The sequence below is a fragment of the Burkholderia sp. L-4 genome, from assembly GCF_056856535.1.
In genome coordinates this window covers 1,186,388-1,241,518 of sequence record NZ_JBXEOX010000001.1, presented here as the reverse complement: position 1 = coordinate 1,241,518, position 55,131 = coordinate 1,186,388, and the positions used below count along the sequence as shown (strand labels likewise).

Below are 55,131 nucleotides of genomic sequence, written 5' to 3'. Positions count from 1 at the left end.
CGCGGAGGTTTGCGAATCGCCGCTCGCGAAGAGCGTGACGTCATGCCCCATCTCGACGAGTGCTTCGGTGAGGTAGGACACCACTCGCTCGGTACCACCGTACAGTTTCGGGGGTACCGCTTCATGCAACGGAGCGATTTGGGCGATTCGCATGCGTAACTCCTAAAAAATCGGCTAAAAACCAGGTATGGGTCGGCAACCTGCCGGCGGTCCGGGCTGGATGCTTTTCATCCGAACCATCGGACGAATCAGCCTGCCGGGGGCGTCGAACCCGCGCTGCTCAAGGAGCGTCGGCGACGCGACAGGCATAGAACGTTTGAAACGAAGACCCGTTGACAGGGGTTCGTAAAAAAACCTGGAATCGAACCCGGAGCCGATTATCTAGGGTTAATCCCGATACGGCGCACAACATTTCAAACACTTTACTTTGTTACAAAGGCGCAACACTTTGCAACCCGCGGACTCGGGTGTCCGTTCTAGAGTGGAAGGCCCTTTGGCGAACCTCGTCACCCGTGGCTGCCGGCAGCGTGATTCCGGCACCCGAGGCAGGACGGGATGCCGGATTTTATCTCAAAATCGACCGCGAGCCCCTGGCCAAGGCAAGATTCGCGCAGCGCGACGCACGGCCTTGTTTACAATGCCGGATTATTCAGTCCGGGCGAACGCCGGCATGCGATCCAGCCGCCACGCTCAATCACCGAATCACCGCACGCATATTTTGGAATCTCTCACCCCTGCCCAGCGCAACGCCCACAACGCGAAGCTGTCGAGCTACGCGCACCGGCCGATCGCGTTCCTGTTCCGCTACATCCGCCTCCACCCCGTCGCGCACCTCATCGTGCTCTTCAGCGTGCTGGCCGCCGTCGGCTGCGCGCTCGGTTCGCAATATGCGATCAAGCACCTGATCGACGTGCTCGCGACCGGGCGCCATCACCCGGGTCCGCTGTGGAGCGCGTTCGCGCTGCTCGTCGGGCTGATCGCGGCCGACAACCTGCTGTGGCGCGTCGGCGGCTGGGTCGCCGCGCACACGTTCGTCGCCGTGACCGGCGACCTGCGGCGCGACCTGTTCCAGTACCTGATCGGCCATTCGCCGACGTATTACTCGGAGAAGCAGCCGGGCACGCTCGCGAGCCGCATCACGGCCACGTCGAACGCGGTGTATACGTCCGAGAACACGATGGCGTGGAACGTGCTACCGCCGTGCATCGCGGTAATGGGCGCGATCCTGATGATCATCGTCGTCAATCCGCTGATGGCCGCCGGCCTGCTCGGCTGTTCGGCCGTGCTGTCCATCATCCTGTTCAAGCTCGCCGGCCGCGGCTCGGCCCGTCACCATGCGTTCGCGGCGAAGGCCGCGGCGGTCGACGGCGAACTCGTCGACGTGATCGGCAACATGGGCCTCGTGCGCGCGTTCGGGATGACGCTGCGCGAGCAGAAGCGCTTCGGCGCGACGGTCAAGGCCGAGATGGACGCGCGCCAGCAAAGCCTGCTCTATCTCGAAAAGCTGCGCCTGCTGCACGCGGTGATCACCGCGATGCTGTCCGCCGGCCTGCTCGGCTGGGCGCTGTGGCTGTGGGACCAGGGCCGCGCGACGTCGGGCGACATCGTGCTCGTCAGTTCGCTCGGCTTCACGATCCTGCACGGCACGCGCGACCTCGCGGTCGCGCTCGTCGACGTCACGCAGCACGTCGCGCGCTTGTCCGAGGCCGTGAAGACGCTGCTCGAACCGCACGGGATGCCCGACCGCTCCGACGCGCAGCCGCTGGCGGCCACGGGCGGCCGCGTCGACTTCGAGCGCGTGACGTTCGCGTATCCGCACCGCCGCGCGATCCTCGACCACTTCGATCTCCATATCGAACCGGGCCAGCGCGTCGGCCTGATCGGCAAGTCGGGCGCCGGCAAGTCGACCGTGCTCGCGCTGCTGCAGCGCTTCTACGACACGCAGGACGGCGTCGTGAAGGTCGACGGCCAGGACGTGAAGGCGATCACGCAGGACAGCCTGCGCCATGCGATCGCGCTCGTGCCGCAGGACATCTCGCTGCTGCACCGGACGATCTACGACAACATCGCGTACGGCCGCCCCGACGCGACCCGCGACGAAGTGCTCGCCGCCGCGCGCGACGCGCGTTGCGCGGAGTTCATCGAGGCGATGCCGGAAGGCTATGACACGATCGTCGGCGACCGCGGCGTCAAGCTGTCGGGCGGCCAGCGCCAGCGCATCGCGATCGCGCGCGCGATCCTGAAGAACGCGCCGATCCTGCTGCTCGACGAAGCGACGTCGGCGCTCGACAGCGCGTCCGAGGAAGCGATCCAGAGCGCGCTCGACCGCCTGATGGTCGGCCGCACGGTGATCGCGATCGCGCACCGCCTGTCGACGCTGCGCAACTTCGACCGGATCATCGTGATGAACAACGGCAAGGTGATCGACGACGGCCCGCCCGAGGTGCTGCGCAATCGCCCCGGCCTGTACCGCGACCTGCTCGCGAAACAGCACGGCCGCCATCACCCGGCGCACGACGGCAACACGCCGACCGGCGAGCGCGTGGCCTGACGCGCCCCCGCCAACCGACAAAAAAGCCGCGGTGCATCACGCACCGCGGCTTTTTTCATTGGCGCGGAAACGGCCGGTCAGGCGTGCTGCAAGTCGCGCAGGAAGTTGTCGCGCCACACCGACACGTTGTTCTCGCGCAGCTGCGCGATCATGTCCGTATAGCGTGCGCGCCGCTCGGCGAGCGGCATCGTCAGCGCCTGCGACAGCGCATCGGCCATCCCGTCGATGTCGATCGGATTGACGATCAGCGCGCCCGTCAGCTCGCGCGCGGCGCCCGCGAAACGCGACAGCACGAGCACGCCCGGATCGTCCGGATTCTGTGCGGACACGTATTCCTTCGCGACCAGATTCATCCCGTCGCGCAGCGGCGTCACGAAGCCCACGCGCGCGAGCCGGTACAGCGCGGCCAGCACCTGCCGGTCGTACTGGCGGTGAATGTAGAGGATCGGTGCCCAGTCGAGCTCCGCGTAGCGCCCGTTGATGCGCCCCGACTCCGCTTCGAGCTGCAGCCGGATATCCTGGTACGCGCGCAGGTCCGCACGCGTCGACGGCGCGATCTGCAGGAACGACACGCGGTTGCGGATCGACGCCTGGTGCTCGAGCAGCTTCTCGAATGCCCGGAAGCGCTCGACGAGCCCCTTCGAATAATCGAGCCGGTCGACGCTCATGATCAGCTGCCGCCCGCGCAGCGACGTCGCGAGCGTGCGCACGGCCTTGCCGTGTTCGCCCGCCTGCGCGAGCGACGCGATCTCGTCCGGATAGACGCCGATCGGATAGGCAGCCGCACGCAGCGTCTGGCCGAACGCGCGCACGCGCACGGTGTTGTGCCCGTCGCGCTCGACGTCGCCCCCCGCCTCGAACTCGACGTAGTCGCAGAACGCGCGCAAGTCGGGTTCGGTCTGGAAGCCGAGCAGGTCGAACGCGCACAGCGACTCGACGAGTTCGCGATGCGGCGGCACGTTGACGAGCACCTGCGCGGCCGGAAACGGGATATGCAGGAAGAAGCCGATCCGGTTCTTCACGCCGGCCTCGCGCAGCGCGCGCGCGAACGGAATCAGGTGATAGTCGTGCACCCAGATCACGTCGTCGTCCTGCAGCAGCGGCACGAGCTGCTGCGCGAGCCACACGTTGACGCGACGATAGCCGTCGAATTCGTGGCGGTCGTACTGGATCAGGTCCGCACGGTAATGAAACGCGGGCCACAACGTGGCGTTCGAGAAACCCCGGTAGTACTGGTCGTAATCGCGGCGCGACAGCCCGACGGTCGCGAACGTCACGGGCCCGCGCTCCTCGATGCGGATCTGCGGCTGCGGCGCGCCGGATGCGACGACCTCGCCGCTCCAGCCGAACCACATGCCGCCCGTCTCCTTCAGCGCGTCATAGACGCCGATCGCCAGGCCGCCCGCCGCCGGTTCGCCTTCCGAAATCGGTGCGACGCGGTTTGAAACGATGATGAGCCGGCTCATGCGTGCGGCTGCCCCGTGCCGAGCCAGCGCGCGATCTGCTCATGCAGCGCGTCGACCGAATCGAGCCGCGCGCGGGCCGAGGTCTCGCCCGCGCCGACCTTGATCGACAGGCCGCCGCGCGCGTTGACCACCGCGAAGCCCTTCTCGTCGGTCAGGTCGTCGCCCGCGAACAGCGGCATGCGCCCCGCGAACGGCGGTTCGTCGAGGAACGCCGCCAGCGCACGCCCCTTGTCGACGCCCTTCGGCTTGATCTCGAACACCATCTTGCCGGGCTGCAGCACGTATGCATCGGCATAGTCGGCCACGAGACGCTCGGCCGCTTCGCGCGCGACCGCCTCGCGCTCGGGCGCATTGCGAAAGTGCAGCGCGACGGCCGCGCCCTTGATTTCGAGCAGCATGCCCGGATGACGGTCGACGACACCCGCAAGCTCGCGCTCGATGCGCAACAGGCGTTCGTCGTTGAAGCCGATGCGCTGCGTGTCGCCGTTCGCATCGCGGCGCTCCGCCCCGTGCAGGCCCGCGATCGGCAGGCCGGGCATCTGCAGGAACGTGTCGAGGTTGTCGATACCGCGCCCCGACACGATCGCGACCGCCCCGTGCGAGCGGCGGCGCAACGCGTCCAGCAGCGTCAGCAGCGACGGCGGAACGTGGATGCTGTCGGGGGTGGGCGCGAGTTCGACGAGCGTGCCGTCGAAGTCGAAGAAGAACGCGGTATCGGTCAGGGACAGGGAAGCCGGAACGGATTGCATCGATTCGATAGTCTGAGGGTCGGCCGGCAACCACGGGCCGCCGCTGCGCGAATGGAATTGTGCGCATCTTACCGCGCCTGCGCACCGAGATGGGCGAAACCGGTGCGTCGCCTGCCGCGCGCCGCCGCTTGCGTCAACTGCGACATATTGCCCCGCTCGCTCGCCCCGTACGGGTTTCGAAAGGACGCGGGCGCGCGAATTGCGCTACAGTCGCAACCGCCTGCCGCGCGACGCCTGGCATCACCGCCGGCCGGCCACTTTTCCGACCGATCGAGCCCCAGGATGTCGTCTGCCCGTCCCGCGCCGCCGTGGCGCCTCCCCCGCCTCATCCGCACGGCCGCGGCCCTCGCCGCCGCCGTGACGCTCGCCGCGTGCACGCACGACGAGCCGCGCTGGAACCTGACCAACGTCACCGGCCACCTGCCCGACCTGTCGTTCACGCTGACGGGCGGTGACGGCCGTCCCGTTGACGCCGATGCGTTCCACGGCCGCGTCGCGCTCGTCTACTTCGGTTACACGCACTGCCCCGATGTCTGCCCCGAAACGATGGCGCGGCTGATGGAAGTGCTCGGCAAGCTCGGCCCGCGGGCCAACGACGTGCGCATCCTGTTCGTATCGGTCGATCCCGCGCGCGACACGCCGCAGATGATGCAGTCGTACGTCGCCGCGTTCGACGCCGCGCACGCGCGCGGCCTGACCGGCACCGACGGCCAGATCGAATCGCTCGCGAAACGCTATCGCGTCGCGTACCAGATGGAAAAACGCGATCCGTCCGGCGGCTACGAAGTCACGCACAGCTCGGCCGTCTACATCTTCGACGCAACCGGCCGCGCGCGCCTGCTCGCGACCGATCGCGATTCGCCCGATGCCATCGCCGCCGATGTGCGCCGGATCATCGACACCGCCTCCACGACCTGAATTCCGCCATGAACACGAAGACGACCCTCAAGACGTTCGCCCTCCTCGCCGCGCTGTGCACCGGCGCCCAGGCCTATGCCGCCGGCGCGATCACCGCGCAGGGCGCGTGGGTGCGCTGGCTGCCGAACAAGCTGCCCGCGGGCGGCTACGTGACGCTCGTGAACACGAGCGACAAGCCGGTCGATCTCGTCGACGTCGACAGCCCCGACTACGGGATGGCCATGCTGCACCAGACCGTGTCGAACGGCTCGACGCAGAAGATGGAAATGGTCGACAAGCTGACGATCCCCGCGCGCGGCAAGGTCGACATCGCACCGGGCGGCTATCACTTCATGCTCGAGGAACCGAAGCACGCGATCAAGCCGGGCGACACCGTGCACCTGCGCCTGAAATTCTCCGACGGCGAAACGGTCGACGCACCGTTTGCCGTGAAGTCGCCGGCCCAGGCGAAGTGATCCGCGCGCAATGAACCTCCTGTACTGGCTCGACCCGTGGGAGCCGTCGCCGACGGTCGTCATCGCGGTGCTGACGGCGGCCGTGCTGTTCGCGCGCGGCGTGAAGAAGGCGAAGGTGTCGCCGCTGCGGCAGTTCTCGTTCTGGTTCGGGCTGACGGCGCTCTACATCGCGCTGCATACGCGGCTCGACTATTTCTTCGAGCACGAGTTCTTCATGCATCGCGCGCAGCATCTCGTGCTGCACCACCTCGGGCCGTTCTTCATCGCGCTGTCGTATCCGGGCGCGGCGATCCGCGCGGGCATCCCGTTCCGCTGGCGACAGCGCTTCGTGCGCCCCGCGCTCGCGTGGGCGCCCGTCCGGGCCACGCTCGACGTGGTGTTCCATCCGGTCGTCGCGGTCGTGCTGTTCGTCGGGCTGATCTATTTCTGGCTGCTCTCGCCGATCCACTTCATCGCGATGCTCGACTGGCGGCTCTATCGCGTGATGAACTGGAGCATGGTGATCGACGGGCTGCTGTTCTGGTGGCTCGTCGTCGATCCGCGACCCGCGCCGCCCGCGCGGCTGTCGCCGGGGCGCCGGATCCTGATCGTCGTCGCGGCGATCCCGCCGCAGATCGCGCTCGGCGCGCTGATCTTCTTCACACCGCACGAGTTGTATCCGATCTACTCGATCTGCGGCCGTGCCTTCACGTGGCTGAGCCCGCTGCGCGATCAGCAGATCGGCGGGCTGCTGCTGTGGATTCCCGGCTCGATGATGAGCGTGATCGGTGCGCTGATCGCGCTGCGGCACTGGCTGCGGCTCTCCGCGCGCGGCCGCCTGATCGGCGAACGCGCGGCGCGGCACGCGGACAAGCCGCCGGTGCCCCGCGCCGCGCACTGACCGCCGCGCGTCATGCGCGCGCGCTGCTCATCCACACGTGCGGGATGCCGTCCTCGTCATGCACGTCCGAACTCGGCGTGAAGCCGAACGCCCCGTAGAAACGCTGCAAGTGAGCCTGCGCGTGCAGGCTCACCGGCGTATCCGGCCATTGCGCGCGGATGTGCTCGAGCGCGCGCGACAGCAGCCCGTTGCCGAGGCCCGCACCACGAAACGAGGCGGTCGTCAGCACGCGGCCGATACGCACGTCGGTATGCTGCGCATCGGGCAGCAGCACGCGCAGATAGCCGGCCAGGCGGCCGGCCGGATCGAACGCGGCGAGGTGCCATGCGGCCTGGTCCGCATCGTCGATATCGCGATACACGCAGTTCTGCTCGACGACGAACACGGCGCTGCGCGCCTCGAGGATCGAATAGACTTCGCGCGCCGTCAGCGCGTCGAAGGATTTCCAGCGCCAGTCGAGATCGGCAGCGCTCGGAGATGCGGCGGATGCGTTCATGTACGGTCCTGATTCGGGCGCGCCGGCCGGCGCGCGACAACCGTCGATTATGCCTCGAAGCGCCTGTCGCGCACGACCGCCTGCCCGCGCGCGAAAAAAAGGCCCCGCATTGCGCGGGGCCTGTCCGTCATGCCGTCACGACTGTCATGCCGGCATCTGGCCGAAGCGGCCGCCGTTGAAGTCCTCGATCGCGGTACGGATCTCCGCTTGCGAGTTCATCACGAACGGACCGTAGCCGACGACCGGCTCGTCGATCGGCTCGCCGCTCAGGATCAGCAGCTTCGCGTCGCCGTTCGCTTCGATCTCGACGTCGCTGCCGTCACGGCCGAGTTGCACGAACTGCGCTTCGCGCGCGACCGTCTCGCCGTTCACCTGCACGGTGCCGCTCAGCACGACCACCGCAAGCGTGCGCCCTTCGGCGATCGGGAACCGCGCGTGGCCGCCGGCCACGAGCCGCACGTCCCACACGTCGATCGGCGTGTGCGTGCGGGCCGGGCCGCGCCGCCCGTCGAGTTCGCCGGCGATGATCCGCGCACGCCCGGCGCCGTCCGGCAGCTCGACCACGGGAATGTCCGCGTTCAGCAGCGTCTGATAGCCGGGCGCGCCCATCTTGTCGGCGGCGGGCAGGTTCACCCACAGCTGCACCATCTCGAGCGGGCCGCCCCGCTTCGTGAACGCCTCCGAGTGGAATTCCTCGTGCAGGATCCCGCTCGCGGCCGTCATCCACTGCACGTCGCCCGGGCCGATCGTGCCGCCCGCGCCGGTCGAATCGCGGTGCGCGACTTCGCCGTCATAGACGATCGTCACCGTTTCGAACCCGCGGTGCGGATGCTGGCCGACCCCGCGCGGCGCCGAAACCGAGCCCGGCTCGAACGTCGCGGGGCCGGCGTAGTCGAGCAGCAGGAACGGGCTCAGGTGCGCGCCGTGGGACTGGTAGCTGAACATCGAACGCACCGGGAAACCGTCGCCGACCCAATGTCCGCGCGGCGCACTGTACACACCCTGGATCTTCTTCATGGCCCTTCTCCAAATTGCGGCGAAACACGTGTTTCGCATCCATGGGTAGCAATATAGTGGTGGAACGATCGATCCGGTAGACTGCCGAAATCGCACTCAGCGTTCTATTTCATGAACGATAAAGCACGGGATCTGAACGATCTCTACTACTTCGTGCAGGTCGTCGAACACGGCGGCTTCGCGCCGGCCGGGCGTGCGCTGGACATGCCGAAATCGAAACTGAGCCGCCGCGTCGCGCTGCTCGAGGCACGGCTCGGGATGCGGCTGATCCAGCGTTCGACGCGCCGCTTCACGGTCACCGACGTCGGCCAGACGTACTACGCGCATTGCCGCGCGATGCTCGTCGAGGCCGACGCGGCCGACGAGGCGATCGCGCTGCTGCACGAGGAGCCGCGCGGCATCGTGCGGGTCAGTTGCCCGGTCGTGCTGCTCGATTCGCTGGTCGGGACGATGATTGCCGCGTTCATGGCCGCGTGTCCACGCGTCGACATTCATCTGGAAGCAACCAACCGTCGCGTCGACGTGGTCGGCGAAGGAATCGACGTCGCGATCCGCGTGCGCCCTCCGCCGCTCGAAGACAGCGATCTCGCGCTGCGCGTGCTGGCCGAGCGCGGCCAGTGCCTCGTCGCGAGCCCCGCGCTGCTGCGCGAGCGCGGCGCGCCGGCCGTTCCCGCCGATCTCGCCCGCCTGCCGAGCCTCGACCACGGCGTGCCGCAGTCCACCCACGTGTGGCGGCTGCGCGGGCCCGACGGCGCGCACGCGGAAATCCATCACCAGCCGCGCCTCGTGACGGGCGGCATGCTCGCGCTGCGCGCGGCGGCCGTCGCGGGGGTCGGGGTCGTGCAGTTGCCGACGATGATGGTCCGCGACGAAGTCGCGCGCGGCGAACTGGTCACCGTGCTGCCGGACTGGGCGCCGCGCCGCGAGATCGTGCACGCGGTGTTCGCGTCGCGCCGCGGGCTGCTGCCCGCGGTGCGCGCGCTGCTCGACTTCCTGGCCGAGCGGTTTGCCGAACTCGAACCCGACTGAGCGCTGCAGACCGCACGCGCGTGCCGTAGACTGCGGTACGCGCCACGCGTCTTTTCACAACCCCTATCGCTTTCCCGCCATGTTCACGCTGTCCAACGACCCCAACGCCTCCAAGGCCGATCAATACGCGACGCTCGTCGAGCAGGCACGCGCGCTCGTCGAGTCCGAACGCGACCTGACGGCCAACGCGGCGAATTTCTCCGCGCTCGTCTATCACGCGCTCGATCGTCTCAACTGGGCCGGCTTCTACTTCTTCGACGGGACCGAACTCGTCGTCGGCCCGTTCCAGGGCAAGCCCGCGTGCGTGCGCATCGCGCTCGGCAAGGGCGTGTGCGGCACCGCCGCGCAGACGCGCGAGACGCAGGTCGTGCGCGACGTGCATGAGTTTCCCGGCCATATCGCGTGTGACGCGGCCTCGGAATCGGAAATCGTCGTCCCGCTGGTGGCCGGCGACGGCACGCTGATCGGCGTGTGGGACGTCGACAGCCCGGTCGCCGCGCGCTTCGACGACGAAGATCGCAAGGGCATGGAAGCGCTGTGCCGCGTGTTCGTCGAACACGCGTGGCAGAAGGCGCGCGGCTGAGCCGCGCCGGCCGGTCGCCGCAAACGGAACGGGCCCCGCGAAAGGGCCCGTCTCATTGCAGTGCCGCGCCTCGTCATACGCGGCGCACGGCCGCTGTCAGGCCGCGTGCGTGCCCGACAGCGCCGCGAACGCCTGCGGCTTCGCGTCCTCGGTCAGCACCTCGAAGCCCGTTTCCGTCACCACGACCATGTGCTCCCATTGCGCGGACAACGAATGGTCCTTCGTGACGACCGTCCAGCCGTCGGCCAGCACGCGCGTGTCGCGCTTGCCCGCGTTGAGCATCGGCTCGATCGTGAAGATCATCCCCGGCCGCAGCGGCACGCCGGTGCCGGGGCGGCCGTAATGCAGCACCTGCGGCTCGTCGTGATAGACATCGCCGATGCCGTGCCCGCAATACTCGCGCACGACGCTGAACCCTTCGCGATGCGCGACCTGCTGGATCGCGTAACCGACGTCGCCGAGCGTCGCGCCCGGACGCACCGCGCGGATGCCCGCGTGCATCGCCTCGTAGGTGGCCGCGACGAGGCGCCGCGCCAGCTCGTTCGGCTCGCCGACGAAATACATGCGGCTCGTATCGCCGAACCAGCCGTCCTTGATCACCGCGATGTCGAGGTTCACGATGTCGCCGTCGCGCATCGGCCGCGAGGTCGGAATGCCGTGACAGACCACATGGTTGACCGACGTGCACAGCGTCTTCGGATAACCGTGATAACCGATGTTCGCGGGAATCGCGCCGAGTTCGTCGACGATGTATTCGCGGCAGCGTGCGTCGAGCTCGTCGGTGGTCACGCCCGGCTTCACGTGCTCGGTGATCATCGTCAGCACCTGCGACGCGAGCTTCGCGGCTTCGCGCGACTTCGCGATTTCCGCGCCCCCGCGGATCGGGATTTCTCGCCTCGCCATTACGCCACCTGCTCGATCTGCGACGCGACCGGTTCCGCCGGCCCCACGTCGCCGCCCCGCGCCTCGGCCTCGATCAACATCTTGCAGATGTCGCCGTAGGACAGCGCCGGGTTGAGTTCCGCCAGCATTCCGACGCGCAGCCAGTGTTCGGCCTGCGCGTTGATCGAACGGCTCAGCGCCGTGCTCGTCGAGCGCAGCCGTTCATGCATGTGCTCGGAAATCTTGATGATGCCCATATATCCCCAATTAAACGAAACGTAGCCATTTCGTATATTACGCTGCGCACGCGCGCCGGGCAAGCTGCCCGAATCCCGCTCACCTCTCTGTCGGCTGCGGCAAATGCCGTTGACATCAAATTCCAGTTTGCTGGAAAATCAATCCATCATGAAAGAATTCACGATCACCGCGACCGACGACAGCGGCATCAACGAGCGCATCGCACGGCGCGTGCGCGAACTGCGCACCGTTCGAGGCTACACGCTCGATGCGCTGGCCGCGCGTTCCGGCGTCAGCCGTTCGATGATCTCGCTCATCGAACGCGCGTCGGCCAGCCCGACGGCCGTCGTGCTCGACAAGCTCGCGGCCGGTCTCGGCGTCTCGCTGGCCGGGTTGTTCGGCGGCGACCGGGACGACGCGCCCGCGCAGCCGCTGGCCCGGCGCGCGCAGCAGGCCGAGTGGCGCGATCCGGCGTCCGGCTACGTGCGGCGCAATCTCTCTCCGGCCGGCTGGCCGTCGCCGATCCAGCTCGTCGAGGTCGATTTCCCGCCCGGCGCGCGCGTCGCGTACGACAGCGGCGGACGCGAGCGCGTGCTGCATCAGCAGGTGTGGGTCATCAGCGGCAGCGTCGACGTCACGCTCGGCGATGCGCTGCACGCGCTTCACGAAGGCGACTGCCTGGCCCTGCGCCTCGACCAGCCGCTGATCTTCAGCAATCCGTCGCCGCATCCCGCGCGCTATGTCGTCGTGATCTGCGATGCGTCCGGCGCGGCCGGCGCGCGGAACGCGTAACGCATGCGTGGGGTGTACGCCCCCGTTCAACCCCACCAGGAACCCGTATGAATTCCCCGAAACAGCACGACGACGTGCGCCTGATCGATTGCAGCGAGGCCGAGCACGCAGCGGCCATCCTCGAGATCCTGAACGACGCGATCGCGAATTCGACCGCGCTGTACGACTACCGACCGCGCCCGCCGGAAGCGATGGTCACGTGGTTCGCGACGAAACGCGCGGGCGGGTTTCCGGTCGTCGGCGCCGTCGACGCATCGGGCACGCTGCTCGGCTTCGCGAGCTGGGGCACGTTCCGTGCGTTCCCTGCGTTCAAGTACACGGTGGAACACAGCGTCTACGTGCGCAGCGACCAGCGCGGCCGCGGGCTCGGCGAACTGCTGCTGCGCGAAGTCGTCCGTCGTGCGCGCGACGCGCAGGTGCACGTGCTGGTCGGCTGCATCGACGCGACCAATGCCGGAAGCATCGCACTGCATACGAAACTGGGATTCGTGCACTCGGGCACGATCAAGGAGGCGGGATTCAAGTTCGGCCGCTGGCTCGACGCGGCGTTCTATCAGTTGAAGCTCGATACGCCCGCGCAGCCGGTGGATGGCTGATTGCGCGGAGGCCGTCGCATGCATCCCGTACGGCGGCCGGCAAACGATGCAGAAAAAAGAAAAGCCCCGCCGAAGCGGGGCTTTTTCTCGTTCTACCTGGAGGCGCGAGCCGGAGTCGAACCGGCCTAAACGGCTTTGCAGGCCGCTGCATAACCGCTTTGCTATCGCGCCAAAAGCGGACTGTCCGGATGCCGTGAGGCAAGCGACAGATTTCTATTCGAGGACCGGAAGTCCATCAAATAAAAAGGGAAGCTTGGCTTCCCCATTACTTGGAGCGGGAGACGAGTCTCGAACTCGCGACCTCAACCTTGGCAAGGTTGCGCTCTACCAACTGAGCTACTCCCGCATTGTCCTGCACCTGCAGCGCTTCGCCGACCAACACGCTGCCAGAAAAATCTGGAGCGGGAGACGAGTCTCGAACTCGCGACCTCAACCTTGGCAAGGTTGCGCTCTACCAACTGAGCTACTCCCGCATGGGTCCTGCATCTGCAGCGCTTCGCCAACCAACGCGCTGCCAGAAAAAATCTGGAGCGGGAGACGAGTCTCGAACTCGCGACCTCAACCTTGGCAAGGTTGCGCTCTACCAACTGAGCTACTCCCGCGTATTGCTACGCTACTGCTGCTTCCCCGTCACACGCTTACTTCGTCGTGCAGCGGAGAAGCGAGATTATGTCGAAGGCACATTCGTGTGTCAAGGGCTTTTCCAGCCCTTTTTACAAAAACCGCCTCGACCGAACGCGAGACGCACGTTTCACGCACCGCCGCGCTCACGGATCTGCGGCCACGCGAGCTTCATGTAGTAAAGCATCGACCAGATCGTCAGCACCGCCGCGAGATACATCAGCCACTCACCCCACACGCGCGTGTCGATCGTCACGACGCCGAGCGGCAGCGGCCCGTAGAACAGCAGCATCGGGATCGCGACCATCTGGCATGCGGTCTTGAACTTGCCGAGCTGGTTCACCGCGACGCTCTTCGATGCGCCGATCTGCGCCATCCACTCGCGCAGCGCCGAGATCGCGATCTCGCGGCCGACGATCACCAGCGCGATCGCCGCATCGACCCGCGAAATCTGCACGAGGATCAGCAGCGCGGCCGTCACCATCAGCTTGTCCGCCACCGGATCGAGAAAGGCGCCGAACGACGAGGTCTGGTTCCACTTGCGTGCGAGATAACCGTCGAACCAGTCGGTCAGCGCCGCGAGGATGAAGATCGCCGCCGCCGCGAGATTGCGGTGCGCGCCGCCCATCACCGTGTCCGGCAGGTAGAACACGCCGACGACGAGCGGGATCAGCACGATCCGTACCCACGTCAGGAAAATCGGGAAATTGAACGGCATGGCATGCGGGACAGTAAAGGATTCGCAATTGTGCCGTGTCGACCGGCCTGCCACAAGAACGCTGGCGAGGCAGCCCGGCCGCACGGGCGCGTCAGTGAAGCTGCTTGTAGATCTGTTCGGCGAGCGCGTGCGAGATGCCCTCGACGCTCGCGAGTTCCTCGACGCTCGCGGCCACCACGCCGCGCAATCCACCGAACCGCGCGAGCAGCCGCTGCCGGCGTTTCGCGCCAACGCCCTCGAGTTCCTCGAGCCGCGACGTCTGGCGCGCCTTCGCCCGCTTCGCCCGCATGCCGGTGATCGCGAAGCGGTGCGCCTCGTCGCGGATCTGCGCGATGAGCATCAGCGCGGCACTCTCCTTGCCGAGTTCGAGCGGCGTGCGGCCGTCCGCGAACACGAGCGTCTCGAGGCCGACCTTGCGCCCCTCGCCCTTCGCGACGCCGACCAGCATGGACGTGTCGAGCCCCAGCTCGGTGAACACCTGGCGCGCGATTTCGACCTGACCCTTGCCGCCGTCGATCAGCACGATGTTCGGCAGCAGGCTCGACGCCTCGGCCTGGCGCGTCGATTCGCCGTCGATGCCGGCCGCTTCATCCACCGCGGCCGCCTGCGCGGCCTGCTCGACCATCTTCTCGTAGCGGCGCGTGAGCACCTGCCGCATCGCCGCGTAATCGTCGCCCGGCGTAATGCCCGTGATGTTGTAGCGGCGGTACTCGCCCGACTGCATCTTGTGATGATGGTAGACGACGCACGACGCCTGCGTGGCCTCGCCCATCGTGTGGCTGATGTCGAAGCATTCGATCCGCAGCGTCGCGAGATCGTCGATGTCGTAACCGAGCGTTTCCGCCAGCGAGCGCGTACGCGCCTGCTGCGAGCCCTGCTCGGACAGCAGCCGCATCAGCGCGATCTGCGCATTCTGTTCGGCCATCGACAGCCACGCGCGCCGCTGCCCCTGCGGCTGCCGCACCAGCGACACCTTGTGGCCGGCCTGTTCGGACAGCAGCTCGAGCAGGTCGCGGCTCGCGGGCGCATGGCTGACGACAAGCACCGGCGGCACGCGGTTGCCGAGGTAGTGCTGCGCGATGAACGCGTCGAGCACCTCCGCCTCGACCGATGCCGCCGCCGCGCCGCCGCGCACGCTGCCGGCTTCTTCCGCGGGCTGGTCGGGCACCGCGGCGGCAGTCGCGCCGGTTGTGTCGGCCGCTTCCGACGACTCGGCCTCGTCGCCAAGACCACCTTCGGCGAGCGTCAGCGCGCTTTCGACGTGCGTCGGGAAATACGCCTTGTCGCCGAGATGCCGGCCGCCGCGCACCATCGCGAGATTCACGCACACACGCCCGCCTTGCGCGACGACGGCGAGGATGTCGACGTCGCTGTCGCCGCCGACCTCGATCGCCTGCTGGTGCAGCACCGTCGCGAGCGAGCTCATCTGGTTGCGCACGGCCGCCGCCTGCTCGAATTTCAGCTCGGCCGCGAACGCATGCATCTTCTGCTCGAGTTCCTTCATCACTTCGGACTGCCGGCCGAGCAGGAACCGCGCGGCGTTCGACACGTCGACCGCGTAATCCTCGCTGGAGATCGCGCCGACGCACGGCGCCGTGCAGCGCCCGATCTGGTGCAGCAGGCACGGCCGCGTGCGGTTGTTGAACACCGAATCCTCGCAGGTCCGCAACTGGAACACGCGCTGCAGGATCTGGATGCTCTCGCGCACGGCCCACGCGCTCGGGAACGGCCCGAAATACTGGTTCTGCTTGTCGACCGACCCACGGTAGTAGGCCATCCGCGGAAAACGATGCGCGGTGAGCTTCAGGTACGGATACGACTTGTCGTCGCGAAACAGGATGTTGTAGCGCGGCGCGAGTGCCTTGATCAGGTTGTTCTCGAGCAGCAGCGCCTCGGCTTCCGAGCGCGTGACGGTCGTCTCGATGCGCGCGATGCGCGTGACCATCATCGCGATGCGCGGCGACAGCTGGGTCTTCGTGAAATAGCTCGATACGCGCTTCTTCAGGTCGCGCGCCTTGCCGACGTAAAGCACGGCGCCCGCCGTGTCGTAATAACGATAGACGCCGGGCATGTGCGGCAACTGCGCAAGGATCTTCTTCGGTTCGAACGGGGTATCGGAGGCTTCTGGGGCTGTCATGCGTGATCCGGGCGCCTTGTAACGCGGAACGGGTCTATTAGAATCGCCAGTTTAGAGCATTCACCGGCCCGCTTCGATGCCACGCACCACCGCTGCCCCACACCCCGCCGCAACGCTCGCGCCGGGCGAACCGATCGCCTGCGACCTCTTCTGCACGGTGATCGACAATTTCGGCGACATCGGCGTGTGCTGGCGCGTCGCGCACCAGCTCGCGCATGAGCACGGCTGGCAGGTCCGGCTGTTCGTCGACGACCTGCGCACCTTCGCGCGCCTGCTGCCGAGCGTCGATCCCGACGCCGGACGGCAGACGATCGACGCGATCGCGATCGAGCACTGGCATGCGGAAGTCGGCGACGCGCTGGAGATCGCCGATGTCGTGATCGAGGCGTTCGCGTGCGAGCTGCCCGGCGCGTATCTCGCGGCGATGGCACGCCGCGAGCGCCGCCCCGTGTGGATCAACCTCGAATACCTGAGCGCCGAGGACTGGGTCGCCGATTTCCATTTGCGGCCGTCGCCGCATCCGCGCTACCCGCTGCTGAAGACGTTCTTCTTCCCCGGCCTGTCGGCCGGCACCGGCGGCGTGCCGAAGGAGCATGACCTCGACGCGCGCCGGACGGCCTTCGATGCCGACGCCGCGGCCCGCGCCGCGTGGTGGCGGCGCGCGACCGGCGGCGCGCCGCCGGCGCCCGGCACGACGGTCGTCAGTCTGTTTGCGTACGAAAATCCGGCCGTCGACGCGCTGCTCGCCCAATGGCGCGACGGCCCGTCGCCGGTCGTCGCGCTCGTGCCGGCCGGCCGCCTGTCGCCGGCCGTCGCGCGCTTTTTCGGGGTCGAGTCGTTCGCGGCGGGCGCTCATGCACGCGCCGGCAACCTGGTCGCCCACGGGCTCGCATTCGTCCCGCAGGCCGACTACGATCCGCTGCTGTGGGCGGCCGACCTCAATTTCGTGCGCGGCGAGGATTCGTTCGTCCGCGCGCAATGGGCGCGCAAGCCGTTCGTGTGGCACATCTACCCGCAGGCCGACGACGTGCACCTGCCGAAGCTCGACGCCGCGCTCGCGCACCTGTCGGCGGGCCTCGCCGATGCGCCGCGCGCCGCGCTCGAGCGGTTCTGGCATGCATGGAACGGCGCCGGCACGCCCGACTGGGCCGATTTCTGGCAACACCGTGCCGCACTGGACGCCAATGCGGCCCGCTGGGCCGACGCGCTCGCGGCGGTCGGCGATCTCGCCGGAAAGCTGGCGGAATACGCAAAATCTCAGTTAAAATAAGCGGTTATCCGACGGCTGACCAGGCAAGCGCTCGCTTTTGGCGTCCACCGGAACGCACCGCTTGCGCCGTCAGCCGTTGCGCAACGCTCAGGCACCTATTTATTTGATTGGATCAGGACAGTTTTTATGAAGACCGCACAGGAACTCCGCGTAGGCAACGTCGTGCAGATCGGCAGCGACGCATGGGTCATCTCCAAGACGGAATACAACAAGTCGGGCCGTAACGCCGCCGTCGTCAAGATGAAGATGAAGAACCTGCTGACGAACGCAGGCCAGGAATCGGTCTACAAGGCCGACGACAAGTTCGACGTCGTCGTGCTCGACCGCAAGGAAGTGACGTACTCGTACTTCGCCGACCCGATGTACGTGTTCATGGACGCCGACTACAACCAGTTCGAAGTCGAAGCCGAAATGATGGGCGAAGCGCTGAACTACCTCGAAGACGGCATGGCGTGCGAAGTCGTGTTCTACAACGAGAAGGCGATCTCGGTCGAACTGCCGACGATCCTCGTTCGCGAGATCACCTACACGGAGCCGGCAGTCAAGGGCGACACGTCGTCGGGCAAGGTGCTGAAGAACGCCAAGCTCGCAACGGGCTTCGAACTGCAAGTGCCGCTGTTCTGCAATACCGGCGACAAGATCGAAATCGATACGCGTACGAACGAATACCGCAGCCGCGCGTAATCGTCAGCGATACCCGCATCGAACAAAGCGCCCTTCGGGGCGCTTTTTGTTTGTCTGGCGCCAACAGCGGGCACCTGACAAGGGCATAAGGAACACAAAATCCACCGGTAAAGATATTCAATTTGTATCATCGGTAACTGTTTTATAGCGCCGGAGAAATAATGCGCGTGACGGGTTCGGCGGGGCATAAAATCAGTTTTTAATCTGACATGCGGCTGCGGCCCCGATGGCCGACAGCCCGCCTCTCTTGACTCGACTCGCGTCCACCATGCCACACGCCCTGATTGTCGAAGACGATCCCAACAGTCTCTCCGGCCTCACCGCGCTGCTCGCCGCAGACGGCTTCTCGGTCGACACGGCCACGTCGCTCGCCGAAGCCCGCACGGCGCTGGGCCGCTCGATCCCCGATGTCGTCCTCGTCGACCTGAACCTGCCGGACGGCAGCGGGTTCGACCTGCTCCAGCACCTGCCGCAGCAACAGCCGAACGGCTCGCTGCCCGTCATCGTGCTCACGGGCAACGCGACGGTCGAGAGCGCCATCGAGGGCCTGCGTCACGGCATCTGGGACTACCTGCTGAAGCCGATCAACATTCCGCGCCTGCGCAGCCTGCTCGCGCGGATCCCGCGCCCGTACGAACTGATCGACGAAGTGCAGTCGCTGCGTGCGTCGCTGCGCCGGCTCGGCCGCTTCGGCGCGCTGGTCGGCTGCAGCGATGCGATGCAGCACGTGTACGACATGATCGAGCACAACGCGCGCACCGAAACGGCCGTGCTGTTCTCGGGCGAGGCCGGCACCGGCAAGAAGCTGGCCGCGCGCACGCTGCACGACCTGAGCCGGCGCCGCAAGGGGCCGTTCGTGTCGTTCGACTGCCGGACGATCGCGCAGGCCGGCCGCCACGGCGCGTCGCTCGACAGCGTGCTGTTCGGCCATGAGCGCGGCGCGTTCGACGGCGCCGAGCGCCGCGAATCGGGCCTGTTCGAACAGGCCGGCGGCGGCACGCTGTTCCTCGACGAGATCACCGCGCTGCCGCTCGTGCTGCAGGAAGCGCTGCTGCATGCGCTCGATTCGCAGAACTTCATGCGGATCGGCGGCACGAGCTCGATCACGAGCGATTTCCGGCTGATCGCGACCACGCGCCGCCCGGCACGCGAAGCGGTCGCGAACGGCACGCTGCGCGAGGATCTGTGGTTGCGCCTCGATGCGGCGTCGATCACGATGCCGCCGCTGCGCGAGCGCGACGGCGACGCACTCGCGATCGCGGACGCGCAGATCGACGAACTGAACCGCGAGGCGCGCGCGACCGGGCGCAGCACGACCGACAAGCGCGCGGCGCCGGGCTTCGTGCGCGAATGCCTGTCCTACGAATGGCCGGGCAACGTGCGCGAACTGCAGGAACGTGTGCGCTTCGCATACGACGCGTCGGGCGATTTCATCGAGACGCTGCGCGCCGGCGAGCCGAGCTTCTCCTCCGGCGCCGCGCTGAACGGCAGCAGCGTGCAGATCAAGGTCGGCACGCCGCTGTCCGACGTCGAGGACCTGCTGATCCGCGCGACGCTCGACGCGGTCGGCGGCACGCGCCATCGTGCGGCCACGCTGCTCGGCATCAGCCCGAAGACGCTGTACAACAAGCTGCAGCGGATGAAGGTGAACTGAGCGGGCGATCGTGAATACGGGCACTGGCCGGACCTGACCGTTAGTTGCGCAAAAGCCCGCCGTACCGACTGCCCGGTTTGCCCCTTGCCGCACCCCATGAAAAAGCCGCGCAATTGCGCGGCTTTTTGTTTCGGCGAGCGAAAGGACCCGAACCGCGCCCGCTTACGCCAGTGCGCTTTTCAGCAGCGCCTGCGCCTGCAGATACTCGGGCTGCGCGACCAGCTTGTCCCACTTGAGCGCCTTGCCGCGCGCGCGCATCCGCTTGATGCGCCGCACCGACTCGGCCGACGCCCGTGCCTTCAGCTCGTTCAGCACGACCTCGGCCGCCTCCGGCTGGTTGCAGACGAGCACCATGTCGCAACCGGCGGCGAGCGCGGCATCGGCCGCCTGCGTGAGCGTGCCGCCTTCGCGCGCGGCCTCCATCGACAGGTCGTCGCTGAAGATCGCGCCCGTGAAGCCGAGCTTGCCGCGCAGGATGTCCTGCAGCCAGACGCGCGAGAATCCGGCCGGCCGCTTGTCGACCTGCGTATAGATCACGTGCGCGGGAATCACGGCCGACAGCGACAGGCCGAGCCAGTCGTACGGCGCAACGTCCTGCTTGAGGATCGCGTCGAGCGTGCGGTCGTCGGTCGGCAGCGCGACGTGCGAATCGGCTTCCGCGAAACCGTGCCCGGGGAAATGCTTGCCGCAGTTCGCCATGCCGGCGAGCGACAGCCCGTGGTTCAGGCTCTTCGCGAGCAGCGTGACGACGCGCGCGTCGCGATGGAACGCGCGGTCGCCGATCACCTTCGAATGCCCGTAGTCGAGGTCGAGCACGGGCGTGAAGCTCATGTCGATCCCGCACGCACGCAGTTCGGCGGCCAGGATGTAGCCGACGGCGGTCGCCACCTTCGTCGCGAGCAGCACGTCGCGATCCCACAGCTCGCCGAGGCGGCGCATCGCGGGCAGCACCGTGAAGCCGTCGGTGCGGAACCGCTGCACGCGCCCGCCTTCGTGATCGACGGCGATCAGGATGTCTTCGCGCACCGCGCGGATCGAGTCGGTCAGCGCGATCAGCTGCGCGCGGTTCTGGAAGTGCCGCGCGAACAGGATCACGCCGCCGGTATTCGGATGCGCAAGACGCCGCGCATCGTCGCGCGACAGGGCCGTGCCGACGACGTCGAGCATGACCGGGCCGGGAGTCGTTTTCATCGAATCGGGAAGTCCGTCAGGAGGAGGTTCGGGAAACAGGTGCAGGAGCAGGCGCGGCGTCCGTTTCGGCGATCACGAACGACACCGCGTAGTCGCGCTCGTCGCTGACCGTCACGCGCGCCGTGATGCCGCGCGCGGCCAGCCAGTCGGCCAGCTCGCCCGACGCGACCACGTACGGCTCGCCGCTCGGATGGTTGAGCGTCTGCAGTGCGCGCCACGTCATCGGCCAGTGCATGCCGAGCCCGATCGCCTTCGAGAACGCTTCCTTCGCGGAGAAGCGCGTCGCGAGAAACGCGATGCCGCGCGCCTCGGAGCGCGCGCGGCGCGCATGGAACACACGCAGTTCGTCGGGGCCCAGCACCTTCTCGGCAAACCGGCCGCCCGTGCGCTCGAGCACGGCCGCGACGCGGCTTACCTGGGCGATGTCGGTACCGATGCCGTAGATCGCCATGTCAGTACGCGCGCACGCGGCGGTATTTCATCTTCAACGCGCGCCGCCGTGCAGCGCGGCGACGCGGGCGGCAACCATGATCGCCTTCATCTCGCGCACCGCGTTGTCCCAGCCCGCGAAGATCGCATGCGCGACGATCGCGTGACCGATGTTCAGCTCGACGATGCCGTCGATCGCGGCGATCTGCTGCACGTTCGTGTAATGCAGCCCGTGCCCCGCATTGACCTTCAGGCCCAGTTGCGCACCGGCCTGCACGCCCGCGACGATGCGTTCGTACTCGCGCTGCTGCTCGGCTTCGTCGTGCGCTTCGGCGTAGCGGCCCGTGTGCAGTTCGATCACCGGCGCGCCCGCTTCGTGCGCGGCGCGGATCTGCGTCTCGTCCGGGTCGATGAACAGCGACACGCGCACGCCGACGTCGGCCAGTTGCTTGCAGGCCGCGCGCACGGCTTCGAAGTGGCCGGCGACATCGAGACCGCCCTCGGTCGTCAGTTCCTCGCGCTTTTCCGGCACGAGGCACGCGTCGTGCGGACGCACTTCGCACGCGATGTCGAGCATCTCGGCCGTCACCGCGCATTCGAGGTTCATGCGCGTCTTCAGCAGCGGGCGCAGCTTGCGCACGTCGGCGTCGACGATGTGGCGGCGATCCTCGCGCAGATGCAGCGTGATCGCGTCCGCACCGGCCTCTTCGGCGGCGAGCGCCGCGCGGATCGGATCGGGATAGGCCGTGCCGCGCGCATTGCGCAGCGTCGCGACGTGGTCGATGTTCACGCCGAGGTCGATGGCGGTGGGCGTTGTCAGGAAGAAGCTCATAGGTTTTGCAGGTCGATCAGGATCTGACGCGTGGCAAGCGGCGTACCGCCGAGATAGGTGTTCAGCAGGAAGCGCATCAGCGTCTTGCTTTGCGCGACCGTCTGGGCTCGATGGTAATCGTCCTGCTCCATGTCGAGCAACGTCTGTCCGGTGATGACCGGCCAGTGCGACGGCACGTCGTCGTCCGCGTTGCGCACGCCGCGTTCGGGATCGAACACGTAGCGGCGATCGGGCTCGACCGCGCGGCGCGCGACCGTGCGGTTCAGCGCCATCGCGTAACCGGTCTCCTTCAACAGCACGCGCTCGAACGAACGCAGCACCTGCACCGCGGGTTCGCCGTGCGCGAGGCGCGTGAGCGTCAGCACATAGTGATTGAACAGCGGCGGCTGCGGATCCTCGCGCGCGCAGAATTTCACGAGCAGCTCGTTCGCGTAGAAACCGCACAGCAGCCCGTCGCCGCCGAGCGGCAGCATGCCGCCGACCCACTCGGCCCCCGTCAGCGTGCGCACCTCGGATTTGCCGGACCAGGACAGCAGCAGCGGCTGGAAGGTCTGCAGCACGCCGCGCAGCGCGGAGTGCGGGCGTTTCGCGCCCTTCGCGACGAGCGCAAGCCGGCCGTGATCGCGCGTCAGCACATCGACGATCAGGCTGGTTTCGCGATACGGATAGCTGTGCAGCACGAACGCCGGCTGCTCGGCGACGCGGAAATCGGACGTGCGAGACGTCGCGCGCCGCGCCTTGCGCGGCGGTTCGGGCGGAGCCGGCAGCGGCGCGTCGTTCGCGCCGGCCGTCACCGCGTCTTCAGTCGACGTCAGCGCGTCATTCGTACCCATAGGCGCGCAGTCCGGCCTCGTTGTCGGCCCAGCCGCTCCTCACCTTCACGAAGGTCTCGAGGTACACGGGGCCGTCGAACAGCTTCTCCATGTCCATCCGCGCCTCGGTGCTGATCTGCTTGAGCTTCTCGCCCTTCTTGCCGATCACCATCGCCTTGTGCGAATCGCGTTCGACGAGGATCGTCGCGAAGATGCGCTTCAGCCGCCCTTCCTCCTCGAACTTGTCGATCACGACGGTGCTCGTGTACGGCAGCTCGTCGCCGGTCCAGCGGAACACCTTTTCGCGCAGGATTTCGGCCGCGAGGAAGCGCGAGCTGCGGTCGGTCAGCTCGTCCTCGCCGTAGATCGGGGCGCCTTCCGGCAGGTACGGCTTGATCGTCTCGAGCAGGCGCTTGATGTCTTCCGGCTGCTGCGCCGACAGCGGCACGAGCTCGGCGAATTCGCGCAGCGTGTTCATCTTCTGCATGAACGGATACAGCGTGGCCTTGTCGGCGACACGGTCGATCTTGTTCGTGATCAGCAGCGTCGGCATGCCGGGCGGAATCAGGTCGAGCACCTTCTGGTCGTCGGGCCCGAAGCGACCGGCCTCGATCACGAACAGGATCACGTCGACCGACGTCAGCGTCGACGTGACCGCGCGGTTCAGCGATCGGTTCAGCGCGGTGCTGTGACGGGTCTGGAAACCCGGCGTGTCGACGAACACGAATTGCGCGTCATCGAACGTGTTGATGCCGGTGATGCGATGGCGGGTCGTCTGCGCCTTGCGCGACGTGATGCTGATCTTCTGGCCGACGAGTGCGTTCATCAACGTCGACTTGCCGACGTTCGGGCGGCCCACGATCGCGATCATGCCGCAACGGAAGCCGGTAGGAGCGGGAGTGTTCATATCGTTTGGGAGGCAGGTTCGGAAACGGCCGCGCGGCGCGCGGCACGATCGCTGGGCAATTCAGTGGTCGGCATCGGCCACGCGCGCCTGCGCGGCGGCGAGGCTCGCGCCGCCCGGCGGCGTCTCGGCGTCCGGTGCGGCAGCGTCGCGCGCACGCGTGCGCGCAGCGGGGTCGGAACCGGCGGAAGGCTTGTCGGCGGACGATGCGGCCGGATCGGCGGCACGCGGCGCGGCGTCCGCGGGCTTGTCCGCCGCCTTGTCGGAGCGGTCGGCGGGTTTATCGGCCACCTTGTCGGCCGCCGGCTTCGCCGCCCGCTCACCCTTGTCGGCAGCCGTCTCGACATGCGCCGCGCGAATCGCGGCCATCGGCGCGACGGCCGGCTCGGCGCCGGTCGCAGCCGCCGCGGGCACCGCACCGGCGGCCGCCCTGGCCTCGCGGGCAGCCGCCCGCTCCTTCCGCTCCGGCGAGCGCAGGTCGAGCGCTTCCTGCACGCCCTTCACGCCCGGCACGATTTCGGGTTCCACATGCTTCGAGCCGCGCGCGTTTTTCGAGCGCTTCGGCTTCGTGGCCAGCATCGGCGCGGCCGCCATCACTTCGTCGAGCGCCTTCTTCGCGGCGGCCTGCTCGGCCGCGCGCCGGCTCGCGCCGGAGCCCGATACCTTCACGTCCAGCTTCGGCACCGTGCATTCGACCTCGAACTGCTGATTGTGCGCCGCACCATGCGTCGCGACGACCGTATAGGTCGGCAGTGCGATCTTGTGCCCCTGCAGGTACTCCTGCAGCAGCGTCTTCGCGTCCTTGCCGAGCGTGCGCGGATCGATGTGGTCGAGAATCGGGATGTAGAGGCGCTTGATGACCCCTTGGGCGGCTTCGAAGCCGCCATCGAGGAACACGGCCCCGATGATGGCTTCGAACGCGTCCGCGAGGATCGACGGGCGACGGAACCCGCCGCTGCGCAGTTCGCCCTCGCCCAGCCGCAGGCCGTCCGAGATATTCAGGGCCTGAGCAATTTCGTACAGCGACTGCTGCTTGACGAGGTTGGCGCGTACGCGCGACAGGTCGCCTTCGTCCAGCTTGCTGAAACGCTGGAACAAAAGGGCGGCCACCGCGCAATTCAGAACGGAGTCGCCGAGAAACTCGAGCCGTTCGTTGTGCGTGGCACTGTGACTGCGATGGGTCAAAGCCTGGCGCAACAATTCCGCATTGCGAAATTCGTAGCGCAGCCGGCTTTCCAACTGGGATAGGGGCATGTGCAGGAGTATAACGCGGGCGCCGGTCGGGCCGAAACGGCACGGCCGGAGACGAAAAGGCGTGACGAGGCGGTGTTACCGCCGGTTCTTAAAGTAGTTCGGCAATACGCGACGCGGCCCGTGCGTCGCGTATTGCGTGCGAGTCGACTGCGATCAGTTGAAGGAGCCGATGCGCTTCAGGTCGCTGAAGTTCATCCAGATGAAGAACGCGCGGCCGACGATGTTCTGGTCCGGCACGAAACCCCAGTAGCGGCTGTCCGCACTGTTGTCGCGGTTGTCGCCCATCATGAAGTAGTGACCGGGCGGCACCTTGCAGATCACGCCGCGGCTGTTGTACGTGCAGTTGTCGCGATACGGATAGTCGTAGGCGCCCATCACGAACGGCGGCACGGCCGGGTTGTTGAGGATCGCGTTCTTCTTGTTGCCGATCGTTTCCTCGAACTGCTTCGCGTAATTCTGGCGCTCGTCGTCGAAGAAATCCGGCAGCGGCGTTTCGGGCACCGGCTGGCCGTTGATCGTCAGCTGCTTGTCCTGGTAGGCGACCGTGTCGCCCGGCAGGCCAATCACGCGCTTGATGTAGTCGACCGACTCGTCCTTCGGATAACGGAACACGACGACATCGCCGCGCGACAGCGGGCTGCCCTGCGTGATCTTCGTGTTCGTGACCGGCAGGCGCAGCCCGTATTCGAACTTGTTGACGAGGATGAAATCGCCGACGAGCAGCGTCGGCACCATCGAGCCCGACGGGATCTTGAACGGCTCGACGACGAACGAGCGCACGACGAACACCGCCAGGATCACCGGAAAGAAGCTCGCGGTGTACTCGAGCCACCACGGCTGGCGCAGCTTCTCGTCGCGCAGCTTCGAACGCGTTTGCACCGCGTTTTCATCCGCGAAGCGCTTGTCGATGCGCGACTGCTGGCGATCGAACTCCTCGATCGCCGAGTCGGCCGCCTTGCGTCGCCGCGGCAGGAACACCAGTTTGTCCAGCACCCACGCTACGCCCGTCACGATGACGAGCACAAAAAGAATCAGCGCAAAATTCATAAAAGGATCAGTCCTGTTATTTGTCTTCGACGCGCAAGATCGCAAGGAACGCTTCCTGCGGGATCTCGACCGAACCCACCTGCTTCATCCGTTTCTTGCCTTCTTTCTGCTTCTCGAGCAGTTTCTTCTTCCGCGTGATGTCGCCGCCGTAGCACTTCGCGAGCACGTTCTTGCGCAGCGCCTTGATGTTCTCGCGGGCGACGATGTGCGCGCCGATCGCGGCCTGGATCGCCACGTCGTACATCTGGCGCGGGATGATCTCGCGCATCTTCGCGGCCACCTCGCGGCCGCGGTATTGCGACTGCGACCGGTGCACGATGATCGACAGCGCATCGACCTTGTCGCCGTTGATCAGCATGTCGACCTTCACGACGTCCGACGAACGGTATTCCTTGAACTCGTAGTCCATCGACGCATAGCCGCGCGACACCGACTTCAGGCGATCGAAGAAGTCGAGCACGATCTCGGCCATCGGGATCTCGTACGTGAGCTGCACCTGGCGGCCGTGATACTGCATGTTGATCTGCGAGCCGCGCTTCTGCTCGCACAGCGTGATCACGGAGCCGACGTAGTCCTGCGGCATGTACAGGTTCACGGTGACGATCGGCTCGCGGACTTCGGCGATGCGGCCGGGCTCCGGCATCTTCGCCGGGTTCTCGACCATGATCGTCGAACCGTCGCTCTGCACGACCTCGTAGACGACCGTCGGCGCGGTCGTGATGAGATCCATGTCGAACTCGCGCTCGAGCCGCTCCTGCACGATTTCCATGTGCAGCAGCCCGAGGAAGCCGCAGCGGAAACCGAACCCGAGTGCCTGCGACACTTCCGGCTCGTACTGCAGCGACGCATCGTTCAGCTTCAGCTTCTCGAGCGACTCGCGCAGCGCGTCGTACTGGTTCGCCTCGACCGGATACAGCCCCGCGAACACCTGCGGCTTCACTTCCTTGAAGCCCGGCAGCGGCTCGGCAGCGGCCTTGGCCGCGTGCGTGACGGTATCGCCGACCTTCGCGGCCGTCAGCTCCTTGATGCCGGCGATGATGAAGCCCACCTGCCCTGCCGACAGCGAGTCGAGATTGCGCGACTTCGGCGTGAACACGCCGACGTGCTCGACCGGATACTGCGCGCCGGTCGCCATCATCTTGATCTTTTCCTTCGGGCGCAGCGTGCCGTTGACGATACGCACGAGCATCACGACGCCGACGTAGTTGTCGAACCACGAATCGATGATGAGCGCCTGCAGCGGCGCGGCCGGATCGCCCTTCGGCGGCGGCACCTTCGCGATCAGCGACTCGAGCACGTCTTCGACGCCGAGCCCCGTCTTCGCGCTGCAGCGCGTCGCGTCGGTCGCGTCGATGCCGATCACGTCCTCGATCTCCTCGATCGCGTTCTCGGGGTTCGCGGCCGGCAGGTCGATCTTGTTCAGCACCGGCACGACCTCGACGCCGAGCTCGATCGCCGTGTAGCAGTTCGCGACCGTCTGCGCCTCGACGCCCTGGCTGGCATCGACGACCAGCAGCGCGCCTTCGCAGGCGGACAGCGAACGGCTGACTTCGTACGAGAAGTCGACGTGCCCCGGCGTGTCGATCAGGTTCAGGTTGTAGACCTTGCCGTCGCGCGCGCGATAGGACAATGCCGCCGTCTGCGCCTTGATCGTGATGCCGCGCTCGCGCTCGATATCCATCGAGTCGAGCACCTGCGCTTCCATTTCACGGTCGGCGAGACCGCCGCATACCTGGATGATGCGATCCGCGAGCGTCGACTTGCCATGGTCGATGTGCGCGATGATCGAGAAATTGCGAATATGATCCATTCAGTGCCGATCAAGCGAAAAAGGCGCGCTCGACGACTGCGGAGCACGCCTTGTGTAAGTCGGTGAAAAAACAGCTTATTTTAGCTGAAAAGGCTTTCGACGGGCGGTATTTCGGACGCCCGCCCGCAGCGCGGCCCGCCGCGGGCACCCGCCGGACGCGGCCGGAACTCAGCGCCGGGCCGCCAGCGCGTCGCGCACCCGCGTGTCGTCGAACCGGTGGCGGCACACTTCCGCGCCGTCCAGCAGCAACACGGGCACGTCCTCGTCGTAACGGGCAACCAGCGCCGCATCGGTATCGATGTCGACGTAGTCGACCGCGACGCCGAATTCGGCCGCCACCGGCGCCAGTGCGTCGCGCATGTCGTCGCACAGGTGGCACCAGCCGCGGCCGTAGAGCGTGAACATCGGCGCCTTACTTCTGGCGCGGCCGCACGGGCACGAACTGCGTGTTGTCGCCACGCCGCACGAGCACCGCGACCGCCTTCTGCGGATCGAGCTGCGCCGTCACGTCGGCGAACTGCTTCGCGTTCGTGATGTCGGTGTCGCCGACGCGCAGCACGATGTCGCCGCGCTGCAGGCCCGCACGGGCAGCCGGGCCGTCGACGCCGTCGATCTGCACGCCGTTCTTCAGCTTCAGCGCCTTCATCTGGTCGGCCGTCAGGTCGCTCACCGTCAGACCGAGCGAATTGGTCTGGCGCGGCTTCTGCGGCGCATTCTTGCGCTGTTCGGCCTTCGCCGTCGACTCGGCCGGCGTCTCCGCGATCGTGATCGGCAGATCGCGTGCCTGACCCTTGCGCCACACGCTGACCGTCGCCTTCGTGCCGGGCTTGGTGTCGCCGACCATGCGCGGCAGGTCCGACGCCGTGTCGACCGAACGGCCGTTGAACTTCAGGATAATGTCGCCCGGCTGGATGCCCGCCTTGTCGGCCGGGCCGCCCGGCTCGACGCTGCTGACGAGCGCGCCTTCGGCCTTCGGCAGCCCGATCGAATCGGCCACGTCCTTCGTCACCTCGCCGATCGCCACCGCGATCCGGCCGCGCGTGACCTTGCCGGTCGCCTTCAGCTGGTCGGCCACGCGCATCGCCTCGTCGATCGGAATCGCGAACGAGATGCCCATGAAGCCGCCGGTACGGCTGTAGATCTGCGAATTGATGCCGATCACCTCGCCCTGCATGTTGATCAGCGGGCCGCCCGAGTTGCCGGGGTTCACGGCGACGTCGGTCTGGATGAACGGCAGATAGTCGCCCGTGTTGCGGCTCTTCGAGCTGACGATGCCGGCCGTCACCGTGTTGTCGAGGCCGAACGGCGAACCGATCGCGACGACCCACTCGCCGACGCGCACCTTGTTCGAATCGCCGATCGCGACAACCGGCAGGTTCGACGCCTGGATCTTCACGACCGCGACGTCCGTGCGGTCGTCCACGCCGATCAGCTTCGCCTTGAATTCGCGCTTGTCGGTCAACGTCACGTAGATGGTGTCCGCATCGTCGACGACGTGCGCATTGGTCATCACGTAACCGTCGGCCGACACGATGAAGCCCGAGCCCACGCCACGGTTCTGCTCGGTGTCGGGCGGATTGTCCGGCGCCGGCGCGCTCTTCGGGTTGCTGCCGTTGCCGCCGCCGTTGCCGGGCGCCTGCGGCAGCGGAATGCCGAAGAAGCGCCGGAAGAATTCCGACATGTCGCCGTTGTCGAAGCCCGGCGGGAGCATCCCGCGCGGGCCGCTGTTGGTCGGCACGTTGGCGGTGGTCCGGATGTTCACGACGGCCGGCCCGACCTTTTCGACCAGGTCGGCGAAGTCGGGCAGGCTGGCAGCGGGAGCCGTCACGGCGAATGCGGTATGCGGCACGAGCGGCAGGCAGGCAGACAACGCCGCCGCCGCGAGCCATTTGCGCAGCGTGAGTTTCATCATGTCGGAAGCCGTAGCGTTACTTGGAAGCCTTGTATTCTATGGCAGACGCGAACTGCTGCAACGTGGCCGGCGGCACTTCGCCGAGCACGGTGATCCAGTAGTCGCCGCGGCGCTTCACGAGAACGTGCGTCGCACCGGTGCTGCCCGCGCCTTCCTTGCGCGTATTCTTTTCGGCCGGCTCGATGAACACCGAGATCGTCGCGAGACCGTCGGTGAAGACGGCCTGATCGACCGCGATCGGCGGGTCGCCTGCATCGCGCGCGGCCATCGGCCGGCGCACTTCACGAATCTTCTGGAAGCCGGCAACGCTCGGTGCGAGCTGCCAGCCCTGCGCTTCCATGTCGACCGTCGCGACCGGCGGGCGCACGACCGTCCAGCCGCTCAGGTTGCGCATGCCGGCCGCGATCGCGGCCTTGTCGCCGTTCGCGCCCCCCGTCTGCAACTGGGAGAACGCAATCTGTTCGAGCACGTGATCGTTCGCATCGAGCGTCTGCGAACGCAGCAGCAGCCCGGTGCGCGCGTCGGCCCACAGCTTGTACGTGAAACGGTACGCATCCTTCGGCACGAGCTCGACGACCTGCGCGTCGATCCCGGCCACGCGGTCCTTGCCGAGCGACTTCGCGTCGTAGACCGACATCACGTGCTCGCCGCTCGCGCCGAGCAGCGCGGGGAACGAGTCGCGCGTCTGGCGGCGCTCGACCACGCACAGCTTGCGCTCGGGCACGAACGTGTACAGCTCGTCGTTATGCCGCAGCAGCTTGCGCGGCTTGCCGTCGAGCGTCTCGATCCGCTCGAACTCGCCGTCGCGGGACGCGACGTGCGCGATGCGCGACGACTGGACATACCCGCCGCGCTGGTAGACGAACGTGCCTTCGTAACTCTGCTGCTGCGCCGCCTGCTGGACGCGGTCGAGCCAGTCCGCGGCGCCCTTGCGGGTCGCGACGGGATCGTCCGGTTGCTGGGCGCTGGCAGGAAGGGATTGAACGGACAACAGGGCGGCTGCGCAAAGCAGGAGGGCCGGCAGCCGCTTCCACCCGGAGATGGCGTGATTCAACTGCAATGTCCGCATCGGGTTTATTGGCCTGGCGTGGTGGTCACGGCTGCGCGGATCAGCGGCATCGAACCCGTGACGACGGGCTGCTGCGCGAATTGCTGGTGCGCTTCAAGATATTGGTCGAGGCTCGCGTCGCGAATGATGTTGACGTCCTGCAGGCCCGGCTGGGCCGATGCCTGCGCAACCGTCACGCGCTGCAGGTTGCCGCCTTGCTGCGCACCGGCCGATGCGACCTGGACGGCGCCCGGGGCACCGGCCGTCTGCATCTGCGGGACGACGATCCACGTCAGCGTGGCCGCCGCGGCCGCGACCGCGAACGCGGGCACGACACGCCGGCGCAGCGACAGCAGCTTGCGCGCGACCGGCGCCGCCGCCGGCGCGAGCAGGTGCGGCTCGCTGTCGAGCGCAGCCGACATGCGCGCGGTGAACGCGACGCTCACGGCGGGCGACAGCGCGAGCTCGTCCGAGCGCAGCGCATCGCCGATCAGGTGGTAATGGGCCCACGCAGCGCGATCCGCGCGGTCGAGCTCAGCCAGAAACTGCCCGTGGTCCGGGCCATCGAACATTTCGCCGTCGACCAGCGCGGAAAGGCGCTCGCGGCGCGAGCACGCTTGCGATTGCGTATTGACCGACCCCATGATGCTCCCCATCTTGCACACCCCGTCGTGACTTCACGACTCTATCCGTAACTAGACCCCGACCCGCGTCGTTACGCCCATCGCGCTTACCAGCGCTTGCCTTCGGGCGTATCGAGCAGCGGACGCAACTTGGCAGCGATTGCTTCGCGCGCGCGGAAGATCCGCGACCGGACCGTCCCGATCGGACAGCCCATCATTTCCGCGATCTCTTCGTAGCTCAGGCCCTCGATCTCGCGCAGCGTGATTGCCTGGCGCAGTTCCTCGGGCAGCAGAGCCATTGCAGCGTTGACCGTCTCGGCAATCTGCTTGCTCATCAACATCGACTCAGGCGTGTTGATATCCCTTAGTTGGTCTGCGTCGGAGAAAGTTTCCGCTTCCTCTGCATCGGCCTCGGTCGAGGTCGGTGCCCGGCGGCCTTGCGTCGCAAGGTAGTTCTTGGCCGTATTGACGGCAATCCGGTACAACCACGTATAGAACGCCGATTCGCCGCGAAATTGCGGCAGCGCACGATACGCCTTGATGAACGCGTCCTGGGCCACATCCTCGACCTCGGCGGGATCCCGCACGAGGCGCGAGATCAGCCGAATGATCTTGCGGTGGTATTTGGAGACCAGGAGTTCGAACGCCGCCTTGTCGCCCTTCTGTACGCGCTCGACCAGAGCCTGATCGATTTCTTTTTCACTCACCTGACAAATCCGTTAACTAGGGATGCAACGCGGAGCGCTATTGTAGCGTTCCGGCGCCGGCCGCTGGTTACGGTCGGTAACCGTGCCGCGGTCATGCCCGCCCCGCCGCGTCCGCGGTTCTCGCCAGCACGGACAGCGCGCTGAACGATGCCGCGTCGAGCGCATCGGCCGGAATCAGCAGCGGCCGGGCCCGCCGGGCACCCTGCCCGACCGACAGCACCAGCAGCAGGCTGCTCCAGTGCGCATGGCCGGTCACGCGGCCACGGGCCAGCAGCCGCCCGGTGCGGCCAAACGCCGCAATCTCCCCGAATGCATCGATCCGCAGCTCGGCCGGCAGCCGGCGCGCACCGGCCCGCGCCGCGCACACGGCCAGCAGCGCGGCCGTCGCGGCCGACACGCATGCGCCGGCGGCGGCGCCCGCGCGCGGCGCCCAGAACAGATAGGCCGACGCGGCAGCCGATGCGACGAACACGGCCAGCACGAGATACGAGACAGCCGAGGCCCGCAACGCAAAGCGCTGCGGGCGCCCGGCCGGCATGTCGAATGGACTCGTCAAGCGATTCAGCGTCAGACGCGCTTGAACACCAGCGTGCCGTTGGTCCCGCCGAAGCCGAAGTTGTTCTTCACGGCGACGTCGATCTTCATGTCCCGCGCGGTGTTCGCGCAGTAATCGAGATCGCACTCGGGGTCCTGGTTGAAGATGTTGATGGTCGGCGGCGACACGTTGTTGTGCAGCGCCAGCACCGTGAACACCGATTCGAGGCCGCCCGCGCCGCCCAGCAGGTGGCCCGTCATCGACTTCGTCGAGTTCACGACGAGCTTGTACGCATGCTCGCCGAAGGCCGCCTTCACCGCGTCGGACTCGTTCTTGTCGCCCAGCGGCGTCGACGTGCCGTGCGCGTTCAGGTACTGGACCTCGTCCGCGTTCATGCCGGCGTCGCGCAGTGCCGCGACCATGCAGCGGCGCGGGCCGTCCATGTTCGGCGCGGTCATGTGGTACGCGTCGCCCGTCATGCCGAAGCCCGAGACTTCCGCATAGATCTTCGCGCCGCGCGCCTTCGCCGCCTCGTACTCCTCGAGCACCATCACGCCGGCACCCTCGCCCAGCACGAAGCCGTCGCGGTCCTTGTCCCACGGACGCGAGGCGCTGGCCGGATCGTCGTTGCGGGTCGACAGCGCACGCGCCGCCGCGAAACCGCCGATGCCGAGCGGCGACACCGTCGATTCGGCACCGCCCGCGACCATTACGTCGGCGTCGCCGGCCTGGATCAGGCGCGCGGCGAGGCCGATGCTGTGCAGGCCGGTCGTGCAGGCCGTCACGGCCGCGAGGTTCGGGCCCTTCAGGCCGAACATGATGCTCAGGTGGCCCGAGATCATGTTGATGATCGAACCCGGCACGAAGAACGGCGAAATCCGGCGTGCGCCGCGATCGACGTAGGTCTGATGCGTGTCTTCGATCATCGGCAGGCCGCCGATGCCGGAACCGACCAGCACGCCGATGCGTTCCGCGTTGGCTTCGTTCACTTCCAGCCCGCTGTCCCGGATGGCCTGGACGCCGGCGGCGATGCCGTAATGGATGAACGTATCCATGTTCCGGGCTTCCTTCGCCGGAATGTACTCCTCGGCGCTGAAACCCTTCACTTCGCCCGCGAAATGGCAGGCGAGGTTCGACGCATCGAACTTCGTGACGGTGGCGATACCGGACTTGCCGGCGACGAGATTGGCCCAGCCGTCGGCAACATTATTGCCAACAGGCGAAATCAGCCCCAGGCCTGTAACAACAACACGACGGCGGCTCACGGTAACCTCTTTTCCATTATTGGATGACAAAAACAAAAGCCACAGTGGCCACAGGAACCAGCCCTGCGAGCCCTGTGGCTGTTAGTCCGTCCGGCGCGAAGCCGGCAGGATGGCGCGTCAATCGCGAAGATCGCGGCGACGTGGCGGACAAGCGCGAAAGGCGCTTACGCCTTGACGTTTGCGCGAGCGTAGTCGATCGCTTGCTGAACGGTCGTGATCTTCTCTGCTTCTTCGTCCGGGATTTCCATGCCGAACTCGTCTTCCAGAGCCATCACCAGTTCGACCGTGTCGAGCGAGTCGGCGCCCAGGTCGTTCACGAACGAAGCTTCGTTCTTGATCTCGGCTTCCGCGACGCCCAGTTGCTCAGCGACGATCTTCTTGACACGTTGTTCGATGTTGTCCATTACCCCTCCGAGGGAAAGTTCAGATTTACAAGTGCGCGCATTTTATCAGGTTTGCTGACGCCAAAACGCGCGTTGGCTTGATGGTCGATCAAGCGCCTATCCGCCTGAAAATCGGGATACGGCGCGGATGGTAAACGAAAACCGTTACGACATGTACATGCCGCCGTTCACGTGCAGCGTCGTGCCGGTGATATAACCGGCCTGTGGCGATGCGAGGAACGCGACGGCATGGGCGATGTCCTCCGGGCTGCCGAGGCGGCCGAGCGGAATCTGGGTCTTGAGCGCGGCCTGCTGTTCTTCCGGCAGCGTCTTCGTCATGTCGGTATCGATGAAGCCCGGCGCGACGCAGTTCACGGTGATGCCGCGGCTGCCGATCTCGCGCGCGAGCGCACGCGTCATGCCCGCCACGCCGGCCTTCGCGGCCGCGTAGTTGACCTGACCCGGGTTGCCGGCCGAACCGACCACCGACGTGATGTTGATGATCCGGCCGCCGCGCGCCTTCATCATCGGGCGCAGCACCGCGCGCGACAGGCGAAACACCGATTTCAGGTTGGTGTCGATCACCGCGTCCCAGTCCTCGTCCTTCATCCGCATCGCGAGCTGGTCCTGCGTGATGCCCGCGTTGTTGACGAGCACGTTCAGCGCGCCGAATTCCTTCACGGTCGCATCGATCAGCGCCTCGGCGGCCGCTGCGTCGTTGACGTTCAGCACCGCGCCGCGGCCCGTGACGCCCGCCTCGGCGAATGCCGCGCTGATCGCGGCGGCGCCCGATTCGCTCGTCGCCGTGCCGATCACCGTCGCGCCCAGGCGCGCCAGTTCGAGCGCGATCGAACGGCCGATGCCGCGCGACGCGCCGGTCACGATCGCGACCTGTTTATCGAGAGTCTTTTCCATGAATCGAATATCCGTTTCTTGAAAAAAGGCGCCGCGTCAGGCGGTCACCAGCTTGAGGGCTTCGTCGAGCGATGCCGGATCGAACACCGACGCACCGGTCAGGTTGCCGTCGATGCGCTTCGTCAGGCCGGCGAGCACCTTGCCCGGACCGCATTCGATCACGTGCGTGACGCCGGTGCCGGCGATGTGCCGCACGCACTCGACCCAGCGCACCGGGCCCGCGGCCTGGCGCACCAGCGCGTCCTTGATCGCGACCGGATCGCTGATCACGGCCACGTCGATGTTGTTGACGACCGGAATCTGCGGCGCCTTCACGTCGACGTTCGCGAGGTAGTCGCGCAACTGGTCCGACGCCGGCTTGAGCAGCGACGAATGGAACGGCGCCGACACCGGCAGCGGCAGCGCGCGCTTCGCGCCCTTCGCCTTCGCGATCTCACACGCCTTTTCGACCGCGGCCTTGCTGCCCGCGATCACGACCTGCGCGGGCGCATTGAAGTTCACCGCTTCGACGACACCCGCTTCCGCGGCTTCGGCACACACCGCGCGCACGGTGTCGTCGTCAAGGCCCAGGATCGCGGCCATGCCGCCCTGGCCGACCGGCACGGCCGTCTGCATCGCCTGCGCACGGAAGCGCACGAGCGGCACCGCGTCCTTGAACGCCAGCGCACCCGCGGCGACGAGCGCCGTGTACTCGCCGAGGCTGTGGCCGGCGACGATCGACGGCGCCGGGCCGCCTGCCTGCTGCCACGCGCGGTAGCACGCGTAAGCGGCGGTCAGCATCACCGGCTGCGTATTGGTGGTCAGGTTCAGCTCTTCGGCCGGGCCTTCGGCGATCAGCTTGCCGAGATCCTGATTGAGTGCATCGGACGCTTCCTGAAGCGTCTCGCGCACGACGGCCAGATCGGCGAATGCGTTGAGCATGCCGATCGCCTGCGAGCCCTGCCCCGGAAAAACGAATGCAAATTTCATATCGTCCCCAATTGAATCGATTCGGACGGCGCGCACGAACGGCGCGCCGGTGGGATCCGCGCGCAGCGGTCGCGCGCCGCGGATCAGAAGCGGAAGACCGACGCGCCCCAGGTGAAGCCGCCGCCGACGCCTTCGATCAGCACGTGCTGGCCACGCTGGATGCGGCCGTCGCGCACCGCGGTGTCGAGCGCCAGCGGGATCGACGCGGCCGACGTGTTGCCGTGCTGGTCGACCGTCACGACCATGCGCTCCTGCGGCAGGCCGAGCTTGCGGCAGGTGCTGGTCATGATGCGGATGTTGGCCTGGTGCGGAATCAGCCAGTCGATCTGTTCGGGCGCGAGATTCGCCTTGGCGAGCGCCTCGATCGCGACCTTTTCGAGCACGTTGACCGCGAGCTTGAACACGGCCTGCCCGTCCATGTACAGGAACGCGCTGCCCTCGATCACGCCGCGGTTGACGTTGCCCGGCGTGCAGAGGATGTGCGAATAGCTGCCGTCCGCATGCAGCGCGCTGCCCAGCACGCCCGGCTCCTCCGATGCGGACAGGATCACCGCGCCCGCGCCGTCGCCGAACAGCACGCAGGTCGTGCGGTCCTTGAAGTCGAGAATGCGCGAGAACGTCTCCGCGCCGACCACGAGCGCCGTACGGTGCTGGCCGCTGCGGATGAAGCTGTCGGCCGTTGCCATCGCGTACGCGAAGCCCGAGCACACGGCCTGCACGTCGAATGCCGCGCCGCCGTTCTTGATACCGAGCTTGTTCTGCAACAGGCACGCGGTGCTCGGGAACACGAAATCGGGGGTCGAAGTCGCGACGATGATCAGGTCGATCGACTGCGGATCGACACCGGCCGCCTCAATCGCACGGCGCGACGCCTCGAGCGCGAGATCGCTCGTCGTGACGTCGGGCGCGGCGAAATGGCGCGCATGGATGCCCGTGCGCGCAACGATCCATTCATCGCTCGTCTCGATGCCTTCCTTCGCAAGACGATCGGTCAACTGCTGGTTCGTGACGCGGTCGGGCGGCAGGTAGCTGCCCGTGCCGAGCACGCGGGAATAGAGAGTCGATTGGGCCATTTATGCTTTAGAGGATTGCGCAGCGGAAGGTTCGGCGTGTTGGCCTGCGGCCGGGCTTGCCTGGCCCGCGCCACCCGCGTCGTGTTCGCCATCGCCGAGCGACACTGAATTATCCGCCATCGCGCGCGCGAGGCGCTCCAGCACGCCGTTTTTGACGGCATCATACCCGCGTTTGATCGCCCACTCAAACGCGTAGGCGTCGGCCGAACCGTGGCTCTTGATCACGAGGCTCTTCAGCCCCAGCAACGCCGCGCCGTTGTACTGGCGGTGGTCGACGCGCTTCTTGAAACGCATCAGCACCGGCAGCGCGAGCAGCGCCATCAGCTTCGACATCAGCGAACGGCCGAACTCCTCGCGGATGATGTCGGACAGCATCTGCGCGAGTCCTTCCGACGTCTTCAGCGCGACGTTGCCGACGAAGCCGTCGCACACGATCACGTCGACGGTGCCCTTGTAGATGTCGTTGCCTTCCACGTTGCCGCGGAAATTGAGCGTGCTGGCGCGCAGCAGCTCGCCCGCGCGCTTGATCGTCTCGTTGCCCTTGATGACCTCCTCGCCGATGTTCAGCAGGCCGATCGTCGGACGCTCCTTGCCTTCGAGCGCCGCCACGAGCGCGTGCCCCATCTCCGCGAACTGCAGCAGGTGCTGCGGTTCGCAGTCGACGTTCGCGCCAAGGTCCAGCATCATCGTGTAGCCGGTCGGGTTCGGCAGCGCGAACGCGATCGCGGGCCGCTCGATGCCGGGCAGCGTCTTGAGTACGTAACGGGAAACGGCCATCAGCGCGCCGGTATTGCCGGCGGAGATGCAGGCCTGCGCCGCGCCATCCTTGACGTGATTGAGCGCGACACGCATCGAAGAATCCTTCTTCTTGCGCAGCGCCACTTCGACAGGGTCGTCCATCGCCACGACTTCGGTGGCGGGAACGATGGTCAGCGCGGGATCGTCGAGGGCTTTCAGCTTCTTCAGCTGAGCGCGGATCGCGCTTTCGATGCCGACGAGCATCAGGTGCGCATCGGGATGCGCGCGGACGAACTTGACTGCCGCGGGAACGGTCACGGACGGGCCGTGGTCGCCTCCCATGCAATCGATTGTGAGCTTTACGGTCATGGAATGCGACGAATTTCAGGCACAAAAAAGCGGCAGTAGAATGCCGCCTTTTTGTTGCGCCAGGAAAGTGTCAAGCGAACCAGTTGTCACGCGAACGGCAAACGTAGCGCGCAACGCGTGACTTGACGCTTAGTCGTTCTTCGTCTTGACGACTTTCTTGCCGCGGTAGTAGCCGTTCGGGCTGACGTGGTGACGCAGGTGCACTTCACCCGTGCTCGGCTCGACTGCCAGCGGCGCTGCCGTCAGGAAATCGTGCGAACGATGCATGCCGCGCTTCGACGGCGACTTCTTGTTTTGCTGGACTGCCATGACTAACTCCTAAATAATTTTCCGGATTCTAACACAGCCCGATCCGGCGCTTAACTACCCTGGCCCAAAGCCCTTACGCCTTCCCGCGCCACAACTGCTTAGTGTTTCTTGTTGCCGTCACCGCCCTTCTTCAACGCTTCCAGCGCTGCGAACGGATTCGGCCGTTTGCCTTCGTCCCCGGCTTCGTCGGACTCTTCGTCCGACTCTTCCGCGGGACCGCTCGCACCCGACACGAGGCTTTCGTGAACTGCCGGGCAAACCTCGTGCTTGGGCACGAGCGGCAACGAAAGCAGCAATTCCTCTTCGATCAAGTCGACGAGATCGAACTGGCGTGAGCCCACGATCACATCGGCTTCATCGTCGTCGAGCGGAAATTCTTCAGCTTCTTCTTCGGTCGCGACGATCCGGTACGTCATATCGACGTCGAACGTCTGGTCGTACGGCGTCATGCAGCGCTGGCACGTGAGCCACGCATGGCCATGCACCGCGAGGCGCAGGTACGGCTGCTGACCGTCGGCGCCGTCGTCCTGCAGTTCCTTCTGCGTGAACCCTTCCGCCTGCCATGTGAAGACCGTGTCGCGATCTGGCGCGTCCGCCGGCACTTCGTTTAACATGCGCGGCAGTTGCGAGAGATGCACCGCACCGGCTGCCTGCCGCCCGCTGCGGGCGAACTCGAACAGGTCGACCGCGCGCGGATCGAGCGCCGCCGCAGGTTTGCCAGAAGAAGTGTTCATGTGCGCTCCCGCCTACAGGCTGACTTGCGGATCCGGCTTGGTACCGCTCGCGTACGGCTCATCCGCGGATGACGTACTTTACTTCCGAAGACCCCGTACTTTACTTCCGAAGACCCGGCAGGCGCCACCACTGCGGAAGCCTGCCGACGAAAAGCGGGAAAGCATACCTGTTTTACCTTTTGCGGTCAATCACTTAAGCTTGCGTCCGCGCAACGCCGCGCCACACCTGAAGACTCACCGATCCAACCGACCATGCCGGATACCGTTTGCCGCCCGCCGCGGCTGATTCTCGCCTCCAGTTCCCGCTACCGCCGCGCGCTCCTCGAGCGCCTCGGCGTGCCGTTCGACGTCGTGTCGCCCGACCTCGACGAGACCCCGCTCGACGGCGAAACCCCGGCGGCCACCGCGCTGCGCCTCGCCGGCGCGAAAGCGCGCGCCGTCGCCGCGACGATCGACGCACCCGATGGCGTGCTCGTGATCGGGTCGGACCAGGTCGCGACCTTCGACGGCCTTCAGATCGGCAAGCCCGGCACGCACGAGCGCGCGCTCGCGCAGCTCGTGTCGATGCAGGGCCGCGCAGTCGAATTCCACAGCGCGCTGTGCCTGTACGACAGCCGCACGGGCGAAGCGCAGGTCGAGGACGTCGTCACGCACGTACGCTTCCGCTCGCTGCCCGAAGCCGAACTCGACGCGTACCTGCACGCGGAAACCCCGTACGACGTCGCCGGCAGCGCGAAATCCGAAGGGCTCGGCATCGCACTGCTCGACGCGATCGACTCAGACGACCCGACCGCGCTGGTCGGCCTGCCGCTGATCGCGCTCACGCGGATGCTGCGCGCCGCCGACTACCCGCTGTTTGCAACCACCCGTGGAGACCGCGCATGACCGCCGGCACGCTTTACCTCGTCCCGAACACGCTCGGCGAAGGCGACGAATCGATACTTGCCGCCGTGCTGCCCGCCGCCGTCCAGGCGCGCGCCGGCACGCTCGGCTATTACATCGGCGAGAACGCGAAAACGACGCGCGCGTTTCTGAAGAAGATCGGCACGACCCGCCCGATCCAGGAAATCGAGATCAGCGAGCTGAACGTCAATACGCCGGCCGGCGCCATCGACCGGCTGCTCGCGCCGATCCTGGCCGGCGCGGACGCCGGCCTCGTGTCGGAAGCCGGTTGCCCGGCCGTCGCCGATCCCGGCGCGCTGCTGGTGCGCCGCGCGCACGAGCGCGGCGTGAAGGTCGTGCCGCTCGTCGGGCCGAGTTCGATCCTGCTCGCCTTGATGGCGTCGGGCCTGAACGGCCAGAGCTTCGCATTCAACGGCTACCTGCCGGTCGATGCGGCCGCGCGCGCGAAACGGCTGCGCGAACTCGAGCAACTGTCGCGCAAGGCGCGCCAGACGCAGATCTTCATCGAAACGCCGTACCGGAATCACGCGATGCTCGACACGCTGATCGCGACCTGCGCGCCGTCGACGCAGATTTGCGTCGCGGCCGACCTGACCCTCGCGACCGAAACGATCGCGAGCCGCACCGTGACCGACTGGAAAAAGGCGCCCGCGCCGAATCTGCACAAGCGTCCCGCCATCTTCCTGCTGCTCGCGAACTGATGCGTCAGCCGGCACAAGCCGGTGGCGCGAAGGCGGGCCGTCGCGGCCCGCCGCCAGCCGGTCAGCGCAGGCTGACCGACGCGCCGCCGGCCGTCAGCGCCTTCATCGCGGCGCCGCCGACGGCCGCGCCGAACTTGCGCGCGACGCGGTTCGTCAGGCTTTCCTTCACCGTGTAATCGACGAGGTCCGGCGCCTTCAGCACGTCGCGCGCGACCGTGTCGGTGGTGCCGTAGCCGTCGGCGAGCCCGAGCTCGACGCTCTTCTCGCCCGTCCAGAACAGCCCCGAGAACAGGTCGGGTGTCTCGTGCAGCCGCTTGCCGCGGCCATCCTTCACGGCCTTGATGAACTGCGCGTGCACCTGGTCGAGCAGCGCCTGCGCGTGCGCGTCCATCTTCGGCGTCTCCGGCGAGAACGGATCGTAGAAGCCCTTGTTTTCACCCGACGTATGCAGGCGGCGCTCGACGCCGAGCTTGCCCATCAGCCCGGTGAAGCCGAAACCGTCCATCAGCACGCCGATCGACCCGACGATGCTCGCCTTGTCGACGAAGATCTTGTCGGCCGCGGCCGCGATGTAATAGCCGCCCGATGCGCACATGTCGGTCACGACGACGTACAGCGGCTTGTCCGGATGCTTCGCGCGCAGCCGCCGGATCTCGTCGTAGACCATCCCGGCCTGCACGGGGCTGCCGCCCGGGCTGTTGATCCGCAGCACGACACCGACCGTGCCGTCGTCGTCGAACGCGGCGTCGAGCGCCGTGTTGATGTCCTCGGCGTTCGCGTTGACGCCGGCCGCGATCTCGCCGTCGATCGTCACGAGCGCCGTGTGCCGTCCGCTCGACGAGAACTTCGAATCGCTCGAGAAATCGATCAGCGCGAACGCAAGCAGCACGAACACGCCGAGAAACGCGAAGCGGAAGAAGATTTTCCAGCGCCGCGCCGCGCGCTGCTCCTTGACGGCCGCGAGCGCGATCCGTTCGAGCGCCGCGCGCTCCCAGTTCGGTTCACGGCTGTCGGGACGGGAGGAGGATTCCGGGGAATTCGGTTGGTCGGCCATGCAGTGGTGTCGTCAGTCGGTCGTGGCGGAAGTGGCGGGATGCAGGTCGGCATCCGGCACCCAGAATACCGCACGGCCGTCGGGCGTGTCCCGTTCGTCGACCTCGACCGGGCGCAGGCGGCCGCCGCGGCACGGGCCGCCGACACACTTGCCGGTATCCGGCGCATAGATCGCGCCGTGCGTCGCGCACATCAGGTAAAGGCCCGACGACTCGAAGAACTGCCCTTCGGCCCAGTCGAGCTCCATCGGCACATGCGCGCAGCGGTTCAGGTAGCCGTACGCGCGGCCGTCGTAGCGCACGAAGAACACGACGGCCTGCTCGCCGCGCAGCGTCGCGTCGACGCGCACGCCGGCGCCGCCGTCGGCCAGCGCATCCGATGCGCACACGCGCACGGCGTCCGGCGCCGCGCTCATGCGTGCTCCCTCAGCCATTCGGCCAGCGCACCGACATCGGGCGCGACGAAGCGAGGCGCGAGCGCCGCCAGCGCATCGGCCGTATGCGCGCCATACGCGACACCGACACCGGCCGCCCCGGCGCTCGCGGCCATCTGCAGGTCGTGCGTCGTATCGCCGATCATCACGGTGCGCGCCAGATCCTGCCCCAATTCCCGCGACAATTCGTGCAGCATCGCCGGGTGCGGTTTCGAGAACGTCTCGTCCGCGCAGCGCGTCGCGTCGAACAGGCTCGTCAGCTTCGACTGGTCGAGCACGCGGTTCAGCCCCACCCGCCCCTTGCCGGTCGCCACCGCGAGCAGGTAGCCCGTGTCGCGCAGCTCGGCGAGCAGTTCGCGCACGCCGGCGAACAGCTCGATGCGCTGGTCGTCGAGCAGATAGTGATAGCGGTAGCGCTCGGCGAGCCTCGCGTACTCGGACGGATCGAGGGTCGGAGCGGTAATCTGCAGCGCGTCGCGCAGGCCGAGGCCGATCACGTAGCGCGACGCCTCGTCGGACGGCGTGGGCAGGCCGAGATCGCGGCACGCGGCCTGGATGCTGTGCGCGATGTGCGCAGTCGAATCCATCAGCGTGCCGTCCCAGTCGAAGACGATCAGGTCAAATTGCTGTCGAGCCATGCGGTTCAGGCGGTATCGCGCAGTGCGCTGAGTTGATCGAGGAAGCGCCGGCATTCGTCCGGCAGCGGCGCGTCGAACTGCAGCGCCTCGCCGGTCAGCGGATGCGCAAGCCGCAGCCGGTGCGCATGCAGGAACATCCGCTTCAGTGACGGTTGCGCGTTCGCGCGCGCCAGCGCCTTGTTCAGTGCGAAATCGCCATACTTGGCGTCGCCGGCGATCGGCAGGCCGAGATGCGCGAGGTGCACGCGGATCTGATGGGTCCGACCCGTTTTGAGTTCCGCCTCGACGAGCACATAGTCGGACCAGCGGTCGACGAGGTTGAACACCGTATGGGACGCCAGCCCGTCGTCCTGCACGCGCACGCGGCGCTCCCCTTCCGGGGTCGAATACTTGAACAGCGGCGCCTTGACCGCGCGGCGGCGGCCCCAGTCGGGCTGCCATTCGCCGTGCGCGCACGCGAAGTAACGCTTGTCCATCCGGTTCTCGCGGATCTGTTCGTGCAGGCCGACCAGCGCCGTGCGCTTCTTCGCGAGCATCAGGATCCCGGACGTCTCGCGGTCGAGCCGGTGCACGAGCTCGAGGAATTTCGCGCGCGGGCGCGCCTGGCGCATCTGCTCGATCACGCCGAACGCGACGCCGCTGCCGCCGTGCACGGCGACGCCGGCCGGCTTGTCGATGACGAGCATCGCGTCGTCCTCGTACAGCACGTCGAAATTCGCGGGCGGCACGACCGGCGTGTCGGCGCGCGCCAGGTCGGCTGCCGCCACCCGTACGGGCGGCACGCGGACGATGTCGCCCAGCGCCAGGCGGTACTGCGCATCGATCCGGCCCTTGTTCACGCGCACTTCGCCGCTGCGGAGGATCCGGTAAATATGGCTTTTCGGCACGCCTTTACAGACGCGCAACAGGAAGTTGTCGATACGCTGACCGGCCGAGTTTTCGTCGATCTCGATCATCGATACCTGGCCGCTTGCGACCGAATTCTGGGATATTTTGCCTAACTCATTCATACTGAATATAATTTTGCCCAGCCTGACGTTGTGGGTGGCCTGACCGGCCGGCCCCGGCTGAATCGGGCAAGGCGCAAGCGCAAACCGTTATTTTACTTGCGCCGGGGGTCCGCTGCTCACCCCTAATCAAAGAGATGCAGCAAGTTGCACGCACGGCGCCGCCCGTCGGCAAGGATCGCGCCCACAGGCGGATTCGGTCGGCAAGGCGCCGCGGTAACGGAAAGTTGGTTGAAAAGAATTTGATCGGCAGCCCGACGGCGCGAAGTGCGTCCGCAGGCTGCCGGTTGCGAAAATTACGGCGTTGCGCCCGATTTGGTCCCGCGAAGCGTGCGGGACTTGGCGACGTCAAACCAGGGAAGTACACCCCAAGCGGGAAAGTCGGGCTGGATTCGATACTCCCCGCTGCGGCCCAAGCCGCAGCATCTGCCGCCCGTCGGCGCGCGCGACGCATTGTGCGCGCCCGTGGCAATGCCCGGACTCAGGCTTAGCGCGCTTTTGCAGCGTGCGGTGTGTGAACGCCGTGCTTTGAAGCCGTATTCGCAGGTGCCCTATGGCCGCCGGCTCCGTCTTTCGGGCCCAAGCGCCTCTTCAGGCAATTCTCCCCGCCATCGTTCCCGCTCCAGCGTGCTCGTGACAACACAACAAGGTGCGGCCTGCCGTCGTTCCCGCCCTCGCGACTGACAACCGCGAGGCGCCGGCAGCGGAGCCGCCTGGAGCCGTTCATGAAACGCATGCTGTTCAATGCGACGCAGCAGGAGGAGCTGCGCGTCGCCATCGTCGATGGGCAAAAGCTCATCGACATCGACATCGAGACAGCCGGGCGCGAACAGCGCAAAGGCAATATCTACAAAGGTGTCATCACCCGTATCGAGCCTTCGCTCGAGGCGTGCTTCGTCAACTACGGCGAAGACCGCCACGGCTTCCTGCCGTTCAAGGAAGTCGCCCGCCAGTACTTCAAGGAAGGCATCGACATGCGCTCCGCGCGCATCCAGGATGCCCTGCGCGAAGGCCAGGAGCTGATCGTCCAGGTCGAGAAGGAAGAGCGTGGCAACAAGGGCGCCGCCCTCACCACCTTCATCTCGCTCGCCGGCCGTTACCTCGTGCTGATGCCGAACAATCCGCGCGGCGGCGGCGTGTCGCGCCGGATCGAGGGCGACGAGCGCCAGGAACTGCGCGAAACGATGGCGCAACTGCAGATCCCGGACGGCATGAGCATGATCGCCCGTACCGCGGGCATCGGCCGCAGCGCCGAGGAACTGCAGTGGGACCTGAACTACCTGCTGCAGCTGTGGCGCGCGATCGAAGCGGCGTCGCAAAGCGGCAATGCCGGCCAGCCGATGCTGATCTATCTGGAATCGAGCCTCGTGATCCGCGCGATCCGGGACTATTTCCAGCCCGATATCGGCGAAATCCTGATCGACACGACCGAGATCCACGATCAGGCCCGTGCGTTCATGGATATCGTGATGCCGGACAACGTGTCGAAGGTGAAGCGCTACCACGACGACGTGCCGCTGTTCTCGCGCTTCCAGATCGAGCACCAGATCGAAACCGCGTACTCGCGCACGGTGCCGCTGCCGTCGGGCGGCGCGATCGTGATCGACCACACCGAAGCGCTCGTCGCGATCGACGTGAACTCGGCGCGTGCGACCAAGGGCGCGGACATCGAGGAAACGGCGACCCGCACGAACCTCGAAGCGGCCGACGAAGTCGCCCGCCAGCTGCGCCTGCGTGACCTCGGCGGCCTGATCGTGATCGATTTCATCGACATGGAATCGGCGAAGAGCCAGCGTGAAGTCGAGCAGCGCCTGAAAGATGCGCTCAAGCACGACCGGGCGCGCGTGCAGATGGGCAAGATCTCCCGCTTCGGCCTGATGGAGCTGTCGCGCCAGCGCCTGCGTCCGGCCCTGTCGGAAGGCAGCCACGTGACCTGCCCGCGCTGTAACGGCACCGGCCACATCCGCGATACCGAATCGTCCGCGCTGCAGGTCCTGCGGATCATTCAGGAAGAAGCGATGAAGGAAAACACCGCGGCGATCCACTGCCAGGTGCCGGTCGAGGTGACCGCCTTCCTGCTCAACGAAAAGCGTCAGGAAATCAACAAGATCGAGTCGCGCTTCAAGGTCGGCATCGTGCTGATCCCGAACAAGCACCTCGATACGCCGCACTACAAGCTCGAGCGCCTGCGTCACGACGATGCGCGCCTCGACGATCCGCGCGCGTCGTGGAAGATGGCCGAGGAAGCCGCCCGCGAACTCGAGTCGGAAACCGGCTACAGCAAGCGCGCCGCGGAAGTGAAGCCGAAGCAGGAAGCCGCGGTCAAGGGCATCACGCCCGAGCGTCCGGCCCCGAGCCCGGCGCCGCAGCGCCCGGTCGAACCGGTGGCCGCGCCCGCCCCGGCTGCCCCTGTCGCCGCGGCAAGCGGCGGCTTCATCGGCTGGCTGAAGGGCCTGTTCGGCGTCGCGCCGGCACCGGCGCCCGCGCCGGTTGCTCCGGCACCGGCGAAGGAGCAGGCGGCCCGTCCGGCCCGCGAGCGGACCGAAAAGACCGAGCAGCGCGGCGGCGATCGCAATCGCAACCGCCGCGGCGGCGCGCAGCAGGCGCAAGGCGGCCGCGATCAGGCAGCGGCAGGCCGTGGCCAGCCGCAACGCCAGGAACGCGAAGGCAAGGAAGTGCGCGAACCGCGTGAAGGCCGTGAGCCGCGCGAGGGCCGTGAGCTGCGTGAAGGTCGCGAAGGTCGTGAGGGCCGCGAAGGTCGCGAGGGCCGTGGCCCGCGCGAAGGCCGCGAGCCGCGTGAAAGCCGTGAGCCGCGCGAACCGCGCGAGAACCGCGAACCGCGCGAGCGTGCCGAGCAGCCGGACGCCGTCGAGGCAACCGGCCGCGGCGAGCGCCAGGAACGCGGCGAGCGTCGCGAGCGCGGCGAGCGCCGCAAGCCGACCCAGCATGCGGCCACGCTCGAGACCGTCAACCGCGGTGAAAACCACCCGGAACCGGAAGACGACAAGGCCGTTGCGGAGGCCCTGCCCGGCGCCGATCTGGCAGCCGATGCGGAAGCCGTCGCGCGCGACGGCGAAGAGCGCCGTCGTCGCCGTCGCGGCCGCCGCGGCGGTCGTCGTGAGCGCGAAGAAGACGGCACGGTCGTCGACCAGGCCGAGCAAGGCGCGGATGGCGAAGGCGCCGTGCAAGCCGTGACGCCGGCGGCACCGGCCGCTGTCGAACCGGCCCACACGGCCGCGCCGGCAGTCGTCGCAGCCGTGGCAAGCGCGGTCGTCGTGGAAGCAGTCGTCGAGCAGCATGCTGCTCCGGCCGCTGTCGAAACCCCGGCGCCGGCACCCGTCGAAGCGGCTCCGGTCGAGCCGGCCGTCGCCGTGCAGGTCGCGGAACCGGCGCCGGTTGCACCGGCCGTCGTCGCCGAAGCCGGTCCGGCTCCGGTCGCGGTTTCGCCGACCGACGCGTTCGAAGTGCCGGCAGTCCCGGCCGCGGCCCCGGTCGCTGTCGAGGCGCCGCAGCCGGCGCCCGTCGAGCAAGCCGCGCCGGCCGTAGCGATCGAAGCCGCTCCGGTGGCAGTCGAACCGGCACCGGTCGCCGTTGCGCCGGTCGAGGTCGCCGCCGCACCGGCGCCGGCAGCCGCTCCCGCGCAACCGGCAGCCGTGCCCGCTTCGGCGAGCCTGGATGCCGTGCTGGAGCAAGCCGGCCTCGTCTGGGTGAACACGGACGCCGGCAAGCTCGCTGCCGCGCAGGAAGCCGCGTCGCAGCTCCCGCGCCCGGCCCGCGTGCCGCGCGAACGCAAGGTGCTGCCGCCGGCCGATACGGCCCCGATGCAGCAGGTCGAAACGACGCATCACTAAGTCGCATCGCCCGACCAGGAAAAGCCCGCCTCCGGCGGGCTTTTTCATGTCCGCGCTGCGGGTTTCCGCCCACCGGACCCGCCGGCCGCTTGCGGCTAAAATGGTGGTCTGGTTCGCACTTCTTTCAACATGTCCCGACGCATCATTCCCCTCGCCGACGTCAGCGGGATGCCGGACGTCTCCGGCGTCGCGCATGCCCCCGACGGCACGCTGGCCGACACGCTCGCCAGGCCGCTGCGCGACCTGCGCATTTCGGTGACGGACCGCTGCAACTTCCGTTGCGTGTACTGCATGCCGCGCGCGGTCTTCGACAAGGACTACCCGTTCCTGCCGCACAGCGCCCTGCTCACGCACGAGGAGATCGAGCGCGTGGCGCGACTCTTTGTCGCACACGGCGTCGAGAAGATCCGCATCACGGGCGGCGAGCCGCTGCTGCGCAAGAATCTCGAATTCCTGATCGAGCGCCTCGCGCGCCTGACGACGCACGCCGGCCGCCCGCTCGACCTGACGCTGACCACCAACGGCTCGCTGCTCGCGCGCAAGGCGCGTGCGCTGAAGGACGCCGGGCTCACACGCGTGACGGTCAGCCTCGACGCGCTCGACGACGCGCTGTTCAAGCGCATGAACGATGCCGAGTTCGCGAGTGCCGACGTGCTCGACGGCATCTTCGCCGCGCAGGCGGCCGGCCTCGCGCCGGTCAAGGTCAACATGGTGGTGAAGCGCGGCACCAACGACAGCGAGATCCTGCCGATGGCCGAGCGTTTCCGCGGCACCGGCGTGGTCCTGCGCTTCATCGAATACATGGACGTCGGCACGTCGAACGGCTGGAACATGACCGAGGTGCTGCCGTCGGCCGACGTCGTCGCGCGGATCGCCGAACATTTCCCGCTGGTGCCGCTCGACGCGCACACGGCGGCCGAAACCGCGCAACGCTGGGGTTATGCGGACGGCAGCGGCGAGATCGGCGTGATCTCGAGCGTCACCCAGGCCTTTTGCGGCGACTGCACGCGCGCGCGGCTGTCGACCGAAGGCAAGCTGTACCTGTGCCTGTTCGCGTCGACAGGTCACGACCTGCGCGCGCTCGTGCGCGGCGGCGCGACCGACGCCGAGATCGCGACCGCGATCGCCCGCATCTGGCAGGCCCGCACCGATCGCTATTCGCAGCTGCGTGGCAGCGCATCGGCCGAGGCCATGCCCGACGGCACCGGCAAGCGTGTCGAAATGTCGTATATCGGCGGCTGACGCACGCCGCCCCGTTCTGCTTTCGCGCGATGCCCGCTTCCGCCTCCCCCTCGATCGCCGGCCTGCTGCTCGCAGGCGGGCGCGCCACGCGCATGGACGGCGTCGACAAGGGCCTGCAGTTGCTCGACGGCACGCCGCTCGCGCTGCACGTGCTGCGCCGGCTGTCGCCGCAGGTCGACGAGACGCTGATCAGCGCGAATCGCCACGCCGATCGCTATGCCGAGCTCGGCGCGCCGTTCGGCGCGCGCATCGTCGCGGACGACACAACCGACTTCCCCGGTCCGCTCGCGGGCCTGCTCGCCGGCATGCGGGTGGCGCGCGCACCGCTCGTCGCGTGCTCGCCGTGCGATACGCCCTACCTGCCCGCCGACCTCGTCGCGCGGCTGCACGCGGCGCTCGACGCGCAACAGGCCGACATCGCGATGGCCGTGACCGTCGATGCGCAGCAGGCGCGCTCGCCGCAGCCGACGTTCGCGCTGCTGCGCACGTCGCTGGCCGACGATCTGGCCGCCCGGCTCGCGGCCGGCGACCGCAAGGTGCGTGCGTGGTACGCACGCCACAAGACGGTCGAAGTCGAGTTTCGCGACGAGCGTGCGTTTTACAATGCCAATTCCTGGCAGGATCTCGCCGCGCTGGCCCGTCGCTGACGGCGCGTCCGTGCCGCTCCCGCCCGGTGCCCGCCGCACGCGACACTCGCGCCCAGGCACCCTCCTCGCGCCACCGGCCACGAACCCGATACGCCTTGCGGCGCAGTCCGACTGATGATCACGCAATCCTCGCCCGCCTCCCGAGCCGCACCCGATTCCGATGCCCCGCTGTCGCTCGCCGACGCACAGGCACTCGCGTGCCGTTTCGCGGCGCCGGTCGACGCGTGCGACACGGTGATGCTGCGTGATGCGCTCGACCGCGTGCTCGCGGCTGACGTGAACGCACCGTTCGACATTCCCGCGTACGACAACTCGGCGATGGACGGCTACGCATTCGACGGCAGCGCCGGCGCGCCCGCGACGCCGCAGGGCGACATCGCGATGACGGTCGCCGGCACCGCGTTCGCGGGTCATCCGTTCGATGGCGCCGTGGCAACCGGCTCGTGCGTGCGCATCATGACGGGCGCGCCGATGCCGGCCGGATGCGACACGGTGATTCCGCAGGAACGCGTGCGCGTCGACGGCGACACGATCCGTTTCGGCGCGCACGAAGTCTCGCGCGGCGCGAACTGCCGCAAGGCCGGCGAGGATCTCGCGCGCGGCGCCTGTGCGCTCGCCGCGGGCCGCATTCTGCGCCCGTCGGATCTCGGCCTGCTCGCCTCGTTCGGCGTCACCGACGTCGCGGTGCGCCGCCGCGTGCGCGTCGCCGTGTTCTCGACCGGTGACGAGCTGCGCGAACCCGGTGAACCGCTCGCCCGCGGCGCGCTGTACGACAGCAATCGCGGCATGCTGATCGCGATGCTGGAAAGGCTGCATGTCGACGCGCTCGATCTCGGGATCGTCCGCGACGACCCGGCCGCGCTCGAAGCCGCGTTGCGCGACGCCATCGACGCGCAGGCCGACGCGGTGATCACGTCGGGCGGCGTCTCGGTCGGGGAAGCCGACTTCACGCGTGACGTGATGGCAAAACTCGGCGACGTGACGTTCGCGAGCCTCGCGCTGCGGCCCGGCCGGCCGCTCGCCTGCGGCACGCTCGCGCGTGCGGCCGGCGGCACCGGTCACGCGCTCTTCTTCGGGCTGCCCGGCAATCCGGTCGCGTCGGCCGTGACGTTCTACGCGATCGTGCGCCCGGCGCTGCTGACGCTGGCCGGCGCGCGGACGCCGCCGCCGGCGACGTACCCGGCGCTCAGCACGCAGCCATTGAAGAAGCGCCCCGGCCGCACCGAATACCTGCGCGGCATCGCGACACGCGCCGCCGACGGCCGCTGGCACGTCACGCCGGCCGGCTCGCAGAGTTCCGCCTCGTTGAGCGGCCTCGCGGCCGCCAACTGTTTCATCGTCCTGGGCCACGATACCGCGGCAGTCGACGCGGGCACCCCGGTCGACATCCTGCCGCTCGACGGCCTGATCTGAATTCCACTATCGGTATATTTCTACGGGGGCAATCCGCACATGAAGAAACAAATCTCGTCGATCGCCGCGGGGCAGACCGCAAAGGCGCTGATCCTCGTGTATCTGACGTTCAGCGTGCCGATCGTGCTGCTCGGCATTCTCGTCGCGTACATCCGCTACGGGATGGTCGAACTGAGCACGATCCTGAGCGCACTGCTGCTGAACGCCATTCTCGGCTTCGTGCTGCTGTGGATCGCCTGCCACGCGTACAACTGGGTCGCGTCGCGCTTCGGCGGCATCGAGATCGTGCTGTCCGATCCGCCGGAGGAAGCGTGAGCGGCACGCCGCTGATCCGCGCGGCCGAAACACGCGACGTCGGCGCGATCCTCGCGCTGATGCGCGAACTGGCCGCGTTCGAAAAGCTCACGGATCTGTTCGTCGCGACCGAGGCCGATCTCGCCGATGCGTTGTTCGGCGAACACCCCGCCGCCGAAGCGCGGGTGGCCGAGCACGACGGTGCGATCGTCGCGTATGCACTGTTCTTCCACAACTATTCGACCTTCCTCGGCCGTCGCGGCCTCTACCTCGAGGATCTGTACGTGCAGCCGTCGCAGCGCGGCACGGGCCTCGGCACCGCGATGCTGCGTCATCTCGCGGCCCTGGCCGTCGAGCGCCGTTGCGCTCGCTTCGAATGGTCGGTCCTCGACTGGAACCAGCCCGCGATCGATTTCTACGAGAAAATGGGCGCGACCGTGCTGCCCGAATGGCGCATCGTCCGCGTCACGGGCGACGCGCTGGGTACACTCGCCGGACAATGAGCGCGGGCCGGCCGCGCCGGTGGTCGCTTCAGAAACTGCTTCAACGGAAAACGGGCGCCTCGGCGCCCGTTTTTTCGTCCCGCTTGCTGTGGGCGACTCACGTCATGCGTCGTCCGCATCGGCGCCGTCAGCACCTTCCGCACCGAGCAGCCCGGCCGCCGTATCGCCCGGCAGCGCCTCGACCTGCTTCAGCTTGCGGCTCATCACGCGCGTGCGCTGCTCGGCCGCCTCGATCGAACGCGTGACCGTTTCGAGCTGCGACTTCGTGCGCGCGAGCACGTCGCCGAACTTGCCGAATTCCGTCTTGACCGCGCCGAGCACCTGCCACACCTCGCTCGAGCGCTGCTCGATCGCGAGCGTGCGGAACCCCATCTGCAGGCTGTTGAGCAGCGCGGTGAGCGTCGTCGGCCCGGCAATCGTCACGCGATAGTCGCGCTGCAGCAGGTCGGTCAGTCCGGGGCGGCGCAGAATCTCCGCGTAAAGCCCTTCCGTCGGCAAAAACAGGAGCGCGAAATCGGTCGTGTGCGGCGGCGCGACGTATTTCTCGGCGATCGTGCGCGCTTCCAGCCGCACGCGCGTCTCGAGCGCACGGGCCGCCTCCTCGACGGCCACCACGTCGGCGCGCTCCTGCGCATCGATCAGCCGCTCGTAGTCTTCGCGCGGGAATTTCGCATCGATCGGCAGCCACACGGGCGGCGCATCGCGCGTACCGGCGTCGCGCCCCGGCAACCGGATCGCGAATTCGACGCGCTCGGTGCTCTTCGGCACCGTTGCGACGTTCTTCGCGTACTGGTCGGGCGTCAGCATCTGTTCGAGCAACGCCTCGAGCTGCACTTCGCCCCAGGTGCCGCGCGTCTTCACGTTGGTCAGCACCTTCTTCAGGTCGCCGACGCCGGCCGCGAGCGTCTGCATTTCGCCGAGCCCGCGATGGACCTGTTCGAGCCGGTCCGACACGAGCTTGAACGATTCGCCGAGCCGCTGCTCGAGCGTCGCATGCAGTTTCTCGTCGACGGTACGGCGCATCTCCTCGAGTTTCGCCGCGTTGTTGGTCTCGATTTCCTTCAGCCGTTGTTCGAGCGTCGCGCGCACCTCGCCGATCCGGCGGTCGTTCGCCTCGGTCAGTTGCGTGAGTTGCCGGTTCAACGTGTCGCCGAACAGCCGGAGCGCGCCCGTCTGCTCTTCGCGCGCCTGCTGCGCCTGGCGCTGCACGCTCTCGCGCATCGCGTCGAATTGCTGCGCATTGCCGGCGACGAGCTTGCCGAGCTGCTGCGCGAAACCCTCGATCTGGTTGTTCTGTACGGTCGCCACGCTCGTCAGCTGCGCGGCGAGCGTCTGCTGAAGCTGCGCGAAACTGCCGGCCAGCTCGGTGCGCGAGCCGCGCGCACTCTCGACGATCTCCCCGCGCAATTCGCGTTCGAGCCGCTCGACCGCGCGCGCCTGCGCGTGCGCGGCGTCCTCGATCTGGTCGCCGAGTACGGCCGCGTCGTCGTGACGGCCGCCGCCGCGCACGAGCGCGACGATCGCCACCGCGAGCGCGACGGCCAGCACGACGACCGCCGCAAGCAACAACGTCATCGTCATGCGCGCGGCTTCCCGATCACGTCAGGGTTGAGCGGATTCGGCGGCTGACCGGCGCGCGGCCCCTCGCCCAGTGCGGCGATCAGGTTGTCGGCGGCGAGGTTCGCCATCGCGCGGCGCGTCTGTTCGGTCGCGCTCGCGATATGCGGCGTCAGCACGACGTTCGGCACCTCGAGCAGCGCCGGATGCACGGTCGGCTCGCCCTCGTACACGTCGAGGCCGGCCGCGGCGATCGTCCCGTCACGCAGCGCGGCAGCCAGCGCCGCGTCGTCGACGATCCCGCCGCGCGCGATGTTGGTCAGCGTCGCGGTGGGCTTCATCTTCGCGAGCTCGGCCGCACCGATCGTGTGATGGTTCTCCTTCGTGTACGGCAGCACGAGCACGACGTGATCGGCGCGTGCGAGCAGCGCATCCTTCGACACGTACTCGGCGTTCAGCTCGGCCTCGATCTCGGGCGCGACCCGCGAACGGTTGTGATAGATCACCTGCATCCCGAAGCCGCGCGCGCGGCGCGCGAGCGCCTGGCCGATGCGGCCCATCCCGATGACGCCGAGCGTCGAGCCGTAGATGTCGGAGCCGAGAAAACCGTCGTACGCCCACTTCCGCCAGTGACCGGCGCGCAACCAGTGCTCGGATTCGGCGATCCGGCGCGCGGCGGCCATCATCAGCGCCCAGCCGAAATCGGCGGTCGACTCGTTCAGCACGTCGGGCGTATTGGTGCCGAGCACGTTCGCCGCGTTGAACGCGGCCATGTCGAAGTTGTTGTAGCCGACCGCCATGTTCGCCACGACGCGCAGGCGCGGGGCCGCCGCGAGCGTCGCCGCGCCGACCGGGTCGCCGGCCGTCAGCGCGCCGTCCTTGTCGGCCAGACGCGCGGCGAGCGCATCGGGCGCGAGCGCGTCGCCGTCGTTCCAGTCGACGTCGAAATACTGCTTGAGCCGTTCGATCACGTCCGGAAAGATCGGACGCGCGACCAGGATCTTCTGCATCGCCATCTCCGTATGCCGCGAGCCGGTCGCGGCGCGCGGCGCGCCGCCGGGACCACCCGCGCTGGGTTGAAAGTCGTCAGGTTACGCCGGGAAGAAAATCAGCGACGTCAGCAGGAACACCGGGACCAGAATCACGAGTGCCCAGCCGAGGTACGCGAAGAAGCTCGGCATCTTCACGCCGCGCGACTCCGCGATCGCCTTCACCATGAAGTTCGGCGCGTTGCCGATATAACTGTTCGCGCCCATGAACACCGCACCCGCGGAAATCGCCGCGAGCGTCGATGC

General features: G+C 67.3%; 57 protein-coding genes and 4 tRNA genes (2 of these 61 only partly in view). 19 read left to right on the top strand and 42 right to left on the bottom strand.

Going from position 1 to position 55,131, the window contains the following annotated elements; translation table 11 throughout:
• Positions 1–153, bottom strand: the 5' portion of a protein-coding gene (locus AC1VVG_RS05920) for a glycosyltransferase family 4 protein (protein WP_034186533.1). 912 nt of this gene lie to the left of the window's left edge; the window shows 153 of its 1,065 coding nt (coding positions 1–153); its start codon is at positions 151–153; its stop codon lies beyond the left edge, outside the window.
• Positions 154–718: 565 nt separating this feature from the next.
• On the opposite strand from AC1VVG_RS05920, the gene AC1VVG_RS05915 reads away from it, so the two are divergent.
• Positions 719–2,551 (top strand): ABC transporter ATP-binding protein, encoded by a 1,833-nt coding sequence (locus AC1VVG_RS05915; RefSeq protein ID WP_034186532.1) that lies wholly within the window; start codon positions 719–721, stop codon positions 2,549–2,551.
• A 77-nt stretch (positions 2,552–2,628) separates the two neighbouring features.
• On the opposite strand, the gene otsA is transcribed toward AC1VVG_RS05915, so the two are convergent.
• Positions 2,629–4,017 (bottom strand): alpha,alpha-trehalose-phosphate synthase (UDP-forming), encoded by a 1,389-nt coding sequence (gene otsA, locus AC1VVG_RS05910; protein ID WP_034186531.1) that lies wholly within the window; start codon positions 4,015–4,017, stop codon positions 2,629–2,631.
• The gene (otsB, locus tag AC1VVG_RS05905) at positions 4,014–4,766 is read right to left on the bottom strand and encodes a trehalose-phosphatase (protein WP_034186530.1); all 753 of its coding nucleotides are present in this window, start codon (positions 4,764–4,766) and stop codon (positions 4,014–4,016) included. Before otsB ends, otsA begins: the two co-directional genes overlap by 4 nt.
• Before the next feature lie 282 nt (positions 4,767–5,048).
• Between otsB and AC1VVG_RS05900 the strand changes: the two genes are divergently transcribed.
• From AC1VVG_RS05900 to AC1VVG_RS05890, 3 genes are read left to right on the top strand one after another with little or no spacing between them, the layout of a single operon-like run.
• Entirely contained in the window at positions 5,049–5,684 is a 636-nt protein-coding gene (locus AC1VVG_RS05900; protein ID WP_124670451.1) for an SCO family protein, read from the top strand.
• A gap of 8 nt (positions 5,685–5,692) precedes the next feature.
• On the top strand, positions 5,693–6,139 hold the full coding sequence (locus AC1VVG_RS05895) for a copper chaperone PCu(A)C (RefSeq protein WP_034186528.1): 447 nt from the start codon (positions 5,693–5,695) through the stop codon (positions 6,137–6,139).
• A 10-nt stretch (positions 6,140–6,149) separates the two neighbouring features.
• Entirely contained in the window at positions 6,150–7,019 is an 870-nt protein-coding gene (locus AC1VVG_RS05890) for a cytochrome c oxidase assembly protein (protein ID WP_069705373.1), read from the top strand.
• A gap of 10 nt (positions 7,020–7,029) precedes the next feature.
• On the opposite strand, the gene AC1VVG_RS05885 is transcribed toward AC1VVG_RS05890, so the two are convergent.
• Both AC1VVG_RS05885 and AC1VVG_RS05880 read right to left on the bottom strand, forming a co-directional pair.
• The gene (locus AC1VVG_RS05885) at positions 7,030–7,515 is read right to left on the bottom strand and encodes a GNAT family N-acetyltransferase (RefSeq protein ID WP_482835345.1); all 486 of its coding nucleotides are present in this window, start codon (positions 7,513–7,515) and stop codon (positions 7,030–7,032) included.
• 144 nt (positions 7,516–7,659) lie between these two features.
• On the bottom strand, positions 7,660–8,532 hold the full coding sequence (locus AC1VVG_RS05880; RefSeq protein WP_049029664.1) for a pirin family protein: 873 nt from the start codon (positions 8,530–8,532) through the stop codon (positions 7,660–7,662).
• Between the two features lie 111 nt (positions 8,533–8,643).
• Here AC1VVG_RS05880 and AC1VVG_RS05875 point away from each other — a divergent pair, with 111 nt between their 5' ends.
• Positions 8,644–9,561 (top strand): LysR family transcriptional regulator, encoded by a 918-nt coding sequence (locus AC1VVG_RS05875; protein WP_124609129.1) that lies wholly within the window; start codon positions 8,644–8,646, stop codon positions 9,559–9,561.
• A gap of 79 nt (positions 9,562–9,640) precedes the next feature.
• Positions 9,641–10,144, top strand: a complete 504-nt coding sequence (locus AC1VVG_RS05870; RefSeq protein WP_034186523.1) for a GAF domain-containing protein — start codon at positions 9,641–9,643, stop codon at positions 10,142–10,144.
• A 96-nt stretch (positions 10,145–10,240) separates the two neighbouring features.
• Here AC1VVG_RS05870 and map read toward each other — a convergent pair whose 3' ends face one another.
• Both map and AC1VVG_RS05860 read right to left on the bottom strand, forming a co-directional pair.
• Entirely contained in the window at positions 10,241–11,047 is an 807-nt protein-coding gene (map, locus tag AC1VVG_RS05865) for a type I methionyl aminopeptidase (RefSeq protein WP_482835344.1), read from the bottom strand.
• Positions 11,047–11,283, bottom strand: coding sequence for a ParD-like family protein (locus tag AC1VVG_RS05860; protein ID WP_034186521.1), 237 nt, complete (start codon positions 11,281–11,283; stop codon positions 11,047–11,049). Before AC1VVG_RS05860 ends, map begins: the two co-directional genes overlap by 1 nt.
• Before the next feature lie 148 nt (positions 11,284–11,431).
• Between AC1VVG_RS05860 and AC1VVG_RS05855 the strand changes: the two genes are divergently transcribed.
• Together AC1VVG_RS05855 and AC1VVG_RS05850 are read left to right on the top strand one after the other, a co-directional pair.
• Positions 11,432–12,055, top strand: coding sequence for a helix-turn-helix domain-containing protein (locus AC1VVG_RS05855; protein WP_482835343.1), 624 nt, complete (start codon positions 11,432–11,434; stop codon positions 12,053–12,055).
• Between the two features lie 47 nt (positions 12,056–12,102).
• A complete protein-coding gene (locus AC1VVG_RS05850; RefSeq protein ID WP_226251700.1) occupies positions 12,103–12,651 on the top strand; it encodes a GNAT family N-acetyltransferase in 549 nt (182 codons plus the stop codon).
• Positions 12,652–12,748: 97 nt separating this feature from the next.
• Here AC1VVG_RS05850 and AC1VVG_RS05845 read toward each other — a convergent pair.
• The 6 genes from AC1VVG_RS05845 to uvrC all read right to left on the bottom strand — a co-directional run bounded on the left by AC1VVG_RS05845 (position 12,749) and on the right by uvrC (position 16,127).
• A tRNA-Cys gene (locus AC1VVG_RS05845) sits at positions 12,749–12,822 on the bottom strand.
• 99 nt (positions 12,823–12,921) lie between these two features.
• Positions 12,922–12,997 (bottom strand) — tRNA-Gly (locus AC1VVG_RS05840).
• Between the two features lie 51 nt (positions 12,998–13,048).
• Positions 13,049–13,124: transfer RNA gene (locus AC1VVG_RS05835), tRNA-Gly, on the bottom strand.
• A 53-nt stretch (positions 13,125–13,177) separates the two neighbouring features.
• Positions 13,178–13,253: transfer RNA gene (locus tag AC1VVG_RS05830), tRNA-Gly, on the bottom strand.
• A gap of 149 nt (positions 13,254–13,402) precedes the next feature.
• Positions 13,403–13,990 (bottom strand): CDP-diacylglycerol--glycerol-3-phosphate 3-phosphatidyltransferase, encoded by a 588-nt coding sequence (gene pgsA / locus AC1VVG_RS05825; RefSeq protein WP_034186518.1) that lies wholly within the window; start codon positions 13,988–13,990, stop codon positions 13,403–13,405.
• 91 nt (positions 13,991–14,081) lie between these two features.
• On the bottom strand, positions 14,082–16,127 hold the full coding sequence (uvrC, locus tag AC1VVG_RS05820; protein ID WP_175027827.1) for an excinuclease ABC subunit UvrC: 2,046 nt from the start codon (positions 16,125–16,127) through the stop codon (positions 14,082–14,084).
• A 76-nt stretch (positions 16,128–16,203) separates the two neighbouring features.
• On the opposite strand from uvrC, the gene earP reads away from it, so the two are divergent.
• The 3 genes from earP (at position 16,204) to AC1VVG_RS05805 (ending at position 19,735) form a co-directional block, all read left to right on the top strand.
• A complete protein-coding gene (gene earP, locus AC1VVG_RS05815; RefSeq protein ID WP_034186516.1) occupies positions 16,204–17,397 on the top strand; it encodes an elongation factor P maturation arginine rhamnosyltransferase EarP in 1,194 nt (397 codons plus the stop codon).
• Positions 17,398–17,523: 126 nt separating this feature from the next.
• The gene (gene efp, locus AC1VVG_RS05810) at positions 17,524–18,081 is read left to right on the top strand and encodes an elongation factor P (RefSeq protein WP_034186515.1); all 558 of its coding nucleotides are present in this window, start codon (positions 17,524–17,526) and stop codon (positions 18,079–18,081) included.
• A 268-nt stretch (positions 18,082–18,349) separates the two neighbouring features.
• Positions 18,350–19,735 carry a sigma-54-dependent transcriptional regulator gene (locus AC1VVG_RS05805; protein ID WP_059560702.1) on the top strand — a complete coding sequence of 462 codons (1,386 nt, stop codon included), beginning with the start codon at positions 18,350–18,352 and terminating at the stop codon, positions 19,733–19,735.
• 162 nt (positions 19,736–19,897) lie between these two features.
• Here the strand turns inward: AC1VVG_RS05805 and nagZ are convergent, their stop codons facing one another.
• The 22 genes from nagZ to AC1VVG_RS05695 all read right to left on the bottom strand — a co-directional run bounded on the left by nagZ (position 19,898) and on the right by AC1VVG_RS05695 (position 39,594).
• Positions 19,898–20,926, bottom strand: coding sequence for a beta-N-acetylhexosaminidase (gene nagZ / locus AC1VVG_RS05800; RefSeq protein ID WP_034186513.1), 1,029 nt, complete (start codon positions 20,924–20,926; stop codon positions 19,898–19,900).
• A gap of 16 nt (positions 20,927–20,942) precedes the next feature.
• The gene (gene acpS, locus AC1VVG_RS05795; RefSeq protein WP_034186512.1) at positions 20,943–21,377 is read right to left on the bottom strand and encodes a holo-ACP synthase; all 435 of its coding nucleotides are present in this window, start codon (positions 21,375–21,377) and stop codon (positions 20,943–20,945) included.
• Positions 21,378–21,410: 33 nt separating this feature from the next.
• On the bottom strand, positions 21,411–22,187 hold the full coding sequence (gene pdxJ, locus AC1VVG_RS05790) for a pyridoxine 5'-phosphate synthase (RefSeq protein WP_034186511.1): 777 nt from the start codon (positions 22,185–22,187) through the stop codon (positions 21,411–21,413).
• Positions 22,184–23,020, bottom strand: a complete 837-nt coding sequence (recO, locus tag AC1VVG_RS05785) for a DNA repair protein RecO (protein WP_034186510.1) — start codon at positions 23,018–23,020, stop codon at positions 22,184–22,186. The genes pdxJ and recO overlap by 4 nt, the downstream gene beginning before the upstream one ends.
• Complete coding sequence (gene era / locus AC1VVG_RS05780) at positions 23,007–23,906, bottom strand: GTPase Era (RefSeq protein WP_034186509.1); 900 nt, start codon at positions 23,904–23,906, stop codon at positions 23,007–23,009. The genes recO and era overlap by 14 nt, the downstream gene beginning before the upstream one ends.
• A 60-nt stretch (positions 23,907–23,966) precedes the next feature.
• Complete coding sequence (gene rnc / locus AC1VVG_RS05775) at positions 23,967–25,157, bottom strand: ribonuclease III (protein ID WP_034186508.1); 1,191 nt, start codon at positions 25,155–25,157, stop codon at positions 23,967–23,969.
• Positions 25,158–25,310: 153 nt separating this feature from the next.
• Positions 25,311–26,204, bottom strand: a complete 894-nt coding sequence (lepB, locus tag AC1VVG_RS05770; RefSeq protein ID WP_034186507.1) for a signal peptidase I — start codon at positions 26,202–26,204, stop codon at positions 25,311–25,313.
• Positions 26,205–26,220: 16 nt separating this feature from the next.
• Positions 26,221–28,014 carry a translation elongation factor 4 gene (lepA, locus tag AC1VVG_RS05765; RefSeq protein WP_034186506.1) on the bottom strand — a complete coding sequence of 598 codons (1,794 nt, stop codon included), beginning with the start codon at positions 28,012–28,014 and terminating at the stop codon, positions 26,221–26,223.
• Positions 28,015–28,182: 168 nt separating this feature from the next.
• The gene (locus AC1VVG_RS05760; protein WP_034186505.1) at positions 28,183–28,419 is read right to left on the bottom strand and encodes a glutaredoxin family protein; all 237 of its coding nucleotides are present in this window, start codon (positions 28,417–28,419) and stop codon (positions 28,183–28,185) included.
• Positions 28,420–28,426: 7 nt separating this feature from the next.
• A complete protein-coding gene (locus AC1VVG_RS05755; RefSeq protein WP_034186504.1) occupies positions 28,427–29,926 on the bottom strand; it encodes a DegQ family serine endoprotease in 1,500 nt (499 codons plus the stop codon).
• Between the two features lie 16 nt (positions 29,927–29,942).
• Complete coding sequence (locus tag AC1VVG_RS05750; RefSeq protein ID WP_034186503.1) at positions 29,943–30,995, bottom strand: MucB/RseB C-terminal domain-containing protein; 1,053 nt, start codon at positions 30,993–30,995, stop codon at positions 29,943–29,945.
• Positions 30,996–31,000: 5 nt separating this feature from the next.
• On the bottom strand, positions 31,001–31,618 hold the full coding sequence (locus AC1VVG_RS05745; RefSeq protein WP_482835342.1) for a sigma-E factor negative regulatory protein: 618 nt from the start codon (positions 31,616–31,618) through the stop codon (positions 31,001–31,003).
• Between the two features lie 86 nt (positions 31,619–31,704).
• A complete protein-coding gene (rpoE, locus tag AC1VVG_RS05740; protein ID WP_006490873.1) occupies positions 31,705–32,304 on the bottom strand; it encodes an RNA polymerase sigma factor RpoE in 600 nt (199 codons plus the stop codon).
• A 91-nt stretch (positions 32,305–32,395) separates the two neighbouring features.
• Entirely contained in the window at positions 32,396–32,860 is a 465-nt protein-coding gene (locus AC1VVG_RS05735; protein WP_034186501.1) for a hypothetical protein, read from the bottom strand.
• Positions 32,861–32,871: 11 nt separating this feature from the next.
• On the bottom strand, positions 32,872–34,104 hold the full coding sequence (gene fabF / locus AC1VVG_RS05730) for a beta-ketoacyl-ACP synthase II (protein WP_034186500.1): 1,233 nt from the start codon (positions 34,102–34,104) through the stop codon (positions 32,872–32,874).
• A gap of 164 nt (positions 34,105–34,268) precedes the next feature.
• Positions 34,269–34,508, bottom strand: coding sequence for an acyl carrier protein (gene acpP, locus AC1VVG_RS05725; protein ID WP_004197638.1), 240 nt, complete (start codon positions 34,506–34,508; stop codon positions 34,269–34,271).
• Positions 34,509–34,652: 144 nt separating this feature from the next.
• Complete coding sequence (gene fabG / locus AC1VVG_RS05720; RefSeq protein WP_034186499.1) at positions 34,653–35,402, bottom strand: 3-oxoacyl-ACP reductase FabG; 750 nt, start codon at positions 35,400–35,402, stop codon at positions 34,653–34,655.
• Positions 35,403–35,438: 36 nt separating this feature from the next.
• The gene (gene fabD, locus AC1VVG_RS05715) at positions 35,439–36,371 is read right to left on the bottom strand and encodes an ACP S-malonyltransferase (RefSeq protein WP_482835341.1); all 933 of its coding nucleotides are present in this window, start codon (positions 36,369–36,371) and stop codon (positions 35,439–35,441) included.
• Positions 36,372–36,454: 83 nt separating this feature from the next.
• Positions 36,455–37,444, bottom strand: coding sequence for a beta-ketoacyl-ACP synthase III (locus AC1VVG_RS05710; protein ID WP_034186497.1), 990 nt, complete (start codon positions 37,442–37,444; stop codon positions 36,455–36,457).
• Positions 37,445–38,551: a phosphate acyltransferase PlsX gene (gene plsX / locus AC1VVG_RS05705; protein WP_034186496.1), complete on the bottom strand. Its 1,107-nt coding sequence runs from the start codon at positions 38,549–38,551 to the stop codon at positions 37,445–37,447.
• A 129-nt stretch (positions 38,552–38,680) separates the two neighbouring features.
• Positions 38,681–38,860, bottom strand: a complete 180-nt coding sequence (rpmF, locus tag AC1VVG_RS05700; protein ID WP_006051932.1) for a 50S ribosomal protein L32 — start codon at positions 38,858–38,860, stop codon at positions 38,681–38,683.
• A 98-nt stretch (positions 38,861–38,958) separates the two neighbouring features.
• Entirely contained in the window at positions 38,959–39,594 is a 636-nt protein-coding gene (locus AC1VVG_RS05695) for a DUF177 domain-containing protein (protein WP_034186495.1), read from the bottom strand.
• A gap of 252 nt (positions 39,595–39,846) precedes the next feature.
• Here AC1VVG_RS05695 and AC1VVG_RS05690 point away from each other — a divergent pair, with 252 nt between their 5' ends.
• Both AC1VVG_RS05690 and AC1VVG_RS05685 read left to right on the top strand, forming a co-directional pair.
• A complete protein-coding gene (locus AC1VVG_RS05690) occupies positions 39,847–40,479 on the top strand; it encodes a Maf-like protein (RefSeq protein ID WP_124670462.1) in 633 nt (210 codons plus the stop codon).
• Entirely contained in the window at positions 40,476–41,198 is a 723-nt protein-coding gene (locus AC1VVG_RS05685; protein WP_482835340.1) for an SAM-dependent methyltransferase, read from the top strand. The genes AC1VVG_RS05690 and AC1VVG_RS05685 overlap by 4 nt, the downstream gene beginning before the upstream one ends.
• A 61-nt stretch (positions 41,199–41,259) precedes the next feature.
• Here AC1VVG_RS05685 and AC1VVG_RS05680 read toward each other — a convergent pair whose 3' ends face one another.
• From AC1VVG_RS05680 to AC1VVG_RS05665, 4 genes are read right to left on the bottom strand one after another with little or no spacing between them, the layout of a single operon-like run.
• Positions 41,260–42,252, bottom strand: a complete 993-nt coding sequence (locus AC1VVG_RS05680) for a S49 family peptidase (protein ID WP_049030457.1) — start codon at positions 42,250–42,252, stop codon at positions 41,260–41,262.
• 12 nt (positions 42,253–42,264) lie between these two features.
• Positions 42,265–42,666, bottom strand: a complete 402-nt coding sequence (locus AC1VVG_RS05675) for a Rieske (2Fe-2S) protein (protein ID WP_049030459.1) — start codon at positions 42,664–42,666, stop codon at positions 42,265–42,267.
• A complete protein-coding gene (locus AC1VVG_RS05670; RefSeq protein WP_049030461.1) occupies positions 42,663–43,322 on the bottom strand; it encodes an HAD-IA family hydrolase in 660 nt (219 codons plus the stop codon). Before AC1VVG_RS05670 ends, AC1VVG_RS05675 begins: the two co-directional genes overlap by 4 nt.
• A 5-nt stretch (positions 43,323–43,327) precedes the next feature.
• Positions 43,328–44,332: an RluA family pseudouridine synthase gene (locus tag AC1VVG_RS05665; protein ID WP_034186489.1), complete on the bottom strand. Its 1,005-nt coding sequence runs from the start codon at positions 44,330–44,332 to the stop codon at positions 43,328–43,330.
• Positions 44,333–45,054: 722 nt separating this feature from the next.
• On the opposite strand from AC1VVG_RS05665, the gene AC1VVG_RS05660 reads away from it, so the two are divergent.
• The 6 genes from AC1VVG_RS05660 to AC1VVG_RS05635 all read left to right on the top strand — a co-directional run bounded on the left by AC1VVG_RS05660 (position 45,055) and on the right by AC1VVG_RS05635 (position 52,279).
• Positions 45,055–48,180, top strand: coding sequence for an Rne/Rng family ribonuclease (locus AC1VVG_RS05660; RefSeq protein ID WP_482835339.1), 3,126 nt, complete (start codon positions 45,055–45,057; stop codon positions 48,178–48,180).
• Positions 48,181–48,309: 129 nt separating this feature from the next.
• Positions 48,310–49,422: a GTP 3',8-cyclase MoaA gene (gene moaA / locus AC1VVG_RS05655; protein ID WP_034186487.1), complete on the top strand. Its 1,113-nt coding sequence runs from the start codon at positions 48,310–48,312 to the stop codon at positions 49,420–49,422.
• Between the two features lie 29 nt (positions 49,423–49,451).
• A complete protein-coding gene (gene mobA, locus AC1VVG_RS05650) occupies positions 49,452–50,069 on the top strand; it encodes a molybdenum cofactor guanylyltransferase MobA (protein ID WP_059560716.1) in 618 nt (205 codons plus the stop codon).
• A 114-nt stretch (positions 50,070–50,183) separates the two neighbouring features.
• A complete protein-coding gene (gene moeA / locus AC1VVG_RS05645; RefSeq protein ID WP_482835338.1) occupies positions 50,184–51,482 on the top strand; it encodes a molybdopterin molybdotransferase MoeA in 1,299 nt (432 codons plus the stop codon).
• A 39-nt stretch (positions 51,483–51,521) separates the two neighbouring features.
• Positions 51,522–51,797, top strand: a complete 276-nt coding sequence (locus tag AC1VVG_RS05640; protein ID WP_006476519.1) for a hypothetical protein — start codon at positions 51,522–51,524, stop codon at positions 51,795–51,797.
• Complete coding sequence (locus tag AC1VVG_RS05635; RefSeq protein WP_034186484.1) at positions 51,794–52,279, top strand: GNAT family N-acetyltransferase; 486 nt, start codon at positions 51,794–51,796, stop codon at positions 52,277–52,279. The genes AC1VVG_RS05640 and AC1VVG_RS05635 overlap by 4 nt, the downstream gene beginning before the upstream one ends.
• 102 nt (positions 52,280–52,381) lie before the next feature.
• On the opposite strand, the gene AC1VVG_RS05630 is transcribed toward AC1VVG_RS05635, so the two are convergent.
• The 3 genes from AC1VVG_RS05630 to AC1VVG_RS05620 all read right to left on the bottom strand — a co-directional run.
• On the bottom strand, positions 52,382–53,860 hold the full coding sequence (locus AC1VVG_RS05630; protein ID WP_049034188.1) for a DNA recombination protein RmuC: 1,479 nt from the start codon (positions 53,858–53,860) through the stop codon (positions 52,382–52,384).
• Positions 53,857–54,846 (bottom strand): 2-hydroxyacid dehydrogenase, encoded by a 990-nt coding sequence (locus tag AC1VVG_RS05625; protein WP_482835337.1) that lies wholly within the window; start codon positions 54,844–54,846, stop codon positions 53,857–53,859. Before AC1VVG_RS05625 ends, AC1VVG_RS05630 begins: the two co-directional genes overlap by 4 nt.
• A gap of 81 nt (positions 54,847–54,927) precedes the next feature.
• Positions 54,928–55,131, bottom strand: the 3' portion of a protein-coding gene (locus AC1VVG_RS05620; RefSeq protein WP_059560721.1) for a sodium:proton antiporter. 1,227 nt of this gene lie beyond the right edge of the window; only the last 204 of its 1,431 coding nucleotides appear in the window; its start codon lies beyond the right edge, outside the window; its stop codon occupies positions 54,928–54,930.

Coding starts and splice junctions, on each gene's coding strand:
- otsA (WP_034186531.1), bottom strand. CDS start 4,017: ATGAGCCGGCTCATCATCGTTTCAAACCGCGTCGCACCGATTTCGGAA.
- otsB (WP_034186530.1), bottom strand. CDS start 4,766: ATGCAATCCGTTCCGGCTTCCCTGTCCCTGACCGATACCGCGTTCTTC.
- AC1VVG_RS05900 (WP_124670451.1), top strand. CDS start 5,049: ATGTCGTCTGCCCGTCCCGCGCCGCCGTGGCGCCTCCCCCGCCTCATC.
- AC1VVG_RS05895 (WP_034186528.1), top strand. CDS start 5,693: ATGAACACGAAGACGACCCTCAAGACGTTCGCCCTCCTCGCCGCGCTG.
- AC1VVG_RS05890 (WP_069705373.1), top strand. CDS start 6,150: ATGAACCTCCTGTACTGGCTCGACCCGTGGGAGCCGTCGCCGACGGTC.
- AC1VVG_RS05885 (WP_482835345.1), bottom strand. CDS start 7,515: ATGAACGCATCCGCCGCATCTCCGAGCGCTGCCGATCTCGACTGGCGC.
- AC1VVG_RS05880 (WP_049029664.1), bottom strand. CDS start 8,532: ATGAAGAAGATCCAGGGTGTGTACAGTGCGCCGCGCGGACATTGGGTC.
- AC1VVG_RS05875 (WP_124609129.1), top strand. CDS start 8,644: ATGAACGATAAAGCACGGGATCTGAACGATCTCTACTACTTCGTGCAG.
- AC1VVG_RS05870 (WP_034186523.1), top strand. CDS start 9,641: ATGTTCACGCTGTCCAACGACCCCAACGCCTCCAAGGCCGATCAATAC.
- map (WP_482835344.1), bottom strand. CDS start 11,047: ATGGCGAGGCGAGAAATCCCGATCCGCGGGGGCGCGGAAATCGCGAAG.
- AC1VVG_RS05860 (WP_034186521.1), bottom strand. CDS start 11,283: ATGGGCATCATCAAGATTTCCGAGCACATGCATGAACGGCTGCGCTCG.
- AC1VVG_RS05855 (WP_482835343.1), top strand. CDS start 11,432: ATGAAAGAATTCACGATCACCGCGACCGACGACAGCGGCATCAACGAG.
- AC1VVG_RS05850 (WP_226251700.1), top strand. CDS start 12,103: ATGAATTCCCCGAAACAGCACGACGACGTGCGCCTGATCGATTGCAGC.
- pgsA (WP_034186518.1), bottom strand. CDS start 13,990: ATGCCGTTCAATTTCCCGATTTTCCTGACGTGGGTACGGATCGTGCTG.
- uvrC (WP_175027827.1), bottom strand. CDS start 16,127: ATGACAGCCCCAGAAGCCTCCGATACCCCGTTCGAACCGAAGAAGATC.
- earP (WP_034186516.1), top strand. CDS start 16,204: ATGCCACGCACCACCGCTGCCCCACACCCCGCCGCAACGCTCGCGCCG.
- efp (WP_034186515.1), top strand. CDS start 17,524: ATGAAGACCGCACAGGAACTCCGCGTAGGCAACGTCGTGCAGATCGGC.
- AC1VVG_RS05805 (WP_059560702.1), top strand. CDS start 18,350: ATGCCACACGCCCTGATTGTCGAAGACGATCCCAACAGTCTCTCCGGC.
- nagZ (WP_034186513.1), bottom strand. CDS start 20,926: ATGAAAACGACTCCCGGCCCGGTCATGCTCGACGTCGTCGGCACGGCC.
- acpS (WP_034186512.1), bottom strand. CDS start 21,377: ATGGCGATCTACGGCATCGGTACCGACATCGCCCAGGTAAGCCGCGTC.
- pdxJ (WP_034186511.1), bottom strand. CDS start 22,187: ATGAGCTTCTTCCTGACAACGCCCACCGCCATCGACCTCGGCGTGAAC.
- recO (WP_034186510.1), bottom strand. CDS start 23,020: ATGGGTACGAATGACGCGCTGACGTCGACTGAAGACGCGGTGACGGCC.
- era (WP_034186509.1), bottom strand. CDS start 23,906: ATGAACACTCCCGCTCCTACCGGCTTCCGTTGCGGCATGATCGCGATC.
- rnc (WP_034186508.1), bottom strand. CDS start 25,157: ATGCCCCTATCCCAGTTGGAAAGCCGGCTGCGCTACGAATTTCGCAAT.
- lepB (WP_034186507.1), bottom strand. CDS start 26,204: ATGAATTTTGCGCTGATTCTTTTTGTGCTCGTCATCGTGACGGGCGTA.
- lepA (WP_034186506.1), bottom strand. CDS start 28,014: ATGGATCATATTCGCAATTTCTCGATCATCGCGCACATCGACCATGGC.
- AC1VVG_RS05760 (WP_034186505.1), bottom strand. CDS start 28,419: ATGTTCACGCTCTACGGCCGCGGCTGGTGCCACCTGTGCGACGACATG.
- AC1VVG_RS05755 (WP_034186504.1), bottom strand. CDS start 29,926: ATGATGAAACTCACGCTGCGCAAATGGCTCGCGGCGGCGGCGTTGTCT.
- AC1VVG_RS05750 (WP_034186503.1), bottom strand. CDS start 30,995: ATGCGGACATTGCAGTTGAATCACGCCATCTCCGGGTGGAAGCGGCTG.
- AC1VVG_RS05745 (WP_482835342.1), bottom strand. CDS start 31,618: ATGGGGTCGGTCAATACGCAATCGCAAGCGTGCTCGCGCCGCGAGCGC.
- acpP (WP_004197638.1), bottom strand. CDS start 34,508: ATGGACAACATCGAACAACGTGTCAAGAAGATCGTCGCTGAGCAACTG.
- fabG (WP_034186499.1), bottom strand. CDS start 35,402: ATGGAAAAGACTCTCGATAAACAGGTCGCGATCGTGACCGGCGCGTCG.
- fabD (WP_482835341.1), bottom strand. CDS start 36,371: ATGAAATTTGCATTCGTTTTTCCGGGGCAGGGCTCGCAGGCGATCGGC.
- AC1VVG_RS05710 (WP_034186497.1), bottom strand. CDS start 37,444: ATGGCCCAATCGACTCTCTATTCCCGCGTGCTCGGCACGGGCAGCTAC.
- plsX (WP_034186496.1), bottom strand. CDS start 38,551: ATGACCGTAAAGCTCACAATCGATTGCATGGGAGGCGACCACGGCCCG.
- rpmF (WP_006051932.1), bottom strand. CDS start 38,860: ATGGCAGTCCAGCAAAACAAGAAGTCGCCGTCGAAGCGCGGCATGCAT.
- AC1VVG_RS05695 (WP_034186495.1), bottom strand. CDS start 39,594: ATGAACACTTCTTCTGGCAAACCTGCGGCGGCGCTCGATCCGCGCGCG.
- AC1VVG_RS05690 (WP_124670462.1), top strand. CDS start 39,847: ATGCCGGATACCGTTTGCCGCCCGCCGCGGCTGATTCTCGCCTCCAGT.
- AC1VVG_RS05685 (WP_482835340.1), top strand. CDS start 40,476: ATGACCGCCGGCACGCTTTACCTCGTCCCGAACACGCTCGGCGAAGGC.
- AC1VVG_RS05680 (WP_049030457.1), bottom strand. CDS start 42,252: ATGGCCGACCAACCGAATTCCCCGGAATCCTCCTCCCGTCCCGACAGC.
- AC1VVG_RS05675 (WP_049030459.1), bottom strand. CDS start 42,666: ATGAGCGCGGCGCCGGACGCCGTGCGCGTGTGCGCATCGGATGCGCTG.
- AC1VVG_RS05670 (WP_049030461.1), bottom strand. CDS start 43,322: ATGGCTCGACAGCAATTTGACCTGATCGTCTTCGACTGGGACGGCACG.
- AC1VVG_RS05665 (WP_034186489.1), bottom strand. CDS start 44,332: ATGAATGAGTTAGGCAAAATATCCCAGAATTCGGTCGCAAGCGGCCAG.
- AC1VVG_RS05660 (WP_482835339.1), top strand. CDS start 45,055: ATGAAACGCATGCTGTTCAATGCGACGCAGCAGGAGGAGCTGCGCGTC.
- moaA (WP_034186487.1), top strand. CDS start 48,310: ATGTCCCGACGCATCATTCCCCTCGCCGACGTCAGCGGGATGCCGGAC.
- mobA (WP_059560716.1), top strand. CDS start 49,452: ATGCCCGCTTCCGCCTCCCCCTCGATCGCCGGCCTGCTGCTCGCAGGC.
- moeA (WP_482835338.1), top strand. CDS start 50,184: ATGATCACGCAATCCTCGCCCGCCTCCCGAGCCGCACCCGATTCCGAT.
- AC1VVG_RS05640 (WP_006476519.1), top strand. CDS start 51,522: ATGAAGAAACAAATCTCGTCGATCGCCGCGGGGCAGACCGCAAAGGCG.
- AC1VVG_RS05630 (WP_049034188.1), bottom strand. CDS start 53,860: ATGACGATGACGTTGTTGCTTGCGGCGGTCGTCGTGCTGGCCGTCGCG.
- AC1VVG_RS05625 (WP_482835337.1), bottom strand. CDS start 54,846: ATGCAGAAGATCCTGGTCGCGCGTCCGATCTTTCCGGACGTGATCGAA.